Source organism: Leifsonia sp. P73 (genome assembly GCF_051059105.1).
Classification (GTDB): domain Bacteria; phylum Actinomycetota; class Actinomycetes; order Actinomycetales; family Microbacteriaceae; genus Leifsonia.
Window position 1 is genome coordinate 110509 of sequence record NZ_CP194931.1, and the last position, 56065, is coordinate 166573.

The following is a 56065-nucleotide window of genomic DNA, read 5'->3' on the forward strand; positions in this document are numbered from 1 at the left end:
CGACGACCTGCACGCGTGGCCGGAGCTGTACTTCGCGGGCGTCGGCTGGGTGCCGTTCGAGCCGACGGTCGGCCGTGGCACCATCCCGAGCTACACCCGGCCGAACGCCACGCCGGATCAGGTCGCGCCGTCGACGGCACCCAGTTCGTCCGCCGGGCAGAAGCGCCTCGTCCCCACCGACCAGCCGAACGTCGCGGGGGCGGGCGGCACCACTCCGCCGTCGCCGCTGCAGCCGCTGCTCTCCGGGCTCGGTGTCGCGCTGCTGGTGCTCGCGGTCGCGCTGACGCCCGCCGTCATGCGCCGGATGCGCCGGCGCGCCAGGCTGAGACGGCTCTCGGAGTCGTGGGGCGGCGCGTCGATCGTGTGGGACGAGCTGCGCGACACCGCGCGCGACCTGGGCTGGTCGGCGCCGGACACCGAGACGCCGCGCGTGTTCGCCCACCGGATCGCCGCCGCCGTCGAGGGGACGCCGGGGGAGGAGGCCGTGCTGCGCCTGCTGGACGTGCGCGAGCGCGACGCCTTCGGGCCGCCGACGCGCGCCGTCGCGGTCGGTCTCGCGGACGACCTCCGCCGGGTGATCGACGCGCTGGAGGCCCAGGCCGGCCGCGGGCTGCGGCTGAAGGCGGCGCTGATTCCTGTGTCGTTGCTGCCAGCCGGCTGGCGCTCGCCTGCGAGCGTCGGAGGCCCCGCGTAAACTGGTCGACCGTGACCTCCTTCAAGAACACCCCGTACACCGTCAACGTGTACGACCTCATGCGGCGCCCGGGCGAGATGCGGGAGCAGCACCTCAGCATCCCGGTCGGCGAGACCCTGGGCGAGGGGCTGCTGTCGGTGCCGGCCGGTGCGACCATCGATCTCGACCTCCGGTTGGAGTCGATGCACGAGGGGATCCTCGTCACCGCGGAGGCCGAGACCACCGCCACCGGCGTCTGCGGACGCTGCCTGATCGACATCGACCAGCCTGTCGAAGTCGATTTCCAGGAACTTTTCGCGTATCCTTCTACGGAAGCTTTCGATTATGAGGTTCACGACGACCACGTGGATCTTGAACCTCTGATCAGGGATGCGGTAGTGCTGTCACTGCCGTTTCAGCCGGTGTGCCGGCCGGACTGCCCGGGTCTCGATCCAGAGACCGGGGAGAGGCTGGCGGATGTACCGGACCGCAAGCCGAACGAGACCGTCGATCCTCGCTGGTCCGCGCTCGCGGCGTTCCAGGCTTCCGACACCGAGTCCACCAGCAACAACGCCCCGGCCGCCGGGGCTGGAGAAGAGAGATAGTCATGGCCGTTCCGAAGCGGAAGCAGTCTCGCGCCAACACCCACGCCCGTCGTTCGCAGTGGAAGGCCGAGGTCCCCACGCTCGTCAAGTCGATCGAGAACGGCAAGGTCGTCTACAGCCTCCCGCACCGCGCGAAGGTCGTCGAGGACTCCGCGGGCACCGCGCTGTTCATGGAGTACAAGGGCCGCAAGGTCGCCGACGTCTGATTCGCCGGTCAGGCTGAACAGCACGCGAGGCAACGAAGTAGGGGGCAAACGGCACGTGGTCGGGGAGAACACTGACCACGCCGCCCTCATCGAGAAGCTCGGGGTCGACATCGACCCCGAGCTTCTCGTGCTCGCGCTGACCCACCGCTCGTTCGCCTACGAGAACGGCGGCATCCCCAACAACGAGCGCCTGGAGTTCCTCGGCGACTCGATCCTCGGGCAGGCCGTCACCGTCAAGCTGTTCCGGGAGCACCCGGACCTCGACGAGGGCGAGCTGGCGAAGCGCCGGGCCAGCCTGGTCAGCTCGGTGGCCCTCGCGGAGGTCGCGCGCAGCATCGGCCTCGGCCAGTACCTGCGGCTCGGCCGCGGCGAGAACCAGAGCGGCGGCCGAGACAAGGCGTCCATCCTCGCCGACACCGTCGAGGCGCTGATCGGCGCCGCGTACCTCGACGCCGGCGGCGAGGAGGCGACCGCGCTCGTGCTGCGCCTGGTCGACCCGCTGCTGGCGGACCCCGACCGGTTCGGGGCGGCGATGGACCCCAAGACCAGCCTCCAGGAGGCGGCGGCGCACCGCGGCGCCGGCCTCCCGGTCTACACCGTGACCAACACCGGGCCCGACCACTCCAAGACCTTCCACGCCACCGTCTCGGTCGGCGACCTCGTCACCGCGACGGGGGAGGGGACGAGCAAGAAGCAGGCCGAGATGGCCGCCGCGCTCAGCGCCTGGACCGAGCTGACCCGCCGCCGTGCCCGAGCTCCCCGAGGTTGAGGTCGTCCGCGCCGGCCTGGCGCCGGCGGTCACGGGTGCGACCATCCTCGGGGTCGAGGTCTTCGAGCCGCGCTCGCTGAAACGCCACGACCCGGTCGCCGGCGCCTTCGAGACGCTGCTGACCGGCCGCGTGATGGAGGAGCCGGCCCGCCGCGGCAAGTTCCTCTGGATCCCGCTGCAGGGCTCCCCGCGCCGCGCCATCGTCGCGCACCTCGGGATGAGCGGACAGATCCTCGTGCGCGAGCCCGGCTGGGACGAGGCCGGCCTGCTCCGCATCCGCCTGCACATCGAGACCGCCGCGACGCTGCCGGGTGATCATCGCGAGCTGTGGGTGAACTTCGTGGACCAGCGCATCTTCGGCTCGATGGCGGTGGACACGCTGGTCCCGACCGCGGACGGCGCGCCGGCCGGCCGGGGGACGTCCGAGCCGCTCATCCCGACCCAGGTCTCCCACATCGCCCGTGACCCGCTCGACCCGGCCTTCGACGACGCGCTGTTCTTCGCCGCCCTCGCCCGCAAGAACAGCGGGATCAAGCGCGTCCTCCTCGACCAGACGACGATCAGCGGCATCGGTAACATCTACGCCGACGAGGCGCTCTGGGCCGCCCGCATCCACTACGAGCAGCCGGCGTCGTCGCTGAGCCGTGCGAAGGCCCGGACGCTGCTGGCCGAGGTGCGCCACGTGCTGGAGAAGGCGCTGGCAGAGGGCGGGACGAGCTTCGACGCCCAGTACGTGAACGTGAACGGGAACTCGGGGTACTTCGCGCATAGCCTCAACGCGTACGGGCAGGAGGGGAAGCCGTGCCCGCGCTGCGGCACCCCGATCGTGCGCGAGCGGTTCATGAACCGCTCCTCGCACTTCTGCCCGCACTGCCAGCGACTTCGGTGACCCACCCCGGTCCACATTCGTGCCGAATGGCGCGAATAGCGCGGCGAGAGCCGCCATTCGTGCCGAATGTGCGCGCTTAGCCCAGCGTCTTCTGCCAGTGGCCGGTGAGGGCGTGGAGTTGGAACCCGAACGCCCGATTGATCGCCAGCATCGGCGCGTTCTCGTCGGCGTTCCAGGTCAGCAGGCGGTGGATGTGCGGCGCGTGCTGCGCCAGCTCGTGGATGTTCTGGAGCTTCACCAGCGTGCCGAGGCGGTGGCCGCGGTGGGGGATCGCGACGAGCGTGTCGTACTGCTCCGCCTTGTCGCCGTCAGCCGGGACCGCGATCTCGGTGTATGCGGCCAGTTCGCCCGTGTCGATGTGCTCCGCCGCCGTGACCAGCAGCGGCTCGCCGCGGTCGGCCAGCTCGCGCTCCTGGGCGCGCACTCGCGCGCCCGTCCACTCCTCGCGGTCGACCGCGATGCCGCTCTGCGGGATGTCCGTCGACATGCGCGCCTTCAGCGCCGCGAACGGCTCCAGCAGGTGGTCCGGCGCGTGCCCCAGCCAGGAGACCGCGCGGTAGCCGGTGGCGGAGGCCGCCGTGCTGGCCAGGCCGGCCTCCGTGGCCCGCGGCAGCGGCAGCCGGAGTTCGCTGGAGCGCTCCACCTGGCCCAGCCGGTAGCCGTACCGCAGGGCGAAGCGCACGTCGCGCGACTCCGCGGGGAGCCCGGCGGTGCCCGAGCCGGCGCGGATGACCGACACGCTGTCGCCGAGGGTGGCCGCCGGGTGCTCGGTGTACGCGCTGACGATCCGCCGGCCGCCCTCCGCCGCCAGCTCCTCGCCGGCCGCCAGCAGCGCTGAGCCGATGCCGCGGCCGCGTGCCGCCGGCGCCACGTCGACCAGGAGGCTCATCGTCTCGGCCTCCTCGTCGAGCGGGAAGTCGGCCTGGACACGCCCGACGACCACGCCGTCCTCGATCGCGACGAGCAGGATCTTCTCCTGGTACTCCTGCGCGCGGAACGCGGCGAGGGCCTCCTCGGCCGTCTCCACGAAGTCGTCGGCCTTCCAGAGGGCGACGCTGATCCCGTTCAGGACGCCGACGAGCTCCTCGAACAGCAGCGACTCCGGCGTCCCGAGAGCCGGGGAGGAGAGAGCCGCTCGATACGCACCGCTGCCTCCCGCCGTCGTCGATTCGGATGTGCGGCAACCGTCCAGACTAACCCGGGTTCGGATCGCTGTGAAGAGCACCGAACGGTTTGGTTTCGATCGTGTAAATCTGGGCGCGAATGGCGGGTGCAAATGCTTGCATTACAGGTAGTCTCAGCACACATATTCGTGGTGCGACGAGGCGAACACGCCGCGTTCGACACGGATTCACGTCGAGAGGCAGAAGATGCTAGGAAAGAAAGTCACGATCGGTGCGGCTGTTGCAGCGTCAGTCGCACTGTTCCTCGTTGGGTGCGCCAACCAGCCGTCAACCGGTGGCTCCACCAACACCAACTCGAAGGTGAACATCCCGGCGATCACCTCGGTTTCCACCCCGAAGGACGCGGTTCTCCCCGCGGGTGACGGCAAGGCCACCTGCCCGTCAGGGCTCACCATCGCGTACGTCGGAGCCGAGACCGGCCCGAACGCTCAGCTCGGTATCAACATCTTCAACGGCATCCAGCTGGCCATCAACCAGCACAACACGGCCAACAAGGGATGCCAGGTCGGCTTCAAGAAGTTCGACACCGAGGGCGACCCGAACAAGGCGACCGGCCCGGTCACCCAGGCGGTCAACGAGGCCGACATCGTCGGCGTCGTCGGCCTCCCGTTCTCGGGTGAGTCGAAGGCCACCGGCAACATCTTCGAGCAGCAGGGCCTGGTGCACATCACCCCGTCCGCGACCAACCCGGCGCTGACCCAGAACGGCTGGAAGACCTTCTTCCGCGGCCTCGGCAACGACGCCGTCCAGGGCCCGGCGGCGGCGAAGTTCCTGACCGACAAGCTGCAGGCGAAGAAGGTCTACCTGGTCCAGGACGACTCCGACTACGGAATCGGCCTCGGCACCACGACCTCCAAGGCGCTCGGCAGCGCGCTGATCGGCACCGACAAGGTGACGACCGGCCAGAAGGACTTCTCCGCGGTGATCTCCAAGATCCTCAACGCGAAGCCCGACGCCGTGTACTACTCGGGCTACTACGCCGAGGGTGCGCCGTTCGACCAGCAGCTGGTCAACAAGGGCTACACGGGCACGTTCGTCGGCCCGGACGGTGTGAAGGACGACCAGTTCATCAAGCTGGCCGGCGACGCGTCCAGCAACGCGTACTTCACCTGCCCCTGCATCCCCGGTGAGCTGATCCCGTCGTTCGAGTCGGCCTACAAGTCGCTCGCGAACGCCGAGCCCGGCACCTACTCGATCGAGGGCTACGACGCCACCACCGTCCTGCTCTCCGGCATCGACAAGGGCAACACCACCCGCGCGAAGCTCGTCGACTTCGTGAAGAACTACGACGCCGACGGCCTGAGCAAGCACTACAAGTGGGACTCCACCGGTGAGCTCCAGGCGCCGACCGTCTACGGGTACAAGGTCGAGGGCGGCAAGATCGTCCCGATCGGAACCATCGGCGGATAACGCGACACACGAAGGTGCCGCGGGCCACCGTGGCCCGCGGCACCTTTGTTTCGACTTACGCTCGTAAGAACTGAGCCGGACCAACGACGATCCGGCACTGACACCGGGAAGCTCGAATGCTCGAAACCCTCCTCCTCGTCCATCCGGTCCTCGACAACTCGTGGATCAACTTCGATGTCAACGCGCTCGTACAGAACTTCTGGAGCGCCACCTTCGACGGCCTGACCTTCGGAGCCATCTACGGCCTGATCGCCGTCGGGTACACGCTCGTCTACGGCGTGCTGAACCTGATCAACTTCGCCCACTCCGAGGTGTTCATCGTCGGCGCGTACGGCGTCGTGATCACCCTCACCTCGCTCGGCTTCGGCCCGAGCGCGCCCAACCTGAGCCCCGTCGCGATCATCGGCGACCTGCTGCTCGCCCTCCTCGTCGGCATGGCGGCGTCCGCGTTCACCGCCTGGGTGCTCGAACGCGTCGCCTACCGGCCGCTGCGAAAACGGAACGCGCCACGCCTCGTGTTCCTCATCACGGCGATCGGCGCCTCGTTCACGATCCAGTACCTGATCTTCCTGATCCGGGGCGCGAACGCGGAGCCGGCGGTGACGATGTTCATCCCGACGCCGATCTTCGACGTGTTCGGGACGATCGTGAACAGCCAGCAGATCATCATCGTGGTGGCGTCCGTGATCCTGATGATCGCCACCGACTGGTTCATCCGGCGCACCCGCACCGGCCGCGGCATCCGCGCCGTCGCGCAGGACGCGGACACGGCCACGCTGATGGGCGTCAACAAGGAGCGGATCATCCAGATCACGTTCATCACCGGCGGTGTCCTCGCCGGCGCCGCCGCCCTGTTCTACGTGATGCTGGTGCCCTCGGGCGTGATCTACAACGGCGGCTTCGTGCTCGGCGTCAAGGCGTTCGCCGCCGCCGTCCTCGGCGGCATCGGCAACGTGCGCGGCGCGCTCCTCGGCGGCCTCCTTCTCGGCGTGATCGGCAACTACGGCCAGATCCTGCTGGGCGACTCGCAGTGGACCGACGTCGTCGCGTTCGTCGTGCTGGTGCTGGTTCTGCTGGTCAAGCCCACCGGCATCCTGGGCACCTCGCTCGGAAGGAGCCGCGCATGAGCACGACCGAAGGTCCCAAGGTCCTGCCCGACGGACGTTCGGAGCAGGCCGGCGACGCCCTCGAGGCGGCACGCGCCAACAAGAAGAAGGGTCCGCTGCAGCCGCTGCGCGACTACTGGAACGGCCTCCCGCGGGCCGTGCAGTGGGCGTGGCTGCTCATCGTGGTCGCGCTGGCGTACGCGCTGCCGTACCTGAACTTCTTCCCGCTCACCACCGAGCCGGGCAACGACTGGCCGCTCGCGTGCTTCGCGATGGCCACCTACGGCCTGATCGCGGTCGGCCTGAACGTGGTGGTCGGCTACGCCGGCCTCCTCGACCTCGGCTACGTCGCGTTCTTCGCCGTCGGGTCGTACACCGCCGCCATGCTCACCAGCCCGGACTCGCCGTTCATCAAGATCCCGTACCTGTGGACGGTGCCGGTCGCGATGGCCGTCACGATGACCTTCGGCGTCATCCTCGGTGTGCCGACGCTCCGCCTCCGCGGCGACTACCTGGCGATCGTCACCCTCGGCTTCGGTGAGATCGTGCGCATCCTCGCCACGATCATCCCGGCGATGAAGGGCCAGGTCGGCTTCCAGAACGTCGGCCACCCGCCGGGGGAGACCGCCAAGGGCATCCCGATCTTCTCCAACTCCAACGGCGTGCCCTGGTACTGGCTGACGGTGACGATCATCATCGTGATCCTGCTGCTGGTCGGCAACCTGGAGCGCAGCCGCGTGGGCCGCGCGTGGATCGCCATCCGCGAGGACGAGGACGCCGCCGAGATCATGGGCGTCCCCACCTTCAAGTACAAGGTGTGGGCGTTCGCGATCGGCGCCGGCGTCGGCGGTCTCTCCGGAGCGCTGTTCGCCGGGCAGGTGGGCTTTGTGAACAACCAGAAGTTCGACGTCCAGACCTCGATCCTGTTCCTCGCGGCCGTCGTGCTCGGCGGCGCGGGCAACAAGGTCGGCGCGATGATCGGCGGCGCGATCGTGGCGTACATCCCGCTGCGCTTCACCGCGATCGCGGACTACAAGTACCTGATCTTCGGCATCGCGCTCGTGCTGATCATGATCTTCCGCTCGCAGGGCCTGTTCCCGGCGCGGCAGAAGCTCCTGGCGTACGGGCGGCTCGCGTACCGGAGAGTGGCGCAGAGCGCGAAGGGAGGCGCGCGATGAGCGACGAGAACACCACAGCGGTCCCGGAGGAGGAGCCGGCCCTCGGCGCCAACGAGGAGGAGCTGGAGGCGGCGGGCATCGACCTCGACGTCGCGGAGGCCGCGGCCCCCGATCGCGAGATCGCGGTAGAGGTCGGCGAGAACATCGTGGAGGTCCGCAACCTCACGGTGAAGTTCGGCGGCCTCCTGGCCCTCGACGACGTCTCGTTCGACATCCGCCGCGGCGAGATCCTCGGCCTGATCGGGCCGAACGGCGCGGGCAAGACCACCTGCTTCAACGCGATGACCGGCGTCTACAAGCCGACCAGCGGCGACGTGCTGCTGGAGGGCCAGTCGATCAAGGGCCAGAAGCAGCACCAGATCACCCGGCTGGGCCTGGCGCGCACGTTCCAGAACATCCGCCTCTTCGGCGAGATGACGGCGCTGGAGAACGTGGTCGTCGGCCTCGATGCCCGGCACCGCACGTCGGTGCCCGGCGCGCTGCTGCGGCTGCCGCGGCACACGCGGGAGGAGAAGTCCGCGATCGAGCGCGGCATGGCCCTGCTCGAGTTCGTGGGCATCGCCGACCACGCCGCCGACCTCTCCCGGTCGCTGCCCTACGGGTCGCAGCGCCGCCTGGAGATCGCGCGCGCTCTCGCGACGGACCCCAAGGTGCTCTGCCTGGACGAGCCGGCTGCCGGCTTCAACCCGGCGGAGAAGGAGGACCTGATGGACCTCATCCGGACCATCCGGGCCGACGGGTACACCGTCCTCCTCATCGAACACGACATGAAGCTGGTCATGGGCGTGACGGATCGCATCGTGGTGCTGGAGTTCGGCCGCAAGCTCGCCGACGACGTGCCGCGGGAGATCCGGAACGACCCGCGCGTGATCGCCGCCTACCTCGGGGAGCCCGAAGATGACGTTGCTTGAACTGAAGAACATCAGCGTCTCGTACGGGCGCATCGAAGCGATCCACGACATGTCGTTCTCCGTCGACGAGGGCGAGATCGTCAGCCTGATCGGCGCGAACGGCGCGGGCAAGTCGACCACGATGAAGACGATCTCGGGCATCCTGAACCCGTCGGCCGGCTCCATCCTGTTCGACGGCCAGGACATCACCAAGATGAAGGCGCACATCCGCGTGGTCCGCGGCATCTCGCAGGCTCCGGAGGGCCGGGGGATCTTCCCGGGCATGACGGTGATGGAGAACCTCGACATGGGCGCGTTCGGCCGTAAGGACCGGTCCAACATGGGTCCGGACTTCGACCGGGTGTTCTCGCTGTTCCCGCGCCTCGCCGAGCGCAAGACGCAGGCCGGCGGCACGATGTCCGGCGGCGAGCAGCAGATGCTCGCCATCGGGCGCGCGCTGATGTCGAACCCGCGGCTGCTGCTGCTGGACGAGCCCTCGATGGGGCTGGCCCCGCAGTTCATCCGGCAGATCTTCTCGATCATCACGGAGATCAACAAGCAGGGCACCACCGTCCTGCTCGTGGAGCAGAACGCCAATCAGGCGCTGGCCCGCGCGAACCGCGCGTTCGTGCTGGAGACCGGCAGCATCACGCGCTCCGGCACCGGCCGGGAGCTGCTCGCCGATCCCGCCATCAAGGAGGCCTACCTCGGCGTCGGCTGACCCATGCCGCTATCCACCATCGAGGGGCACGTCGTTGTCGCTTTTCAGCCCGGAAAGTGACAACGACGTGCCCCTCGGCTGCAGGGGACGGCGCGCGACCTCGGGTAGATTCACAGCGTGTATTTGAAGAGTCTGACGCTCAAGGGCTTCAAGTCGTTCGCCACGCCGACGACTTTCGCCTTCGAGCCGGGCGTCACCTGCGTCGTCGGGCCGAACGGCTCCGGCAAGTCCAACGTAGTCGACGCCCTCGCCTGGGTGATGGGCGAGCAGGGCGCCAAGACGCTGCGCGGCGGCAAGATGGAGGACGTCATCTTCGCCGGGACCTCCACCCGCGGCCCGCTCGGCCGCGCCGAGGTCCAGCTCACGATCGACAACACCGACGGCGCCCTCCCGATCGAGTACACCGAGGTCACGATCTCGCGCACGCTGTTCCGCAACGGCGGCAGCGAGTACGCCATCAACGGCCAGTCCTGCCGCCTCCTCGACGTGCAGGAGCTGCTCAGCGACTCCGGGCTCGGCCGCGAGATGCACGTCATCGTCGGCCAGGGCCAGCTCGACGCCGTGCTGCGCGCCACCCCGGAGGAGCGCCGCGGGTTCATCGAGGAGGCCGCCGGCATCCTGAAGCACCGCCGCCGCAAGGAGAAGACCCTCCGCAAGCTGGAGGCGATGCAGACCAACCTGACCCGGCTGAGCGACCTCGCCGGCGAGGTGCGCCGTCAGCTCAAGCCGCTCGGCCACCAGGCCGAGATCGCGCGCGAGGCGCAGTCCATCGCGGCGATCGTCCGCGACGCCCGCGCGCGCCTGCTGGCCGACGACGTGGTCGGGCTGCGCCGCTCGCTGGACGACCACACCCGCACGGAGGCCGAGCGCCACAGCGAGCAGATCGTCCTCCAGGAGCAGCTGGAGCAGAAGCAGCTCCGTCGCACCCGCCTGGAGCAGGCGCAGATCGGCGACGCCGTCGACGTCGCGCGCAGCACAGCGTTCGCCCTGGAGCAGACGCAGGACCGCCTGCGCAGTCTCTACTCGCTCGCGACCCAGCGGGTCGCGCTGCTCGGCAGCCAGGCCGAGGCCACCGACGACGGTCCGCGGGTCAGCCCGCAGATGGTGCAGGACGCCGCCGACGAGGTCGAGCGGCTGCGTGCCGCCGTCGTGGAGGCCGAGGCGGCCTGGGAGGCGGCGCAGTCCGCGTCGCGCGCCGCGCGCGGCCGGCTGGACTCGGTGGACGACGAGATCGCGGCGCAGAGTGCGCTCGTCTCCAAGCACGACCTGGAGATCAGCAAGCTGAACGGCCAGGCCGAGGCCGCCGCCCAGCGCCTCGCGGCCGTGCGCGGCGAGGTCCTCCGCCAGCAGAACGCGCTGGACGCCGCCACCGAGCGCCGCGAGAAGGCGCAGGCCGAGTTCGCCTCCCGGGAGGCCGAGGCCGAGACGGCGGACGCCGGTGAGGGCAACCTCGACGAGGCGTACGAGCTCGCCCAGTCGGAGGTGTTCGAGGCGGAGGGGCTCATCGAGAAGCTGCGCGAGGACCTCCACGCGCTCGAACGCGAGCGCGACGCCCTCGCCGCCCGCACCTCCGCGCTCTCGCTGGCGCTCGACCAGAAGGACGGCTCGGCCGCCCTGGTCGCGGCCCGGCTGCCGGGCGTGCCCGGTCTCGTCGCCGAGCACGTCCGGGTCCATCCCGGCTACGAGGCCGCTGTCGCCGCGGCCCTCGGCACGCTGGCCGACGCGGTGCTCGCTGAGACGAGGGATGCCGCCTTCGAGGCGGTCGCGCACGCCGCGGACGACGACCTGGGCCGGGTGGAGGTGGTGGTCGCCGACGCTGCCGCGCCCGAGGTCGACCTGACCGGCGTCGCCGGAGTGGTCCCCGCCCGCTCGGTGGTCGAGGCGCCGGGTGGAGTGCTCGGCCTGCTGGCCTTCACCGCCATCGCCGACGACGTCGCGGCCGCGCGTGCCGCCGCGGACGCGTTCCGTGCCAGGAAGCTCGGCGGGCCCGTCACGCTCATCACGCGCGCCGGCGACGTGCTCACCGATTTCGTGCTGCGCGGTGGCTCCGGTGCCAAGCAGAGCAGGATCGAGCTGTTCGCCGACCGCGACGCCGCGGAGGAGCGGCTGGGCGAGGTGACCTCGCTCATCGACCGTGCCCGCTTCGCTCTCGCCGAGCAACGCGGCGTCCTGCAGGTGGCCAAGGAGCAGTCCCAGAACGCGCTCAGCGCGCTCCGCGAGTTCGACGCGAAGCTGGCCGCGCACACCGAGCAGCTGAACCGGATGCGCGTGCAGCTCGAAGCCTCCCAAGCCGAGTTCGACCGCCTGAGCCGCGCGCTGGAGCAGGCCGCCGAGCGCGTCGCCGAGGCCGAGTCCGCCGCCGAGTCGGCGAAGTCGGAGTTGGAGGCCGCCCGGTCGCGGCCGCGCCCGATCCTCGACGTCTCCGCCCGTGACGCCCTCTCCGTCGAGCTGGACGCCGCCCGCGAGGCCGAGGTGGAGGCGCGCCTCGGCGTCGAGACCGCCAAGGAGCGCGTCCGCGCGGAGCAGGCGCGCGGCGAAGCGCTGGCCAGGCAGCTGGAGGCCGAGCGCGCCGCCGCCGAGGAGGCCGCCCGCCGCGCCGTCATCCGTCGCCGGCAGCTGGAGGCCGCGCAGGGCGTCGTGGACGTCCTGCCCGCAGTCCTCGCCTCCGCCGACCGCTCGGTGTCGCAGGCGCGCCTGGAGCTCGCCGCCGCCGAGGCGCAGCGCGCGAGCCAGAACGAGGAGCTCGCGACCGTCCGCCGCGAGGAGGCGGCCCTGCGCGAGCGGCTGCACGGCATCACCGAGTCGGTGCACGGCCTGGAGCTGCAGATCTACGAGAAGAAGCTGCACCTGTCGAGCCTGCTGGAGCGGGCGGGCAGCGAGCTCGGCCTCGTGGAGGACGTGCTGGTGGCCGAGTACGGGCCGGATGTGCCGGTGCCGCCGGACACCCGCGACGGTGACGAGCCGCGCGACAACGAGGCCGGCGAGGAGCGCCCCGGCACCCCCTACGTCCGCGAGCAGCAGCAGAAGCGCCTCGCCTCCGCCGAGCGCAAGCTCGGCCAGCTCGGCCGGGTGAACCCGCTCGCGCTGGAGGAGTTCGCGGCCCTGGAGCAGCGGCACAAGTTCCTCACCGAGCAGCTCACCGACCTCACCGACACCCGCAAAGACCTCGTGACGATCATCGAGGAGATCGACGAGAAGATGCAGACCATCTTCGAGTCGGCCTTCGCGGACACCGAGGCCGCCTTCGAGCGCGTGTTCCCGATCCTGTTCCCCGGCGGCTCCGGCCACATCGCGCTGACGAACCCGGACGACCTCCTCACCACCGGCATCGAGGTGTCGGTCAAGCCGGCAGGCAAGAAGATCGAACGGCTCTCGCTGCTGTCCGGCGGCGAGCGGTCGCTGGCCGCGGTGGCGCTGCTCATCGCGATCTTCAAGGCCCGCCCCAGCCCGTTCTACATCATGGACGAGGTGGAGGCCGCGCTCGACGACGCCAACCTGGGTCGCCTGTTGACGATCTTCGAGGACCTCCGCGAGAACAGCCAGCTCATCGTGATCACACACCAGAAGCGCACGATGGAGATCGCGGACGCGCTCTACGGCGTCTCGATGCGCCAGGACGGCGTCTCGGCGGTCGTCGGCCAGCGCGTCGCCCAGGAGAAGGCGTCCGCCTAGCCGTCGGCTCCCTCGTACGCGATCGCCGCGAGCTTGCGGTCGAGGCCGTCGAGGGCCTCCGCGGCGCGACGCTCGCAGCGCATGGCGAGCCCGATGTGCCCGGCCTCGCGCAGCTCGTGGGCCAGGAGGAGGTCGTCGCGGTTGTCGCCGAGCGCGTCCTGGACCGCCTTGGCCGCCGAGGACAGCCGCACCGCCGCGCGGCCGAGGTCGTCCGCGACCGCGTCGGCGGCGTACCGCACCTTGCGCGCCGCCTTGCGGGTGGCGTGGCGCTCCTCGAGGCTGTCGCCGCGCAGCCGGTGGACCTTCGCCACGGCCTTCGCCAGGCTGCGCGTGGTGACGCGGCCCGGGTGCTGCCGCCCCTTGCGAGAGAGCGGAGGCTCGGCCGCGAACATCTGCAGGTCGGCGAGCAGGGCGCGCACGGTCCCGCCGTGCAGGTAGCGCAGCAGCGACGCCAGGGCCGCCTCGTGCTCGGCGCGCGTCTCCGTCGCCGCGGCCGTGACCGCGTCGACCACCTCCGGCGGGTCGTCGACCTCCAGAAGGTCTTCGAGCGTCGCCGCCTTCACTTCCAGGTCGCGCACCGTGCCCAGCCGGTCGCCGAGCGTCGTCAGCCGGGTGCGCATGCCGAGGGCGGCATCCTTCTCGAACGCCGACCGGTAGACCCGCAGGATGCTGCGCAGCCGGCGCACCCGGATGCGGGCCTGATGGACCGCGTCCTCCCCGTCGGTCTCGATCGCGACGAGCTGCTCGGCGAGCTCGGCCGACACCGCCACCAGGGAGAACATGCCGTCACCGTACCAACTAGTCTGAGTGCATGGCAGACCGCACCCCCTGGTCCTTGTCTGGCGCCCTCCGAGGCATGTTCGCCAGGAAGACCATCGACGACTCCACCTGGGACGATCTGGAGACGGCGCTCATCACCGCCGACTTCGGTCCGGACGTCACCGAGGCGGTCGTGGACGATCTGCGCGCCAAGGTCGAGCGCTACCACACCACCGACCCGGCCGACCTCCAGCGCATGCTGCGCGAGACGATGGAGGAGCGCCTCTCCCAGCTCGACACCACCCTCAAGCTCAGCGAGCGGCCCGCGATCGTGCTCGTGGTCGGCGTGAACGGCGTCGGCAAGACCACGACGATCGGCAAGTTCGCCAAGTTCCTGCGCACCTATGACCGCTCGGTCGTCGTCGGCGCGGCCGACACCTTCCGCGCCGCCGCGGTCGAGCAGCTCGCCACCTGGGCGGAGCGCGCCGGAGCCGAGATCGTCCGCCCGCAGCAGCAGGGCCAGGACCCGGCGTCCGTGGCGTTCCAGACCGTCGAGAAGGCCAAGCGCGACGGCACCGAGATCGTCATCATCGACACCGCGGGCCGGTTGCAGACCAAGGGCGGCCTGATGGACGAGCTGTCCAAGATCAAGCGCGTGGTCGAGAAGCAGGCGCCCATCGCGGAGGTGCTCCTCGTGCTCGACGCGACCACCGGCCAGAACGGCCTGGCGCAGGCGGAGGCGTTCCTGGAGCACGCCGGCGTGACCGGCCTCGTGCTCACCAAGCTCGACGGCTCGGCGAAGGGCGGCTTCGTCCTTGCGGTGCAGGAGCGCACCGGCCTCCCGATCAAGCTCATCGGCCAGGGCGAGGGCATCAACGACCTGACCGGCTTCACCCCGCACGTCTTCGCGCAGCAGCTCGTCGGATAGGGGGCGGAATGGCCATCGAGCACGACTACTTCGGCGTCATCGACGAGACGGCCTCCGGCGGCCTCGCCTGGAACGACACGGTGGACCTCGCCGACCAGGCGGTGGAGGTCGAGCTGCGCGCCGACGACGAGCAGGCGGTGGGGGAGTTCGCCCTCGACTCCGCGGCGGCGCTCATTCAGGCGCTGGAGGGCTTCGACGCCCGGGCCAGGGACGCGCTCATCGCGGAGCTGAGCTCGCAGCAGTCGGCGACGACGAGCTACATCGACGAGCACGTGGACAAGCTGGGGGAGTCGCTGCTCGACCTCCTGGTCTACAACTCGGGGGACATCGCGATGGACGTGCTGCGCTCGCTCCAGCTCCTGACCGTGACGGTGCAGGCCGACCAGGCCGGCGAGGACGAGGTCTTCGCGACGTTCGACTACTCGATCAGCCCGGACGAGACGGACGCGATCCTCACGGTGTCGTTCGACGTGCGCGGCGACGTCGTCGCGGTCGACACGCAGGGCTGACGCGCAGCGCCGAGGCTCGGCGGGCGGCCAGCCTCGCCCGGTAGACTTTCTGGATCATGGCTACTTTCGGCTCGCTGTCCGACCGTCTTACGGACACCTTCAAGAACCTGCGCACCAAGGGCAAGCTCTCCCCGTCGGACGTCGACGGCACCGTGCGCGAGATCCGCCGCGCGCTGCTCGACGCGGACGTGGCGCTCGACGTCGTCAAGGAGTTCACCGGCAAGGTGCGCGAGCGCGCGCTGTCCGACGAGGTCAACAAGGCGCTGAACCCGGCGCAGCAGGTCGTCCAGATCGTCAACGAGGAGCTCGTGGCCATCCTCGGCGGCCAGCAGCGCCGCCTCCAGTTCGCCAAGAAGCCGCCGACGGTGATCATGCTCGCCGGCCTCCAGGGCGCCGGTAAGACCACGCTCGCGGGCAAGCTCGGCAAGTGGCTGATCAAGGACGGCCACACGCCGCTCCTCGTCGCCGCCGACCTCCAGCGGCCCAACGCCGTCACCCAGCTCCAGATCGTCGGCGAGCAGGCCGGCGTCCCGGTCTACGCGCCGGAGCCCGGCAACGGCGTCGGCAACCCGGTGAAGGTGGCCAAGGACGCCATGAAGTTCGCCGAGACCAAGCAGTACGACACGGTCGTCATCGACACCGCAGGACGCCTCGGCGTCGACGCGGAGCTGATGAAGCAGGCCGCCGACATCCGCAAGGCCACCGACCCGGACGAAGTGCTGTTCGTGATCGACGCCATGATCGGTCAGGACGCGGTGGCCACGGCCAAGGCGTTCCAGGACGGCGTCGACTTCACCGGCGTCGTGCTCTCCAAGCTCGACGGCGACGCGCGCGGCGGCGCGGCCCTCTCGGTCGCCTCGGTCACCGGCCGCCCGATCATCTTCGCCTCCACCGGCGAGGGCCTGGACGACTTCGAGCCGTTCCACCCCGACCGCATGGCGTCGCGCATCCTCGACCTCGGCGACATCCTGACCCTCATCGAGCAGGCCCAGGAGGCCTTCGACGAGGACGAGGCGCGCAAGGTCGCCGAGAAGTTCGCGACCGACAGCTTCACGCTCGACGACTTCCTCAAGCAGATGCAGCAGCTGCGCAACATGGGCTCCATCAAGAAGATGATGGGCATGCTGCCGGGCGCGGGCCAGATGAAGCAGCAGCTCGACAACTTCGACGAGCGCGAGATCGTGCGCACCGAGGCCATCATCCAGTCGATGACGAAGGCCGAGCGCACCACCCCCAAGCTGCTCAATGGCTCCCGCCGCCTTCGCATCGCCAAGGGCTCCGGCACGACGGTCACCGAGGTGAACCAGCTCGTCAACCGCTTCGAGCAGGCCGCAAAGATGATGAAGACCGTCGCGAAGGGCGGCGTCCCGAACGTCCCCGGCATGGGCCCGATCCCGGGCGCGGGCTATGCGGGGCGCGGCAAGCAGCAGCCCAAGAAGAAGGGCTCCCGCTCGGGCAACCCGGCCAAGCGCGCCGCGGAGAACGCCGCGCTGGCGTCCGGCGTCAAGCCGACGACCGGCGCGACCGCGGGCACGGGCTTCGGGCTCGGCTCGGGCAACAAGGCGAAGGCCGGAGGCCCGACCGAGGAGGAGCTGGCCGCCCTGCAGAAGTTCATGGGGCGCTGAGCCCCGCGGCTCGCTAGGAGGTCACGCCGAGCGGCGCGAGCCGGTCCTCGATGACCTTCGCGACGGCGCGCTCGCCGGCCGCGTTCGGGTGGATGCCATCCGCCTGCACCAGCTCCGGGTGCCCGGCCAGCGGGTAGCCGATGTCGAGGAACGTCCCGCCCACGCCGGTCACGGCCTTCCCGACGATCCCGTTGACGGTCGCCACGGTCGGCGGCGGCGTGTCCGCGCCCCAGACCGTCGTGATGCCGATGATGCGCGCCCGCGGGAACGTGTCGCGCAGTTCACCCAGCAGTTCCTCCGCCGACGAGGCCACGAGCGCGGCGTTCTCCGCGCGGTCGTTCCTGGTGGCCGCGATCAGGATGTAGTCGGGGTGCAGGCCGAGGGCGGTGGCGACCTGCTCGCGGTAGGTGTCGCCGTTCCAGCCGGGCTTGACGAACCCGGAGCCCGAGACCGCGAGGTCCGTGAGCGTCCAGCCGTGCTGCGCCGCGACGAGCGCGGGCCAGGCCTGATCCGGTCGCACGCCCTTGCCGAACGCGATGGAGTCCCCGATGGCGACGACCTGCGGCTTCGCGTGCGCCGCCGGTGCTGCGACAGCGGTGCCGCCGGCGATGGGCCGCGCGGTGACGGCGGAGGAGCAGCCGGCGAGGGCGGCCGCGGCGAGGGCGATCGCGGCGACGGCGATCAGGCGGGGACGGGTGGGCACGGAGTGAGGCTAGACCGCCCTGACTGGCAGATCGCTGTGCATCCCGCCCGGGCGTGTCGGAGTGTGCGGGCGCAGCCTAGCCGCGAGCCGGTCCCGGCTCGATCCGCGCCGTCGCGATGGCGTCCGCGACCGTCCTCCCGAGCAGTTGCTGGCCGGCGCTGGTGGGGTGGATGCCGTCCGCCTGCATGAGGGTGGGCCGGCCGAGGAATGTCTGGGCCAGCGCGAGCCAGTGCCCGCCGACGCCGAGGACGGCGCTCTTCAGGGCCTCGTCGATGATGGTGGCCGTCCGGTCCGCGGCGGTCGCTCCCCAGACCGAGCCCATCCCGATGATCGTGGTGTGCGGGAGCGCAGTGGACAGCCGCTCGATGGCCGCCGCCGTGTCGCGGGTGACCGTCGCGGGGGCGGCGGCCGCCGTGGCGGCGTCGTTGCGCGTCGCGGCGACGATGACCACCTGCGGGCGCAGCCGGATCGCCGCGCTCACCTGGTCGTCGAAGTCGTGCGTGTTGACACCCGGCCTGGTGAAGCCGGCGCCCCCTTCGCCGAGGTCGGTCAGATCCCAGCCGAGCCGGGTCGCCGCGATGAGCGGCCAGGCGTCGTCGGCGGGCACGCCCCAGCCGATCGCGATGGAGTCGCCGATCGCCGCGGCCGTGGGCTGCGCCGCCGTCGACGCCGAGGGGGACGGGGACGACGGCGCGGAGGTGCCGAGCGACGTGCACCCGGTCAGCGCGAGGCCCGTGACGACGGCGAGGAGCACCGCGACGGGGCGCACCCGGCCGGCGCGCCGGATCGCCTGCCTCACACGATCCCGTCGAGCCGGGACAGGACGACCGACGCGATCGCCTGCTGGCCTTCGAGCGTGGGATGCTCGCCGTCGTCCTGGACGAGCCCGACCTGGCCGCGGTACGGCTGGCCGAGGTCGATCCATGTGCCGCCCGCCGCTGTCACGGCCTGCTTCAGCGCATCGTTGAGGGGAGCGAGATCGCTGTCGCTGGCCTCCCCGGTGAGCGCGTTGTAGCCGATCAGGCGGGCCTTCGGCAGAGCGTCGCTCAGCCGCTCGACCGCGGCCGTCATCGCCTTGGCCACGGCGGCGTCGTCCTGGCCGAGGTCGTTGTCCGAGGCGCCGATCAGCACCACGTTCGCCTTCGCGGCGATGGCCTGGTCGATCTGGCCGTTGAAGTCGGCGTTGGTGGAGCCGACGGCGACGAAGCCGCCCCCGGCTCGCTGAAGTTCTGCAGGCCCCAGCGCCGGTCGACGGCCACGAGGGCGGGCCAGGCCTCGAACGGCTCCAGTCCCATCCCGGACTCGATCGAGTCCCCGACGATCGCGACCACCGGGTGCTTGCCGGCCGGGATGGTCGCGCCGACGGCGAGCGGCGAGGAGGAGGACGAGCATCCGCTCAGGGCGACCGTGCCGAGCAGCAGCGCGGCGAGCGCCGTGGCGACGGTGGCGAGAGGCCGGTGGCGGAACATGACGTCGAGCCTAAGGGAGGAGTCTATGGATGGACTATGCACGGTTATGAGCCGCCTGTGCCGGGGTGGGCGGCAACCCGCGGGGTCCGGTCCAGCCCGCTGCGGAGCTCGTGCGTGAGCGAGCTGACCACGGCCTGCAGGCTGCCGCCGTTGGCCTCCGCGACGGCGAGCTGACGCTGGTAGCTGGCGCCGGTGGCGAGCACGTCGGAGACCGTCGCGAGCTCGGCGGAGCAGCTCAGCCGCTCCGCCGTGTCGCCGAGGTCGTCCACGAGCCGGAGGAGCTCGTCGCGCACCAGGCGCTCCGTGCCGTCCGGTGCGACGATGATCTCGGCGTCCAGCCCGTAGCGCGCCGCGCGCCACTTGTTCTCGCGCACGAACCACGGCTGCAGCGTGACCGGCTCGACGCCCTCGTCCAGGTCGCCGGACATCCGGTCGGTCAGGCAGTGGATGAGCGCACCGACCGCCCCGACCTCGTCTGCGGTCGAGAGTCCGTCGCACGCGCGCATCTCGACGGTTCCCCAGCGCGGCGACGGCCGGATGTCCCAGCGCACCTCGCTGTGGTCCTCCACGACGCCGGTGGTGACCAGATCCTGCACGTACTCCTCGTAGTTCGCCCAGGTGCCGAACTGCCAGGGCAGCCCGGCGGTCGGCAGCTGCTGGAACATGAGCGCGCGGTTGGACGCGTATCCCGTGCGGGCGCCCGCCCAGAACGGGCTCGACGCGCTGAGCGCCTGGAGGTGCGGGTAGTAGGTGAGCAGGCCGTTGACGATCGGCAGCGCCTTGTCGCGGTCGTCGATGCCGACGTGCACGTGGATGCCCCAGATCATCATCTGCCTGCCCCACCACTGCGTGCGGTCCAGCAGCCGGTCGTAGCGCTCGTTCGGCGTGATCCGCTGGTCGTACCACTGGGCGAAGGGATGCGTGCCCGCGCACATCAGCTCCACGCCGAGCGGGTCGGTGACCTCCCGGGTCAGCGCGATCAGCTCCTGCAGGTCGGTGATGGCGGCCGGGACGCTGTGGTGCACCCGGCTGACCAGCTCGATGGTGTTCATCAGCAGCTCATGGGTGATCTGCGGGTGCTCCTGGCCGTCGGCCGTGCCGAGCTCGCGGAGCACGTCGTCGGCGATCTGCACCAGGTCGCCGGTGGCGCCGTCGACCAGCGCCAGCTCCCACTCGATCCCCACAGTGGAGCGCTCCGACTCTGCGAATTGGATCTGCATCGCTGTGACCCCGTCCGTCCGATTGTTCATTGGGCGCGCTTTTCTGACAGAATATCTAGTTGAGTTCGACGTGCCCGACCCTCTATCCGGCACGGCGGACGAACAATAGACCTCCTGCCGCGTGTGCCCCCACGCCCACGGCAGTCAGTTCGACAACGAATCCACCGGAACCCTGCGGGTTCCGGACGTCAACACAGGAGAATTGTGGCTGTCAAAATCCGTCTGAAGCGCCTGGGCAAGATCCGCGCTCCGTACTACCGCATCGTCGTCGCCGACTCGCGCACCAAGCGCGACGGCCGCGTCATCGAGGAGATCGGTCTGTACCACCCGACCGAGGAGCCCTCGCGCATCGAGGTCGACTCCGAGCGCGCTCAGTACTGGCTCGGCGTCGGCGCTCAGCCGTCCGAGCAGGTCCTCGTGCTGCTCAAGCTCACGGGCGACTGGGGCAAGTTCAAGGGCGACAAGAACGCCGTCTCGACCGTCAAGACGGCCGAGGCCAAGGAGACGTTCGTCGCCGACGAGAAGAAGAAGCCGGTCCTGAAGCCGAAGAAGGACGAGACCGTCAAGAAGGCGGAGGCCGTCGTCGAGGCCGAGGTCGAGGCCGAGGAGGCCGCTGAGGCCGAGGTCGTCGCCGAGGCCGAAGAGATCACGGCCGAGGCCGACGGCGAGAAGGCGTAACACCTTGCTCGCTCCCGCTCTCACGCACTTGGTCAAGGGCATCGTCGACCACCCGGACGACGTGCACGTCGTGGCCAAGGGTTCGCCGCGTGGCGAGGTCCTCGAGGTTCGAGTGAACCCCGAGGACCTCGGGCGGGTCATCGGCCGCTCCGGCCGTACCGCCAAGGCCCTCCGCACGCTCGTGGCCGCGCTGGCCGACGGCCGGCGCGTCCGCGTCGACGTCGTCGACGACTGAGGTGGCGGACCACAAGCTGCCCCGCAAGGAGGTCGCACCGCGACCGGGTCAGACCGAGCTGCGCGTCGGCCGGCTGACCAAGGCGCACGGCCTGAAGGGCGCTCTGAAGCTCGAGCTGTTCACGGACGAGCCGGAGCACCGCTTCGTCCCCGGCGCCGTCTTCACGCTCCAGGTGCCCACGGCCTCCAAGTGGCACGGCAAGACCCTCGAGCTCATCGAGCTGCGCTGGTACAACGGTCACCCGGTCGGCTTCTTCGCCGGCGTGGACGACCGCACCGAGGCCGAGACGCTGGTGAAGGCCATCCTCTGGGTGAGCCAGGACGCCAAGCAGCTCCCTCAGGAGGACGACGCCTGGTACGACCACCAGCTCGTCGGGCTGAGCGCGCGCCGCGACGGCGTCGAGGTCGGCACCATCGCCCGGGTCGACCACCTGCCCGCACAGGACCTGCTGGTCGTCCGCACGGCCCACGGCGAGGTCCTGGTGCCGTTCGTGAAGGCGATCGTGCCCGAGGTGGACATCGCCGCGGGCACCGTGACGCTGACGCCGCCGGCCGGCCTGTTCGAGGAGCTGCCGGACGACGACGAGCCGGAGGCCGCCGCCGCCCCGGAGGACCTGCCCGAGCCGGAGACCCCCGAACCGGAGACCCCCGAGGACTGACCGTGGCCCGCGCCGACCTCCTCCGTCCCTAGCTCGCCGAGACGTGACTCGGTGCGGGAATCCGCCCGGTCGTTTCCGCGACTACTCACCCTTCGGTGGGCCGACGATGGCGAGGCCGCGGGCGCGGAGGAGGCGCGTGTCCGCGTCCAGGGCTGCGAGTAGGCGTTCGTGGGTCCCGAGGATGTGGCGGTGGATGCTGTCGGCCGCGGCGTCGGCGTCGCGCGCCGCCAGCTGGTCCACGATCGTGCGGTGCTCCTCCCATGCGGTCCGCCGCGCGTCGGCGGTGCGCACCTCCAGCCAGCGGGTGCGGGCCAGCCGGGTCATCGCGGAGGACACCGAGTCGGCGAAGAAGTGGTTGCCGCTGAGCGCGGCGAGGCGCACGTGGAAGCTCGCGCCGGCGCCCACCGCGTCCTCGTCGCGCCGGTCGGGGTCGTAGGCGCCGAGGTCGTCGTGCAGCGCGCGCAGGTCGTCGTCCGAGGCCCGGACGGCGCTCAGCCGCACGGCGGCGGTCTCCAGGGCGTCGCGCAGCTCGCTGAGCCGGGCGATCTCGCCGAGGTCGATGGGGAGACCTCCCAGCCGCGGCCATCGCGGCGGACCAGCCCTCCGCCTCCAGCCGCATGAGAGCGGCGCGCAGCGGGGTCCGGGAGGCACCGAGCTCGGCTTCGAGGCCGCGCTCGGTGATGCGGGAGCCGGGGACGCGGTCCAGGTCGAGGATCGCGGAGCGCAGGCGCTCGTACACGTGGGGCTGCTCGGGCATCGGGCTCCTTCTTTGGTATACCAAGCCGGTATACCGCTAGGGTATACCGCATGAGCCGAGAAACACGAGAAGAGACCAAGCAGGCGACGAGAACCCCTCGGCCGTGGCTCATGCTCGCTCTCGGCGTCATCGGCCAGGCCAGCTCGACGGTCTTCGTCTCGACCCCGGCCTTCCTCATCCCGCTGCTGCACACCGAGCGCGGGCTGAGCCTCGCGCAGGCCGGGCTGCTCGCCTCCGCACCCACCCTCGGCCTGGTGCTCGCGCTGATCGCGTGGGGCGCGCTGAGCGACCGGATCGGGGAGCGCTGGGTCATCGCCTCCGGGCTGGCCGTCACCGCGGCCGCCGCGGTCGCCGCCATGTTCGTCTCGTCGTACGTCGCGCTGGGCGTGCTGTTCCTCGTGGGCGGGATGGCGGCCGCCAGCCCCAACGCCGCGAGCGGCCGCGTGGTCATCGGCTGGTTCGCCAAGGAGCGGCGGGGGCTCGCGATGGGCATCCGGCAGATGTGCCAGCCGCTCGGCGTCGCGATCGCCGCGATCAGCGTTCCGCTGCTGGCGGCCTCCGGCGGGATCGCCGCCGCCCTCACCGTGCCGGCTGTGCTGTGCGGCGTCTCAGCGGTGCTGTGCGCGATCGGGATCGTCAACCCGCCCCGGCCGCCGCGTCGCGCTGCGGAGGGGGAGGAGACGCATCCGCAGGCCACCTGGCGCCCGTATCGGGAGACCTCCCTGCTCTGGCGCATCCACGTCGTGTCGATGCTGCTGGTGGTCCCGCAGTTCACCGTGTCCACGTTCGGGCTGGTCTGGCTCGTCACGGAACTGCACTTCACGTCACTCGCCGCGGGCGTCGTCATCGCGGTCAGCCAGTTCGCGGGCGCGCTCGGCCGGATCGGCGTCGGCGTGCTGAGCGACCGGCTCGGCAGCCACCTGGTGCCGCTGCGCTGGGTGTCGGTCGCGGCGATCGCGGTCATGCTGCTGATGGGCGCGGCCTCCGCGCTCGGCTCGGTGGCCGCCGCGGTGATCCTGATCGTCGCGGCCATCGTCACGGTCGCCGACAACGGCCTCGCCTACACGTCGGTGGCCGAGATCGCCGGGCCGTTCTGGTCGGGCCGGGCGCTCGGCGCGCAGAACACCGGGCAGTTCCTGGCGGCGTCGGTCGTCGGTCCCGCCGTGGGCGCGCTGATCGGCTGGGTCGGGTTCCCGCTGGCGTTCGCGGCCGTCGCGATCTGCCCGGCAGTGGCGGCCCCTCTGGTCCCGCGCGACCGGGAGCTGGCGGTCGTCCCCGAATAGACTTCTGGACATGCGCATCGACATCGTCACGATCTTCCCGACCTTCTTCGATGTGCTCGACATCTCCCTGCTCGGCAAGGCGCGGCAGGCGGGCATCATCACGCTCGGCGTCCACGACCTGCGCGACCACACCCACGACCGGCACCGCACCGTCGACGACACGCCGTACGGCGGCGGCGCGGGCATGGTGATGAAGCCGGAGCCGTGGGGAGGCGCTGGACGCCGTCCTGGAGGGCTCCGACGACCCCGTGCTGCTGTTCCCGTCGCCGGCCGGCGAGGTGTTCACCCAGGCGATGGCGCGCGAGCTTGCCACCGAGTCCCACCTCGTGTTCGGCTGCGGCCGCTATGAGGGCATCGACCAGCGAGTGTTCGACGAGTACTCCTCCCGTGCGCGGGTGCGGCTGGTGAGCATCGGCGACTACGTGCTCAACGGCGGCGAGGTCGCCACGATGGCGATGATCGAGGCGATCGGGCGGCTCATCCCCGGCGTCGTCGGCAACCCGGAGAGCCTGGTCCAGGAGTCGCATGAGGACGGCCTCCTGGAGTACCCCTCCTACACGAAGCCCGCCGCGTGGCGCGGCCACGAGGTCCCCCGGTCCTCCTGTCCGGCAACCACGCCGCCATCGAAACCTGGCGCCGCGAGCAGTCCCTCGCCCGCACCGCCCGCGTCCGCCCCGACCTCCTCCCGTAGCGCCGCCCATCCATCGCTTCCGGAGCTATGTACGCGACACGCCGATGCGAGGCGTACACAACTCCGGAACGGATGGTCAGGGGGCGCTGAGGATGAGGGGGCCGTCGGCGGTGATGGCGACGGTGTGCTCGGAGTGGGCGCCGCGCGAGCCGTCGGCGGAGCGGAGCGTCCAGCCGTCCGGGTCGGTGAAGATCTTGTCGGTGGTCTCCAGGAACCAGGGCTCGATCGCGATGACCAGGCCGGGACGCAGCGGGAAGCCGCGTCCGGCGCGGCCGTCGTTCGGGATGTGCGGGTCGCCGTGCATCGTGCGGCCGACGCCGTGGCCGCCGAACTGCGTGTTCACCGAGTAGCCCTCGGCGTGCGCCACGGCCGCGATCGCCGCCGAGATGTCGCCCACCTTGCCCCCGGGCTGTGCGGCTGCGATGCCTGCGGTGAGCGCCCGACGGGTCGTGTCGATGAGCCGGAGGTCCTCGTCGCGCGCCGAGCCGACCACGAGGCTGACCGCCGAGTCGGCCACCCAGCCGTCGACGCTCGCCGCGAAGTCCAGGCTGAGCAGGTCGCCGTCGCGCAGCCGGTAGTCGTGCGGGAGGCCGTGCAGCACCGCGTCGTTGACGGAGGTGCAGATCACCTTGCCGAACGGGCTGGCGCCGAACGACGGGTGGTAGTCGATGTAGCAGGACTCCGCGCCGCGGCTGCGGATCAGGTCGTGCGCGATCCGGTCCAGCTCCAGCAGGTTGACGCCCACTTTCGCCGCCGCGGCGGTCTCGGCGAGGACCTCGGCGACGAACCGGCCGGCCGGCCGCATCTGCTCGATCTCGGCGGGGGTCCTCAGCTCGATCACGGGTGGTCCTCTTTCTGTGTGCGACTGCGTCCAGTCTTCCATGCAGCGCGGTCGGCAGTCCGCCCACGGCGAACCAGCAGCCAGCGCACAGCCGCGCGACGTTACGCTGGTCGCGTGTTCATCCGCAAGGCGTTCTACTGGTGGCTCTTCCCGTCCGCCGTGGTGCTGCCCGTCTGGTTGCTGATCGGCTGGGCCGCGTTCAACCAGGGCAGCGGCTGGACGTTCCTCGGGCTGCTCATCCTGTGCCCGATCCTCTTCGTCGCGCTGCTCGCGATCGGCGGCATCGTGATGGCGCGCAAGAGCGTCAGGGACGCCCGCGCGGTCTCGTGGTACGACACCGGCCTCCTCGCCGGCTGGAGCGCTTCCATCATCGCCTTCGGGTTCTTCCCGCCCGGCGCCACCGGCTGGCTCGCCGTGCTCGGCGTGCTGTTCTTCCTGGCCATGTTCTGGGTCGGGCTGTGGGAGCTGGTGACGGAGGCGCGCGACCGGGTGGCTGTCACCTTCGCCGCCTACCAGCAGGCTGCGCAGCCGCAGCAGGTGCCGCGGCCGTCCAGCCCCGTGGTGGACGACGCGGACGTGATCGTCATCGAAGAGCACCGCGAGGACTGACCTCCGCTCTCCGCCGCGCCGCGCTTTGGCAATAGGGCCCTGCGCGTGGCAGAATGGTTGTTCGTGCCGCCGCCCGGCTCTGCCGCAGGGGAGCCAGCAATTCGAGCGTGCACACCCAATCGAATCCCGGCCGTCCGTCCGTGTGCGCAGAGCATCCGCACGACGGCCCCGAATCCGTCCCCGACCTGCAGGCGGGTACAGAGAGCGAACAGCAATGCACATCCTCGATCAGGTGGACGCCGCGTCCCTCAAGTCGGACATTCCCGCGTTCCGTGCCGGCGACACCGTCAAGGTGCACGTCAACATCATCGAGGGCACCCGCTCTCGTATCCAGGTCTTCCAGGGCGTCGTGATCGGCCGCTCGGGCGAAGGCGTCCGCGAGACCTTCACGGTCCGCAAGGTCAGCTTCCAGGTCGGCGTCGAGCGTACCTTCCCGGTGCACTCGCCGGTCATCGACCACATCGAGGTCGTCACCCGCGGTGACGTCCGTCGCGCCAAGCTGTACTACCTCCGCGAGCTGCGCGGCAAGAAGGCGAAGATCAAGGAGAAGCGCGACAACTGAGCGTTTCGCGCGCGACTCATCCTGAGCTCCCGGTCCTACACTGGACCGGGAGCTCAGGCGGTTAACGAGCCAGGCAGGGTGCATGACGGACGAGACACTGCCCACGCGGCCCGAACGCGTGGCGCGGGGAGAGCGCGGCAGGCGCAGTGGCCTGCTGTTCCTGCGGGACGTGCTGGTCGTGGTGGTGATCGCGCTGCTCGTGGCCTTCCTGGTGAAGACCTTCGTGGTGCGCTCGTTCTACATCCCCTCCGGGTCGATGGAGAACACCCTCCAGGTCAACGACAAGATCCTGGTGAACGAACTGCAGCCGTCGCTGTTCCCGCTGAGCCGCGGGGACGTCGTGGTGTTCCGCGACCCGGGAGGCTGGCTCCCGAAGAGCCCGCCGGTGGTGCGGAACCCGGTGGCCCAGGCGGCGGACACCGCCCTGACCTTCGTCGGGCTGTCCGCCTCCGACAGCGATGATCACCTCGTGAAGCGGCTCATCGGCCTGCCCGGCGACCACGTGGTGTGCTGCGACGCGGCGGGCCGGATCACCGTCGACGGCACCGCGATCCGCGAGCCGTACATCGTGATCCCGCCCGGGCAGAAGAACGCCGCGACGCTCGCCTTCGACGTGACGGTGCCGAAGGGCCGCATCTGGGTCATGGGCGACAACCGCTACGACTCGCAGGACTCCTCGCGCAACCAGGCGCTCCCCGGGCACGGCTTCGTCCCGCTCGACCACGTCGTCGGACGGGCAGCCGTGATCAGCTGGCCGGTCAGCAGATGGACGTGGCTGGACGACTATCCTGGAAGTCTTCAGAGGCGTGGAGGAGAAGAAGGAATGATGACCCCGGTCTCGCCGTCGCTGCGCTTCGAGAAGGCGCTCTACCGCGACGGCGTCACCTCGATCGTGGCCGTCGACGAGGTCGGCCGCGGGGCGCTGGCCGGCCCGGTGGCGGTCGGCATGGTGGTCATCGACACGGCGGTCAAGCGCATCCCGCCGGGGCTGCGCGACTCCAAGCTGCTGCCGGAGCCGGTGCGCGAGGCGCTCGAGCCCGCCTGCCGGCGCTGGTCGCTGTTCCACGCCGTCGGGATGGCCTCCGCCGCGGAGGTCGACTCGCTCGGCATCATGCGCTGCCTGGGACTGGCCGGCGCCCGCGCCCTCGCGATGCTGGAGGACCAGGGCGCGCAGGTGCGGGAGAGCACGCTGATCCTGGACGGCAACTACGACTACCTCAGCCCCGCGGTGATGCGCCCCGTGCGCGTCGTCACGCGGATCAAGGCGGACCGCGACTGCGCATCCGTGGCGGCGGCCTCCGTGATCGCGAAGGTGCACCGCGACCGGCTGATGATCGGCCACGACGTGGATTATCCGGGCTACGGCTGGGTGAGCAACAAGGGCTACTCGACCCCGGAGCACTTCGCCGCCATCGCCGAGCTCGGCCCGAGCGCGCTGCACCGGCTGACCTGGCTGAAGGACCTCGCGACGCTCGACATGCCGAGCTGAGTCGGCACGGCTAGACTTGGCGAACGATGGATGAGGACGAGTTCGACGACTACGACCGCGAGGTCGAGCTGGCTTTGTATCGCGAATACCGGGACGTCGTCTCGCAGTTCAAGTACGTGATCGAGACCGAGCGCCGCTTCTACCTCGCGAACGAGGTGGAGTTCGTGCGCCGCGACACGGAGCACGACTTCTATTTCGAGCTCACGATGAACGACGTCTGGGTGTGGGATGTCTACCGCGCCGACCGGTTCGTGAAGTCCGTTCGCGTGCTGACGTTCAAGGACGTGAACATCGAGGAGCTCTCCAGCAAGGAGTTCGAACTCCCGAAGGAGCTGGCGCTCGACGAGTGAGTTCGTCGGGTTCGTGCTTCTTTTCCTCCACAACGCTCTGAGCTGACGACTTCTCCACAGATTTCGCTCCGCCCGGTTCTGCCCGGTCGCCTCCGACCACGCTGGTCGTGGGAGGAAACATGGCAGAGAAAGACCGTCTGGGTCGTCGCGGCGAGGCCGTGGCGGCGGACTGGCTGGAGACGCTGGGCTACGAGATCGTGGGCCGCAACTGGCGCTGCGCGAGCGGGGAGCTCGATCTGATCGCACGCCGCGGACGCGTGATCGTATTCGTGGAGGTCAAGACCCGCAGCTCAGTCGAGTTCGGGCATCCGTTGGAGGCGATCACGCCGGAGAAGGCGGCACGGCTGCGCCGTCTGGCGGCTCAGTGGTGCCGCGCGCACGGGCCTATCCGCGGCGAACTGCGGATCGACGCGATCTCGGTGCTCGATGCGTGGAGTGCGACGCCGTCGGTGGAGCACCGGGCGGGGGTGGCGTGATGGCGCTCGCACGCACGTTCGCCGTGGCGCTGACCGGGATGCGCGGCGACATCGTGGAGGTGGAGGCCGACATCTCGGCCGGGCTGCCCGCCTTCGTGCTCATCGGGCTGCCGGACGCCGCGCTCGGCGAGTCCCGCAAGCGGGTCTCGGCGGCAGCCGCCAACGCCGGCTGCGCCCTCACGCAGCGCAAGCTGACCGTCAACCTGTCGCCGGCCTCCTTGCGGAAGCAGGGCTCGGGTTTCGACCTCGCGATCGCAGTGGCCGCGCTGGCGGCCTCCGGCGAGGTCCCCGCCGAGTCGGCCGCCGGGGCCGTCCACGTCGGCGAGCTCGGCCTCGACGGACGGCTGCGTCCGGTCCCCGGTGTGCTGCCGGTCGTTCTGGCCGCCAGGGCCGCCGGGTTCGCCCGGGTCCTGGTCCCGACCGCGAACGCCGAGGAGGCCTTCCTGGTCGACGGAATCGACGTTGTGCCGGTCGCTGGGCTGCGCAGCGCCGCCATCGCGCACGGCGCGGAACTGGACCCGGTGGAGGAGGAGCCCGTCGCCCTCGCGGCGGAGCCCGGCCCCGCGGCGCCGGAACCGGACATGGCCGACGTCGCCGGCAACGACGACGCGGTCGACGCCTTCGTCGCCGCCGCTGCCGGAGGTCACAACGTGTCGATGATCGGGCCGCCGGGAGCGGGCAAGACCATGCTGGCGCGACGCCTGCCGTCCCTGCTGCCCGATCTCACCCCGGAGCAGGCCCTGGAGACGACCTCCATCCGCTCCCTGTCGGGCCGCGGCGTGGGCGGCGGCCTGATCCTGCGTCCTCCGTTCGAGGCCCCGCACCACACCGCGTCGTCCGCCGCTCTCGTCGGCGGCGGCAGCGGTCGGCTGGTGCCGGGAGCGATCGCACGGGCGTCGAACGGCGTCCTGTTCCTGGACGAGGCGGCCGAGTTCCAGCCCAACGTCCTCGACGCCCTCCGCCAGCCGCTGGAGTCCGGCTCCATCGCCGTCGACCGTGCGGCCGCGAGCGCCACGTTCCCGGCCCGCTTCCAGCTCGTACTCGCGTCCAACCCGTGCCCGTGCGGCCGCTATGGCTCGGCCGACGACGAGTGCTCGTGCACTCCCGCGGCCCGCCGCCGCTACCTCACGCGGCTCTCGGGGCCCCTCCTCGACCGCGTCGACATCCGCCTCACCGTGCGCCGCCTCGGCCTCGGCGCCCTGCGAACCGCCTCCGACGGCACCGCCCCGTCGCGCGCGAGCCGCGACCTCCGCCAGACAGTCGAGCGCGCCCGCGCCGCCGCCCGCGAGCGCCTGCACGGCACCGGCTGGACGACGAACTCCCAAGCCGCAGGAACCTGGCTGAGAGCCCCCGAACACCAGCTCGCGGCGTCCGCCCGCGCCACCATCGACCGCTCCCTGGAACGCGGGGCCCTCACGATGCGCGGCTACGACCGCACATTGCGCCTTGCCTGGACACTCGCCGACCTCGACGGCGCGGCCAGCCCGACCGCCGAGCACGTGGCACGAGCCCTGTACCTGAGACGAGGTGCGTCCGCATGAGGAGGATCTGGGTCGACCTCATCCGCGAGGAGCGCGAGAACCCGGAGCGCGGGCGTGAGAGGTGGTGCGGCGAGTGTGCCATCTGGAAGGTGGCGTCCGGGGCGATGGAGAGGGAAGGGGGACGGCAGTCGATGGCGGAGCCGGACGCCTCGGAGACGGCGGAGGACGTGTTGAACCCCATCGCTGAGCGGGGCGGCGCCGAGGCCCACCGCCGAACCGCGCTGCCGACCGGAACGGCGACACATCACGACGCGGAGTCGCCGCCCGGCGCTGCGCCAGTGACCGATGCAGCGACACATCCCGGTCCGAACACCCCGCCCGGCGCTGCGCCAATTACCGACGCGGCGACACACCCCGGTCCGAACACCCCGCCCGTCCCTCGGGACGAACACAATCCGGATTCGCCCGTACGCACTCCGATCGTCCCCGGGCGCACCCGATGAGCGTCGAATCCTTCCCCGCCCTGACGTCCCGCGAGGTCGCCTCCATCGTCGGCACGGTCTCCGCCGGCATGGAGTATCCGGACGAGCGGTCGATGCTGGCGGCCGCAGCGCGGGCCGCCCTGTCATCGGCGATCGAGCCCGGCGACACCGACGCAGCGCTGCTGGTGGGCTCGTTCGGCCCGCTGCCGACCCTCCGCGCCGTGATCGGCGAGACGTCGCCGCAGACCGTGCGCGCCGCGCTGCGCGACGCCGGTTCGCCGGCGCTGCTGCCGATCGACCGGCTCCGCGACGCCCTCGACCGGTGGCGCGGACGCCTCCTCGGGCGCCGCTCCACGCTCCGCTGGAACGCGGCGCCCGCCTCGGCGCGCGGCTCGTGACACCGGAGCACCCGGCCTGGCCCACCGCCCTCGACAGTCTGGAGCTCGGTGCGCCTCTCACCCTCTGGGTGCGCGGCGACCCGGCTCGACTGGCCTCCCTCGAGCGCTCCATCGCGCTCGTCGGAGCGCGCGCCGCCAGCGGCTACGGCGAGCACGTCGCACTGGAGAGCGCGGCCGGCCTGAGCGACCGTGGCTTCGCGATCGTCTCGGGAGGCGCCTATGGTGTCGACGCTGCAGCCCACCGCGCGGCGCTGTCGAGCGGCCAGGTCACCGTCGCATTCCTGGCCGGAGGCGTTGACCGCCTCTACCCGGCCGGGAACGACGACCTCCTGCAGCGCGTCGCCCGCACCGGGCTGCTGATGGCCGAGCTCCCACCGGGCTCGACCCCGACGCGCTGGCGCTTCCTGATGCGCAACCGCCTGATCGCCGCCGCGAGCAACGCGACCGTCGTCGTGGAGGCCGGCGCCCGCTCAGGCTCCCTGAACACCGCCGGTCACGCCGCCCAGCTCGGCCGGCCCCTGGGTGCGGTGCCCGGCCCGATCACCTCGCCCGCGTCCGCGGGCTGCCACCGCCTCATCCGCGAGTACGGCGCGATCTGCGTCACCAGTCCCGACGAGATGGCGGAACTGGCCGAGCCGTTGGGCGAGCACCTCGGTGCCGGGGAGTCGCAGGCGAAAACGCGGGGTGACCGATGATCCGCCGCACTGACCACCGGAATCGCGCGCCCCCGGTGCGTCCGAGAGCGGGTGGCGGCGTCGATGGCGGATGCTGGGGGAGTGAACCTCCGTCTCGCCGTCGACGGCTACCTGCGCCACCTGGAGGTGGAGCGCGGGTACTCGGCGCAGACGGTGCGGGCCTACCGTTCCGACCTCGCCCAGTTCGAGCGGTTCGCCGAGTCGCGCGGGGTGACCGGCACCGAGGAGCTCACCCTCGACCTGTTCCGGGACTGGCTCTGGGAGGGTGCGCAGCAGCAGCTCGCCCGGACCACGCTGGCGCGACGATCGGCCGCGGTGCGCGGCTTCAGCGGTTGGAACGCACGGATCGGAGGCGTCCCCGGGGGCTCTGCCGGGCCGGCGTCAGCGAGCGCGGCTGAGACGGCGGCCGGACCTCTGCCGGCGAGCGGGCCTGAGACGGCGGCCGGACCGATGCCGGCGAGCGGGGCTGAGACGTCGACCGGACCGATGCCGGCGAGCGGGGCTGAGACGGCGGCCGGGCCGGATGCTCTTGCCGTGTCGTCCCTCAGCGCGACCGCCCCCGATCCCGCCGCCCGGCTGCGGGCGCCGAAGGCCGACAAGCACCTCCCGCGCGTGATCACCCGGGCCCAGATCGACGGTCTGCTCGATGCGCTCGCCGCACGTGCGGAGGGCGGCGACCCGGGCGCGATCCGGGATGTCGCGGTCATCGAGGTGCTGTACGCGGCCGGGATCAGGGTCAGCGAGCTCACCGGGCTCGATGTCGACGACGTGGACGTCGAGCGGCTGACGCTGCGCGTCGTCGGCAAGGGGAACAAGGAGCGGGTCGTCCCGTTCGGCGTGCCCGCGCTGCGCGCGATCCGGCGATACCTGCAGGCCGCACGGCCGGCGCTCGCCGCCGAGGGGTCAGGACCGGCGCTGCTGCTCGGGGCGCGCGGTGGGCGGCTCGGCACGCGTGCGGTCTACCAGCTCGTGGCATCGCTGCTCGCCGACCTCCCCGGCGGCGGCCCGGCCGGTCCGCACACCCTGCGCCACACCGCCGCGACGCACCTGCTCGACGGGGGAGCGGACCTGAGGGCGGTCCAGGAGATCCTCGGGCACGCCAGCCTCGGGACCACGCAGATCTACACGCACGTCTCCAGCGAACGGCTCAAGGAGACCTACCGCCTCGCCCATCCCCGCGCCTGACCGGACGGTCATGCGTCGCCGCGGTGGAGGCTCCTCCCGGGCGCAGCGGCAGCAGCACCGCGCGCGGCGGCCGGTCGAAGAACAGCAGCGGCGATACATACTCGCCGTCGACGCGGACACCGACGTGCAGACAGGCCCCGGAGCAGTGCGCGCCGTCGCCGACGATGCCGAGCACCATGCCCCGCGTCACCGACTCGCCCACAGCCAGTCCGGCCGCCACGACGGGCTCGTACGACGAGAGCACCCCCGACCCGTGGTCCAGGGTGAGGACCGGCCGGTCCACGACCACCCCGACGAAGTGCACCGTCGCCTCCGAGGGAGCGGTCACGGTCGCGCCGGGCGGCGCGGCCACGTCGATCCCGCGGTGCCCGGCAGCGTACGGCGAGGGCGGGGCCTCGTAGGGGCGGGCCATCCGGAGCGGTGTGAGCGGCCACGACCAGCGCGGCGAGACGCGCGCGATCGTCGAGGAGGCTGCAGCGGTTCGTGGTGAGAATCCGCCGTCCACCATCGAGCCAAGGCTCCCCCACCCGGCGCACCGGCGCCGGCAAGCCCGACCACGACCGCCGTCGGCCCGGCCGCCACCACGGCGAAACCCACCGCTCTGGACAGACTCCACATTCCTCGATCACCTCCGCATCCAGCCTCCGCCATCGCCCGCCTCCCCGCTCGCCCCCCGCCCGATCCGTGCACAACTCCCTCCCGCACCCACCCTGTGGAGGACTCTTATGCACACGAACGAGTCGGCGTACCGTGACCAGCGCACATTTCCGCCGCCCTCCGCTGAGGGCGGCGACCCGACGGAGGAGGGGTCTCATGTCCGATCAGCGCAGCACCGGGTCCGAGCGGGAGGACGAGGACGTTCCCCAGCCGACTGCGGCGATGCGGCGGAAGGTCGTCGGCCTTGCCACCGCCGCGGCGGTCGGCGGGTTCTTGTTCGGCTTCGACTCCTCGGTCATCAACGGGGCCGTCGACTCGATCCAGCACCACTTCGCGCTCAACGCGTTCGTCACCGGGTTCATCGTCGCGATCGCCCTGCTCGGCTGCGCGGTCGGCGCCTACGTCGCCGGGCGGCTCGCCGACCGGTGGGGCCGCATCCGGGTGATGCTCCTCGGCGCGATCCTGTTTCTCGCCAGCTCGATCGGGGCGGGCCTCTCGTTCTCGGTCTGGGACCTCGGCTTCTGGCGCATCATCGGCGGCCTCGGGATCGGCATCGCGTCCGTGGTGGCGCCGGCGTACATCGCGGAGATCGCGCCCAAGCAGCGCCGCGGCGGCCTCGCCTCCCTCCAGCAGCTCGCCATCACCATCGGTATCTTCGTCGCACTGCTGTCCGACGCGCTCCTGGCCGGCGCCGCGGGTGCGGCCGCGAACCAGCTCTGGTTCGGGCTGGAGGCCTGGCGGTGGATGTTCCTCGTCGGCGTGATTCCCTCGGTCATCTACGGCATCCTGGCCCTGCGCCTGCCGGAGTCCCCGCGCTTCCTGCTCTCCACCGGCCGGCATGACGAGGCGCGGGCGATCTTCGCCACCCTCGTCCCGGAGAGCGACGTCGACCGGCAGGTGCGCGACATCGAGAGCGCGATCCAGGAGGACAAGGACTCGGCCAAGGGCACGCTGCGCGGCAACCGGTTCGGCCTGAAACCGATCGTCTGGATCGGCATCATCCTGTCCGTGTTCCAGCAGTTCGTCGGCATCAACGTGATCTTCTACTACTCCACGACGCTCTGGAAGGCGGTGGGCTTCACCGAGAGCAACTCGCTGCTCATCACCGTGATCACCTCGGTCACGAACGTGGTGGTGACGATCGTGGCGATCCTGCTGGTGGACCGGGTCGGCCGGCGGCCGATCCTGCTCACCGGCTCGGTGGGCATGGCGGTCTCGCTGGCGGTGATGGCGCTCGCGTTCAGCTTCGCCGACAAGGCGAACGGCGCCGTCAGCCTGCCGAACCCGTGGGGGCCGATCGCGCTCATCGCGGCGAACATCTTCGTGATCTGCTTCGGCGCGTCGTGGGGCCCGCTGGTCTGGGTGCTGCTGGGCGAGATCTTCCCGCCGCGCATCCGCGGTGCGGCGCTCGGCGTGGCGGCCTCTGCGCAGTGGATCGCGAACTTCCTCGTCACGGTCTCCTTCCCGCCGATGTCGGACTTCTCGCTGCCCCTCACGTACGGGATGTACGCGATCTTCGCCGCGCTGTCCTTCTTCTTCGTGTTCTTCAAGGTGCCGGAGACGAACGGGATGGCGCTGGAGCACGCCGAGACGCTGTTCGCCAACGCGGGCCGCAGCCGCGGGCCGCAGGTGCGGTCCTCCGGGGACACCGTCCCGCGGTCGTGACGCGGCCCGGCCGGGGTCCGGTTCCTGATAGGATGTCCACTGCACTCCGCATGTCGGAGTGACTACGCGTGTCCGGAACATCCTCTCGCGAGGGTGTGCGCTTCTCCACCGGTCTCCCGCTCATCCACCACGGTCCTCCGTGCGGAAGCGCGGGTGCGGGGAGGCGCGGGGCACCAGGAGCGGCGGCCGATCGGCTGCCGCTGGACAACCGAGAGTCGTGTCCCCGCCGTGAGGCCGGGCACGCAAGAACAGGAGAACGGCAAATGGCCGTCGTCACCATGCGCCAGCTGCTCGACAGCGGCGTCCACTTCGGACACCAGACCCGCCGCTGGAACCCGAAGATGAAGCGCTTCATCCTCACCGAGCGCTCGGGCAGCTACATCATCGACCTGCAGCAGTCGCTCGCCTACATCGACAAGACCTACGAGTTCGTGCGCGAGACCGTCGCCCACGGCGGCACCATCCTCTTCGTCGGCACCAAGAAGCAGGCGCAGCAGGCCATCGCCGAGCAGGCCACCCGCGTGGGCCAGCCCTACGTGAACCAGCGCTGGCTGGGCGGTCTGCTGACCAACTTCCAGACCGTGTCCAAGCGCCTCGCCCGCATGAAGGAGCTCGAGGAGCTCGACTTCGAGGGCACCACCAGCGGCTTCACCAAGAAGGAGCTGCTGATCAAGAAGCGCGAGCTGGACAAGCTCCACAAGTCGCTCGGCGGCATCCGCAACCTCTCCAAGACCCCGAGCGCCATCTGGGTCGTGGACACCAAGAAGGAGCACCTCGCGATCGACGAGGCGAAGAAGCTGGGCATCCCGGTCATCGCCATCCTCGACACGAACTGCGACCCGGACGAGGTCCAGTACCCGATCCCGGGCAACGACGACGCCATCCGCTCCGTCACGCTCCTCACCCGCATCGTCGCCGACGCCGCGGCCGAAGGCCTCATCCAGCGTCACCAGAAGCCCGAGGAGGGCGCCGAGCCCGCCGAGCCGCTCGCCGAGTGGGAGCAGGAGCTCCTGGCTCAGCCGAACGACGAGGTCCAGGCCTCCGCCGAGAACGAGAAGGCCGCTGACGCCGACCTCGCCGAGGCCAAGGCGGACTCCGCCGAGGTCGTCGCCGAGGGCGAAGCCGACGCCGAGGCCACGGCGGACTCCGCCGAGGGCGAAGCCGACGCCGAGGCCAAGTAAGCACACTCACCAAACTTCGAGTCAGAAGGTTCCAGTCAGAACATGGCAAACATCAGCATCGCTGACATCAAGGCCCTGCGCGAGCAGCTCGGCACCGGAATGGTCGACACCAAGAAGGCCCTCGAGGAGGCCGGTGGCGACATCGAGAAGGCGACCGAGATCCTCCGTCTCAAGGGCGCCAAGGGCAACGCGAAGCGCGCCGACCGCTCCACCTCCGAGGGCCTCGTGGCCGCGAAGGAGAACGGCAACGGCTCCGCGACGATGATCGAGCTCGCCTGCGAGACCGACTTCGTCGCGAAGGGCGAGAAGTTCATCGCCCTCGCGGACAAGGTGCTCGACGCGGCAGCCGCCGCGGGCGCCACCACCGTCGAGGAGGCGCTGGCCGCCCCCGCCGGGTCGCAGACCGTCGCCGAGCTCATCGGTGACGAGGCCGCGATCCTCGGCGAGAAGGTGGAGCTCCGCCGCATCGCCGTCGTCTCGGGCGAGAACTTCGCGATCTACCTGCACAAGACCTCCAAGGACCTGCCCCCGCAGGTCGGCGTGGTCGTCGGCTACGCCGGCGCCGACGCGGAGACCGCCCGCAGCATCGCGCAGCACATCTCCTTCGCGAACCCGACCTACCTCACCCGTGAGGACGTCCCGGCCGAGGAGGTCGAGAACGAGCGTCGCATCGTCGAGGAGATCTCGCGCAACGAGGGCAAGCCGGAGGCCGCCCTGCCGAAGATCATCGAGGGTCGCCTCGGCGCCTACTTCAAGCAGGTCGCCCTGCTGGAGCAGGAGTACGCCCGCGACAACAAGCAGAACATCGCCCAGGTCCTCAAGGACTCGGGTCTGACCGTCTCGGGCTTCGCCCGCTTCAAGGTCGGCGCCTGACCCAGGCATGAAGGAGTCCGGATCGTGAACACGATCCGGACTCCTTTCTGTGCCCGGCTCTCCCTGTTCAGGCACAGCGGGCACGCACTAGCGTTAACGAAACACACGGAAGGACTCCCACACACATGACGGCAGCCACTCACAGACGCAGGGTCCTTCTGAAACTCTCCGGCGAGGCCTTCGGCGGCGGCCAGCTCGGGGTGAACCCCGACATCGTCGGCAGCATCGCCCGCGAGATCGCCCAGGCGGCGGAGGACGTGGAGATCGCGATCGTCGTGGGCGGAGGCAACTTCTTCCGCGGCGCCGAGCTGTCGCAGCGCGGCATGGACCGCGGACGCGCCGACTACATGGGCATGCTCGGCACCGTGATGAACTCGCTGGCCCTGCAGGACTTCCTGGAGCAGGCCGGCGCGGAGACGCGCGTGCAGTCCGCGATCGCCATGACCCAGGTCGCCGAGCCGTACATCCCGCGCCGCGCCGAGCGCCACCTGGAGAAGGGCCGCGTCGTCATCTTCGGCGCCGGCGCCGGCCTGCCGTACTTCTCGACCGACACCGTGGCCGCTCAGCGCGCCCTGGAGATCAGCGCCGACGTCGTGCTGGTCGCCAAGAACGGCGTGGACGGCATGTACGACTCCGACCCGCGCACCAACCCGGACGCGCGCAAGATCGACCAGATCAGCCACCAGGACGCGCTGACCCAGGGCCTCAAGGCCGTGGACTCCACCGCGCTCAGCCTCTGCATGGACAACGGGATGCCGATGCGCATCTTCGGCATCGAGCCGGCCGGCAACGTCACCGCCGCGCTGCTCGGCGCCGAGATCGGCACCCTGCTCGGCTGACCCGGCCCGGCGGGGCGCCCTGCCGTGCACGGGGCGCTCCGCGGCCTGGCCCTAGACTAGACAACGACTCATCGATCTGAAGGAGAAACCGTGATCGCGGATGTGATTTCCGACGCCCGCCAGCGCATGGCCAAGACCGTGGACGCGGCGAGGGACGACTTCGGCACGGTGAGCGCGGGCCGCGCGAACCCCGCCCTCTTCCAGAAGGTGCTCGTCGACTACTACGGCTCGCCGACGCCGCTGGCCCAGCTCGCCGGCCTCCAGAACCCGGAGGCGCGCGTGCTGCTGGTGACGCCGTACGACAAGTCCGCCCTCAAGGAGATCGAGAAGGCGATCGTCAACATGCCGAACCTGTCGGCGAACGTCGGCAACGACGGCGAGATCGTGCGCGTGTCGCTCCCCGAGCTGACCGAGGACCGCCGCAAGGAGTTCGTCAAGCTCGTCCGCAGCAAGGGCGAGGACGCCAAGGTCGCCATCCGCAACATCCGCCGCAAGGCGAAGGACGACCTGGACGCGCTCAAGGGCGAGGTCGGCGACGACGAAGTGGCTCGCGGCGAGAAGGAGCTCGAGGCGATCACCCGCACGAACGTCGAGGCCGTGGACGACGCCCTCAAGCGCAAGGAAGCCGAGCTCCTCGAGGTCTAGATGAGCGAGGGAGCAGCCCCGGCGAGCCTCGCACGCCGGCGCCGGGCAGACGGGGAAGTCCGCGGCGCGCGCCGAGCTGCGCGCGCAGGTGCAGGCGACCCGGGCCGACTTCGAGCGTCAGGTGCTCGCGCGCAAGGCGCAGCTCGACGCCACGAACGAGCGGATCGCCGCCCGGACCGGGCGCAACCTGATCCTGGCCATCCTGATCGGGCTGGTCGCCGGCGCGTTGCTGGTGGTGAGCCTGATCTTCATCAAGGAGCTGTTCCTGGTCTTCGGGGCCGCGATGATCGGATTCGCCGCCTTCGAGCTCACCCAGGCTTTCCGCGGGGCAGGCAGGCGCGTGCCTCGCACCCCGTCGCTGATCGCGTCGCTCGCCGTCGTCCCGGCCACGTTCTGGTTCCACGCCGGCGGCCAGCTCGTCGCGCTCGCGTCGGGGATCGTCCTGGTCGTCGTCTGGCGGCTGGTCGAGGAGGCCGTGCTGCCGGCCAAGCGCGCCGGGGAGTGGCGCTCTCGCGCGACCTCGCCTGGAGCGTGCTCGTCCAGATGTACGTGACCCTGCTCGGCTCCTTCGCCATCCTGCTGCTGGCCGAGAACGGCGGCGAGTGGTGGGTGCTGGGCTTCCTGATCGTGGTCGTCGCCGTCGACACGGGCGCGTACGCGAGCGGGCTGTCCTTCGGCCGGCACCCGATGGCGCCGACCATCAGCCCCAAGAAGACCTGGGAGGGCTTCGCCGGGGCCGCCGTCGCGGCGATCGTCGCCGGCGTCCTGATCTCGGTGTTCATGATCCATCAGCCCTGGTGGTTCGGGGTGATCTTCGGCGTGGTGGCGCTGCTCACGGCGACCGTGGGCGACCTCGCCGAGTCGCTGATCAAGCGCGATCTGGGCATCAAGGACATGAGCTCCTGGCTGCCGGGGCACGGCGGCTTCCTCGACCGGCTGGACTCCATCCTGCCGTCCGCGGCGGCCACCTACGTGCTGTTCCTCATCTTCTCCTGACAGAATGGGCTGGTGAGCACCTTCCCCCGGAGCCCCAAGTCGAAGCCAGGGTACGACGTCGCGCAGGTCGACGAGTTCCTCGTCAGCGCCCGTCGCGCCTACGACTCCGACCCGTCGATCCCCGGCACGCTGTCGGCCTCCGACATCCGTCACACGGCGTTCTCGATGGCCAAAGGCGGCTACTCGACCTCGCACGTGGATGCGGCCCTCGAACGGCTGGAGGACGCGTTCGCGGCCCGCGAGCGCGAGGTCGCACGGGGAGGCGGCCGCGACTCCGCGTGGTTCGAGGAGGCCCGCACGTCGGCTCAGGCCATCCTCGACCGGCTGGAGCGACCGCTCGGCCACCGCTTCCAGCGGGTGAGCTTCCTGACCCTCGGCTACAACCGCCAGGACGTCGACCGGTTCGCCGGACGGCTGGTGAAGTACTTCCAGGACGGGCGCCCGATGAGTGTGGACGAAGTTCGCACGGTCACTTTCCGTGAGCAGCGAGGGGGTACCGTGAGGCCCAAGTGGACCTCCTCCTGGACAGCGTCACGGACGTGATGCTCGCGGTCCGCTGATCCTGGCCGTTACCTGAGTAGGAGAGCGCCGTGTTGGAAACGTGTGAAATGTCCGTTATGGTTCTGTGATCGTGGGTAGACAAGAAGCAGCAGAGCTCGTTCCGCTGACCCCTGCCAACCCGGTCGGAGTCGCATTCCGCCGTTCGCGACGGCCTCATGTCCGTTCGCGCGCCGTGATCTGGGGGTTCGCCTTCACGGCGGCCGTCGGCTTCGCGCTGGTCAACGTGGTGGACCCGTACTCGGGCTCCGCGGCCACTCCGGCCTACGCGGACACCCTCCAGAACATCCAGCAGTCCTCGCGCTTCGGCGCTGTCCCCGTTCAGAGCCTGACGGCCCCGGACGCCTCGGAGACGGCCGTCACGCGCGACACGCTGGGCGTCAAGCTCAAGCCGACGCCCACGCCGACCCCGACGCCCACGCCGACGAAGTCGTCGTCCTCGTCGGGCGGATCGGGCGCGCCGTCCGCTCCCGTCCCGGACCCGGGCACCGCGAAGGCGATCGCCTACCAGATGGTGCACGACCGCGGCTGGGGCGACGACCAGTACAGCTGCCTGGTCTCGCTGTGGAACCGGGAGTCCGGCTGGCGAGTGAACGCGTCCAACCCGAGCGGCGCCTACGGCATCCCGCAGGCCCTCCCCGGCAGCAAGATGGGCCCGGGGTGGCAGACGGACGCCTCCGTGCAGATCTCGTGGGGCCTCGGCTACATCGCCGGCCGCTACACGAACCCGTGCGGCGCGTGGGCGCACTCGCAGTCGTCCGGCTGGTACTGAGCGGAGCCGGCCCCTCACTCGGTGGGTGAGGCCGGCGCGTAGTCGCGCCAGAAGCGGAAATAGATCCGCGCGCCGAGCCACAGCGACACCACGGCGTAGCCGACGGCGCAGACGATGCCCACGGTCCACGCCACGGCGACGTCGACCCCGCTCGTGGCGAGCAGGACGCCGACGAACAGGCCGACGAGCGCGCCGTTCACGACGAACGTGAACATCATGCTGCTGCCGATCACCTGGCTCCGATCGCGCCGGCCCAGGAAGTAGTAGGTGTGGCTCACGCCCTCCCGGTCGTCGTGCCACGACGTCGAGAGCGCCCGCGCGACCTCCGGGGCCAGCCTGACGTACTCCGCGCGCAACCGGTTCATCGCGAGCACGTACATGAGGTCCTCCATCGACACGTTCGTGACGCGGACCTGGGTGAGGACCCCGACCACCACGACGAGCCCGAGCAGCGCGTCGGCGAACGCCGGGAAGATGCCCGCGAAGGCCGTGGCCTGGCCCACGAGCGCGATGCTGACCAGCGCGGCCGACATGAGCGTCAGGAGGATGCTGATCCGCGTCAGGACCTCGTTCTGGGTGGTGCTGCGCGACGCGAGGAGGCTCCAGTGCTCGGTGGCGAGGAACTGGGCGGTCAGGGCGTCGGTGTTTCGAGCGTCGTCGCTCATGCCGCCGATGGTACTGCGCGTGGGTCGGCGGGCGACAGCCGCGTCCTGCATAGACTGGAGCGGTGCCACGCAGCAATCGTCCCCGCCGCCGTCACGGTGAGCAGCCCGAGGAGGAGCAGGACGGCTTCGACCGCCTGCTCGCGGGCTGGCGGCGCACGGAGGTGCGGCGCGGCGTCGAATGGAACGTGCAGCCCGTGTCGGCCGTGCAGGCGCAGAAGAGCTACGTGTGCCCCGGCTGCGGCCGTGAGATCGGCCCGGGCGTCGCGCACCTGGTCGCCTGGCGTGCGGACGGCGTGATGGGCGACGCGGCCGACCTGGCCGCCCGCCGGCACTGGCACACGACGTGCTGGCGGGTCGCGTGAGTGAGGGAGACAGCGATGGAGACAGTGCGATGACCGACAGTGCGTCGACCGGCAGTGCGGCGACCCAGGGGCCGATCGAGGTCCGCGGCGGCGTCGAGCTGCCCGCCCGGCGCGAGGACATCGAGCTGCGCACGCGCGACGGGCTGACCCTCGTCGGCGAGCTGGCCTCGCCGCTCCACCGCGAGCCGGTCGCGACGCTCGTCACACTGCACCCGCTGCCCACCGGCGGCGGCTTCATGGACTCCCACATCCTCCGCAAGGCCGCGGGGCGCCTGCCCGCGCTGGCCGACATCGCGGTGCTGCGCTTCAACACCCGCGGCACGGCGTCGCCGCGCGGCCGCAGCCAGGGGGAGTTCGGCCACGGTGTGGACGAGCGCTACGACGTCGAGGCGGCGATGGCGTTCGTCGCCGAGCGCGGCCTCCCGCACCCGTGGCTGCTGGGCTGGTCGTTCGGCACGGAGCTCGCGCTGATGTACGGACGGAAGTGCCCGGTGGACGGCATCATCCTGCTGTCGCCGCCGCTGCACAGGGCGAAGCCCGAGCACCTGGCGGCCTGGGCGGGCGACGAGCGGCCGATCGTGGCGCTGATCCCCGAGCACGACGACTACCTCCAGCCCGCGGAGGCGGCGGAGCGGTTCCGCCCGCTGCCGCAGATCGAGCTGGTCGACGTGGCGGGCGGCAAGCACCTCTGGGTGGGGGAGAACCAGACCCGCCGCGTGCTCGACGAGATCGTGGAGCGGCTGAACCCGTCCGCTGCGCCGCTGCCGACCCAGTGGCCGCCGGCCTGACGCGGCCCGGCGGCTAGAGCTCGTTCTGCCGCGGGATGACGACCTGCTTGATGATGAGGAGGATCGCCGCGGCGAACGGGATGGCGACCAGCGCGCCGAGGATGCCGAGCAGGGTGCCTCCCGCCAGGGCGGCGACCACCACGAGCGCGCCGGGCACCGAGACCGCGCGGTTCATGATGCGCGGGCTCAGCACGTATGCCTCCACCTGCATGTACACGATGTAGTAGATCGCGGCGGCGATGGCGGTGGGCGGGCCGGAGAAGAAGCAGACCGCCACGATGATGACCGAGCCGGTGATGGTGCCCACGAGCGGGATCAGCGAGAAGAAGAACGCGATCGACGCGAGCAGGATCGGGAACTTCGCGCCGATGATCGTGAGGAAGATCGCGCTCAGCACGCCGTTGACGAGTGCGAGCGAGACCTGGCCGCCGACGTACTTGCCGACCGAGTCGGTGATCTGGTCGCCCAGGTCGGCGAACCGGGAGCGGCGGGAGGCCGGCACGAGCTGGTAGGCCGCGCGCTTGATGCTCGGCAGCGAGGCGGTGAAGTAGATGGTCAGGATCACGACGATGACCACGCCGAACGCGCCCTGCACGATCCCGATGCCGGTCTGCAGCACCTTGGACGTGATGTCCGGAAGGTTCTTCTGCAGCCACTGGGTGACCGCATCGATGTTCTGCTGGTTGACGATGGTCGGGAACTGGTGCTGGAGGCTGAGGAACCACTTCTCCGCGCCGCCGTTGTTGACCCAGTTGATCGCGTTCTGGACGAGCTGCGTGGCCTGGCCCACCGCGATGGGGACGATCGCCCAGATGAGGCCCACGAACGCGCCGACGATGACCACGAGCGTGACCACCAGCGCCGCCCAGCGCGGGAACTTCCGCCGCTCCAGGAAGGAGATGAGCGGCTCGATGCCGAGCGCCAGGAACAGCGCGGCGCCGATGTAGGTGATGATCGTGGCCAGGCTCACGATCGACGTCAGGATCAGGAAGCCGAGCCCGACGCCGAGCGTGCCGATCAGCCCGAGCCGGAACGCGTTCTGGATCTTCACTCAGTCCCCCTCCGGGCCGTCCACCCGGGAGGCGGACTCAGTCGTCTGCGGAAACCTTGTCCGCCTGCTGGAGCATACCCCGCAGGTTCTCGAAGTAACCGGCGACGGCTTCGCGCTCAATCCTAATCTGGGAGAGTCGCTCCTCCGCGTCGGCGACCAGGCGTTGCGTGCGCTCCTCGGCCTCCTCCACCAGCGCGTCGGCGCGCTCCTGCGCCTGGCGGACGATGTCGGCGGCGACCTTCTCGGCGTCCTTGCGGGCCTTCTTGACCGTCTCCCGGGCCTCGGTGCCGAAGGTCTCGGCCTCCGTGCGCGCCTGGGAGGTGCGCTTGACGGCCTCCGCGAGCTGGACGTTGGCCTCGTCCAGGTACTTCTGCGTCTGGGCGACGGCCTCCTGGTGCCGGCTCAGGTACTCCTTCTCGGCCTCGTCGCGGCGGGCGCGGAGCTCGACGTCGAGGTCGATGCGCGCCTGCTCGATCTCGCGGGTGCGCTTGTCGAGCTCGGCGAGAGTGGAGGTGCGGAGAGCGGTGAGCTCGGCGTCGAGGTCGGCGCGGGCGGTCGCGGCCTCCTGGTCGTAGGCCGCCTGGCGCTCGGCGAGCTCGGCGTCGAGCGCGGTGCTCGCCTCCGCGGCCTCGCGCGCGACCTCGGCGCGGGCCCTCGCCGTCTCGGCGTCGAGCGTGACGCGGGCGCGCTCGGTCTCCTCGGCGAGGGTCACGCGGGTCTGGTCGGCCTCGCGCTCCAGCTCGACGCGCTGCTGCTCGCGGTCGTTCTTCAGCTCCTGGGCCGTGCGGGCGCGCTGGTCGGCGAGGTCGGCTGTCGTGCGCTTCACGTCGGCGGCGAGCGTGCTGCGGGTCTGCTCGGTCTCGTCGGCGAGCCGGGAGCGGGTCTCCTCGACCTCGGCGGCCAGGGCCGACTTCGTCTGCTCGACCTCCGCGGCCAGGGCGGACTTCGTGGTGGTCACCTCGGTCTCCAGGGCGGACTTGGTCTGCTCGACCTCCGCGGCCAGGTTGGAGGTCGTGGTCGTGACCTCGGTCTCCAGGGCCGACTTCGTCTGCTCGACTTCGGCGGCGAGGGCGGACTTGGTCTGCTCGACCTCGGCGGCCAGCGCGGCCTTGGTGGTGACGACCTGGGTCTCCAGCCGGGAGAGGGTCTGCTCCTTCTCCGCGGCGAGCCGGGCGGCGGTCTGGTCGACGTCGGCGGCGAGCTGGGCGCGCGTGGAGGTCACCTCGGCGGTGAGGGCGCTGCGCTCGGTGGCGAGCTCCTCGGCCAGGGCGGTGCGGGCCTCGCCGACCTCGGCGGCCAGCTCGGCGCGCTGGTCGGCGGCCTCCGCCGCGACTTCGCGGCGCTGGCGCTCGGCGTCGGCGGCCAGCTCGGCGCGGGTGGTCTCGACCTCGTCGGCCAGGGCGGCCTTGGTGGTCTCGACCTCCTCCGCGAGGGCGGCCTTGGTGGTCTCGACCTCCTCCGCAAGGGCGGACTTCGTGGTCTCGACCTCGTCGGCCAGGTCGGCGCGCGTGGTCGCCACCTCGGCTGCGAGCGCGGCCTGTGTGGTCTCGACCTCCTTGGCGAGGGAGGCCTTGGTGGCCTCGACCTCCTTCTTGAGCGCGGAGCGCGTGCTCGTGACCTCCTTGGCGAGGGAGGCCTTGGTGGTCTCGACCTCCTTCGCGAGAGCCGAGCGCGCCGCGTCGAGCTCCTTGGCGACGTCGGCCCGCGTGGTCTCGACCTCGGCAGCGAGGTCGGCGCGGGTGTCCGCGACCTCCGTGGCCAGCTCGGCGGCGGTGCGCTCGCGCAGGGCCGTGACGCGGGCGCGGGTGGTCTCCTCCTCGGCCGCGAGCTCGTTCGCGACGCGCTCCCGGTCGGCGGTGAGCTGCGCGGCCGTCGCGGTGCGGTCGGCTTCGAGGCCGCTGCGGGTCTCCGTGGTCTCGCGCTCCAGGGTCGAGCGGGTCTGGGTGACCTCGTCGGCGAGCTCCTTCCGGGTGCGCTCGACCTCCTCTGCGAGTGCGGAGCGCGTGGTGGTCACGTCGGTCTCCAGCGCCGAGCGCGTGGTGGTGACCTCCGTCTCCAGCGCGGCCTTCGTGCTGGTGACCTCGTCGGCGAGGGCGGCCTTCGTGCGCGCCACCTCGTCGGCGAGCTCTGTCTTGGTGCGCGCGACCTCGTCCGCGAGGGCGGAGGTGGTCGTCGTGACCTCGTCGGCCAGGCGCGCCTTGGTCTGCTCGACCTCGGCGGCGAGGGCGGATTTGGTCTGCTCGACCTCCGCGGCCAGGGCGGTCGTGGTCTGCTCGACGTCGGCGGCGAGCGCCTGACGCTTCGTGGTGTCCTCGTGGTCGAGGTCGGCGCGGGTCTGCGCGGCCAGCGCGGCGAGGGTCGCGCGCTGCTGCTCGACCTCGTCCGCGAGCTCGGCGCGGGCCTGGGCGACCTCGGCGGCGACGGCGCCGCGGGCCTCGGCCTGCTCGGCGGCGAGGCGGTCGGCGGTCTCGGCGACGCGCTTGTCGAGCTCGAGGCGGGTCTGCGCCGCCTCCCGCTCGAACGCCGCGCGGTCGGCCGCGAGCGCGTTCTCCAGCTCGCTGCGGCGGGCGGCGATCGTGCGGTCGAGCTCGGCGGCCTCCGTGCGTGCGGCCTCCGCCTCGCGGAGGGCGACGGCCTTCAGTTCAGCGGCCTCGCGGTCGGCCTCCGCGCGGAGGGCTGCCGCCTCGCGCTTGCTCGTCGCGCGCACTTCGGCCGCCTCGGTGGCGACGGCGCCGCGGATGGCGGCGGCCTCTCTGATCGCGTCGTTGAGCAGGGTCTCCTTGTCGGCGCGGGTGCGCGCGAGCAGCTCGGACGACTCGATCTGGGCGTCCTCGATGGCGGTCGTGGCGCGGGCCTGCGCGTCGGCCAGGATGCGCTCGGCCTGCTGGGCGGCCGTCTTCTTGATCTTGTCGATCTCGGCGGTGACGCCGGCGCGCAGCTTCTCGGCGTCGATGTCGGCCTGCGCGATGAGCCGGGTGGACTGCTCCTCGGCGACCCGGAGGGTGTTCTCCAGCTTGGTGCCGAGACCGGAGTAGGTGGGGCTTCCGACCTCCTCGATCTCCGCGTTCAGTTCGTCGATGCGCAGCTGGAGGCGCTTGAGCTCCTTGGACTGGTCGGCCGACTGGGTGTTGGATTTGATCAGCTCGCGGCGGAGGTCCTGGATGGCCTGGTCGACTTCGTCCTTGTCGTATCCGCGAAAGACCTGGGTGAAGTTGGATTCGTCGGTGGCCACCGTGTTACTCCTGTGGGATCGAGAGAGCGAGCCGCGCGCGCCGCATCGATCTTACATTTCGAGGGCCGTACCCGCATGGGGGACTGCGTGACCGTGCAGACAACGGTTAGATGCCTCTCAGGGTGACCCATTATCGTTGTGTGACTGTGCCCGCCCCCGTCCGGCACTGAGGAGTTCTGTTTGCGTTTCGTACTGGCCATCGTCGCGTTCGTGGTCGCTGCCGTCATGATCGTTGCCGGCATCGCCCAGCGCACGATCTTCGCACCACCGTCGCAGGTGACCGCTGCCGCGACCGTCCCCGCCGACACCCGCTACGTCGTGATCGACAGCGCGGTGCTGAACGCCCACCCCGGGCAGCAGACGCTGTCCGTCTCCGGCTCGAAGAACGCCAAGACCCAGATGGTCGCCTACGGCCGCACCGCCGACGTGAAGGCGTGGCTGGCGGACCAGAAGTACGCGACCATCGCCTACCGTGCGGGCGACAGCGCGGTGACGGTGAAGACCGTGACCCCGAAGTCCGGCGCGACGGGCTCCTCCGGCGCGGCCTCCACAGCCACCCCGGCCCCGACAGCCACGCCGACGCCTGCACCCACCGGTGCTGCCACGACGCAGGCCGCCGCCCCTGGCCCGAACCCGGCCGGCTCCGACCTCTGGCTCGACGAGTTCGACGGCCAGGACGCCCAGGTCACCAAGATGAACGTCCCGTCCGGCGTCAGCGTCATCGTCGCCGGCGACGGGACCGCCCCGGCCCCGGACAAGATCGTCCTGACCTGGCCCGTCGACACCAGCACGCCGTGGGCGTTCCCGCTCATCATCGGCGGACTCGTGCTCCTGGTGATCGGCATCGCGCTCTACCTGTGGGGGCTCTACACCCACCGCAGGTCGCGCGGACCACGACGCAAGAGCGGACCCAAGATGCCGAAGCTCCCCAAAGCCCCCAAGTACAAGCCGACCGCGTCCATCGAGGCGACCCCGCGCGGACGCCGGTCGACCCGCCGCACGCGCGTGATGGCCCCTGCCCTCCTCGCGGGCGTCCTCGCCCTGACCGGCACCGGTGCTGGCGCCGCGTTCGCGGAGACGTCGACGCCCACGCCGACTCCCACGGCGACGTCGAGCGCACCGCACGGCAACGGCAACTCCCCGGCCCCCGCCGTGACGGCGCCGCAGCTGGAGCGCATCGTCAAGCGCATCTCGGTCGCGGCGGCCAACGCGGACGCCAAGAACGACCCGAACCTGGCCAAGCTGCGCTTCGCCGGCCCCGCTCTGCAGCTGCGCGACGCCAACTACGCGATCCGTGTCAAGAAGGCCGACCAGCCCGCGTTGCCCGCCATCCCGGCCGGGCCGCTGGAGCTCTCGCTGCCGCAGGCGACCGACAGCTGGCCGCGCACCGTCACCGCCGTCGTGAAGATGCCGAACGACGCCACCGGCAAGGCGCAGGCCCCGCTCGCGCTCGCCCTCGTGCAGCAGACGCCGCGCGACAACTACATGGTGGAGTACGCCATCGCCCTGGAGCCGAACGTGAAGGTGCCGAACCTGGCGCCGGCGAGCATCGGCGCCGCCGTGGTGCCCCCGGACTCCAAGCTGCTCAAGGTCCAGCCCGACCAGGTGGCCGCCGCGTACGGCGACATCCTGCTGAACGGCGAGAAGAGCAAGTGGTACTCCAGCTTCGACCTCACCGACGACAAGCTCGTGGCGCAGGTCGGCGCCTCCTGGAAAGCACAGGAGCAGGCCAGGCTCGCCCAGCAGTTCGGGCAGACGTCCACGCTGACCTTCGCGGGCCGCGTCGGCGCCGGCCCGGTCATCTCGATGGCGACCAACGACTCCGGCGCCATCGTCTGGGTCAACCCGGAGGAAGTGCAGCTCCACCGCGTGACGGAGGCCGGCGCCCAGGTCATCGCGGGCGCGACGACGGCGGCGCTGAGCGGGGTCGCGCAGTCCAACACCGGCATCGAGTCGGTGTACGGCTACCAGCTCGCGTTCTACGTGCCCCCGGCGGGCTCGGACGAGAAGGTGCGGCTGCTCGGCTTCGCCCAAGGGCTGGTCTCCGCGCGCGAGGTGCCGTGACCCGCATCCCGTGCGGGACCGCGCAGTAGGCTTGACTCCATGAGTCAGCTTCCGCCCAATCCGACGAATCTCCGCGGCGCCGTGGACCTGAGCGGCCTGGTGAACCGGCCGCAGCCCGGCCAGGGCGACGCGGGCGGCGCGGCGCAGGGTGAGCCGGTCGAGCTGCCCAGCCTGTTCTTCCAGGGCACCGACGCCAACTTCAACGACTTCATCGACCTGTCGATGCGCATCCCGGTCGTGGTCGCGCTCACGGCCTCCTGGGCCGACCCCGACCGCGCGCTCGCGACGGTCCTCGACCGCGTCACGAACGACCTCGCGGGCCGGATCGTGCTCGTCCAGGTCGACGTGGACGCCAACCCGCAGCTGGTGCAGGCGTTCCAGGCGCAGTCGGCGCCGGCCGTGGCCGGCATCGTCTCGGGCCGGCCCGTGCAGCTCTTCACCGGAGCGCTGCCGGAGGACCAGGTGCGCGACGTCGTCGCCCAGCTGCTGGAGCTGGCCGCGCAGAACGGCGTCACCGGCACGGCGCAGGTCGACGCCGCGACGGGGAGACCCCCGGCGCGGAGTCCGACGAGCCCGCGCCCGAGCCGCCGCTGCCGCCGCTGCACGCCGAGGCGTACGACGCGATCGACCGGGGCGACTATCCCGCGGCCATCGCCGCCTACAAGACCGCCATCGCGCAGGACCCGCGCGACCAGATGGCGATCGCCGGGCTCGCGCAGGTGAGCCTGCTGGCGCGCCTGGCCGGCCGCACGCTGGACGAGATCCGCAACGCCGCGGCCACCGCGCCGGACGACAGCGACGCACAGCTCGCCGTCGCCGACCTCGACCTCTCCGGGGGCCACGTCGACGACGCGTTCGACCGGCTGCTGACCCTGTTCCCGACGCTCGACGCCGAGGGCAAGGAGGCCGTGCGCGCCCGCATCCTCGAGTACTTCGAGATCGTCGGCGTGGAGGACCCCCGCGTCGGCAAGGCCAGGGCTAGGCTGGCGTCACTGCTCTATTGAGGTGCGCCCTCCAGCCCCGGGGGTCCGACGCACGGAGCAGTTGACATCCCCCTCGCCTGGAAGGCTCGCGCATGTCCCGTGTGCTCGTCGTCGGTGGGACCGGTCTCGCCGGTCGTGCCGTCACCGCTGAGGCCGTCGCGCGCGGCCACCAGGTCGTGGTCGCCGCCCGGCGCACGCCCGACGACGACGCGCCCGCGTACGTCGACGGCGCGGCCTATGTGACGGCCGACCTCGTGACGGGCGACGGGCTGGAGGAGGCGGTGAACGGCGTCGACGTGATCATCGACGCGAGCAACGCCGGCGGCCGCCGCGCGTCGCACGTGTTCGCGCACGGCTCCCGCAACCTCCTGCACACCGCCGCCCGCTTCGGCGTCGGCCGGGCGGTGCTGCTGTCCATCGCGGGCATCGACGGCGCGCGCTACCCGTACTACCGGTCGAAGCTGGTGCAGGAGAGCACCTACCTGGAGTCTCCGCTGGAGGTCAGGGTCGTGCGCGCGACGCAGTTCCACGACTTCGTCACGTCGGTCTTCGAACGCGGCCGCCGGTTCGGGACGCTGACGGCGCCCTCCGGCACGCGGTTCCAGCCCATCTCGGTGGCCGACGTCGCGCGTGTCCTGGTGGACGCGGCCGAGGGAGAGGGCGAGCCGGGGTCGACCCGCACGGTGGGCGGCCCGCGGGTCGAGAGCGCCCGCGCGCTCGCCCGGCAGTGGAAGGACGCCACCGGCACGCGCCGGCCGATCCTGTCGGTCCGCCTCGGCGGCCCGCTCGGCTCGGCGTGGCGCGCGGGGCGTCACCTCGCGCCGGAGCACGCGGTCGACGGCGTTCCGTACGCTGCGTGGCTCGGCGAATCCGCCTGACGCCCGATCCGCCTGAAAGTCAGCGGCGCGGCCGCAGGTACAGCGCTCCCAGCGGCGGAAGCGTCAGGACCGCGGAGGCCGGGCGGCCCATCCACGGCTCCTCGTGCGCGGTGACACCGCCGAAGTTGCCGACGCCGGAGCCGCCGAAGTCCTCGGCGTCCGTGTTGAGGAGCTCCTCCCACTCGCCGGCGAACGGCAGCCCGACCCGGTAGTCGGCGTGCGGGTTGCCCGAGAAGTTCAGCAGCACTGCGATCGGCGAGCCGTCGCGGTCCTTGCGCAGGAACGCGAGGACATTGCCGGCGGCGTCGGAGCCGTCCAGCCACTCGAAGCCGCCGGGGTCGTTGTCCAGCGCCCAGAGCTGCGGGTTGTCGCGGTAGACGGCGTTGAGCTGGGCGACGAGGTTCCAGAGCCCGCGGTGACTCGGCTGGTCGAGCATCCACCAGTCGAGGCCGCGCTCCTCGCTCCACTCGGAGTACTGCCCGAACTCCTGCCCCATGAACAGGAGCTGCTTGCCGGGGTGCGCCCACATGAAGGACAGGAAGGCGCGCACGTTCGCGAGCTGCTGCCAGTGGTCGCCCGGCATCTTGCCGATCAGCGAGCCCTTGCCGTGCACGACCTCGTCGTGGCTGATCGGCAGCAGGAAGTTCTCGCTCCAGGCGTAGACGAAGGAGAACGTGATCTCGCTGTGGTGGTAGCTGCGCCACATCGGGTTCTCCTGGATGTACTGGAGCGCGTCGTGCATCCAGCCCATGTTCCACTTGAGCCCGAAGCCGAGGCCGCCCGAGGAGGTCGGCGCGGTCACGCCGGCGTAGCTCGTGGACTCCTCGGCGATCATCACGGTGCCGGGGTTGCGCTTGTAGGAGGTCGCGGTGACCTCCTGCAGGAAGCCGATCGCCTCCAGGTTCTCGCGGCCGCCGTGGATGTTCGGCTCCCACTCGCCCTCGTTGCGCGAGTAGTCGAGGTAGAGCATCGAGGCCACGGCGTCGACCCGGAGGCCGTCGATGTGGAACTCCTCCAGCCAGTACAGCGCGTTCGCGACCAGGAAGTTGCGGACCTGCGAGTTGCCGTAGTCGAAGATGTAGGTGCCCCAGTCCTTGTGCTCGCCGCGGCGGGGGTCGGCGTGCTCGTAGAGCGCCTGGCCGTCGAAGCGGGCGAGCGCCCAGTCGTCCTTGGGGAAGTGGCCGGGCACCCAGTCGAGGATGACGCCGATGCCGGCCTGGTGCAGCCGGTCGATCAGGTACTTGAGGTCGTCCGGCGAGCCGAACCGGCTGGTCGGGGCATAATACCCGGTGACCTGATAGCCCCACGAGCCGCCGAACGGGTGCTCGGCGAGCGGCAGGAACTCGACGTGGGTGTAGCCCAGGCCGCCTACGTAGTCGATGAGCTGGTCGGCGGCCTCCCGGTAGCCGAGGCCCGGCCGCCAGCTCCCGAAGTGCAGCTCGTAGACGCTCATCGGCCCGGCGTGCGGGTCGGTGGCGGCGCGGCGTGTCATCCACTCGCCGTCCGCCCACTCGTGCCGGCTGACCGTGACCACCGACGCGGTGTTCGGGGGATCTCCGCGAACTGCGCCATCGGGTCGATCTTGCGGACCCACTCGCCGTTGCCGCCGAGCAGGTCGAACTTGTAGATGGAGCCCTCGCCCAGCCCGGGCACGAACAGCTCCCACACGCCGGAGGCGCCCATGTTGCGCATCGCGTGCAGGGTGCCGTCCCAGCCGTTGAAGTCGCCGACGACCCGCACCGCTCGGGCGTGCGGCGCCCAGACCGTGAACGAGGTGCCGACGACGCCGCCGAGGTCGCGGACGTGCGCGCCGAGCGCCGTCCAGAGCTGCTCGTGCCTGCCCTCCCGGATCAGGTGGAGGTCGAGCTCGCCGATCGTCGGCAAGAACCGGTAGGGGTCGTCCGTGGTCCAGGTGCTGCCGCCGTCGTAGCGCGCCTCCAGTTCGTACGCGCCGGGGCCGACGATGTCGACGCCCTGCCAGATGCCGTGGCCGAGGTGGGCGAGCTCGATGTGCGCTCCGGTCGGCAGGATGGCGAAGACCGCCTCGGCGAGCGGCCGGAGCGCGCGGATGACCGTGATCGGGTCCTCGACGCCGCGTGCTGCGACCTGGTGCTGACCGAGCACGGAGTGCGGGTCGTGGTAGCTGCCGGTGGCGACGGCCCGCAGCACGTTGTCGTCCAGTGCGGGCAGGTCGACGGCGGCGGCGCCCTCGGGGATCGGGGTCATCGTGCGGCCTCCAACGGCTTGACGGTCAGGATGTGCACCGGCTCGGTGAACGCGTCGAGCCGGACGTAGGCGTCGGCTCCCCAGGTCCAGCGCTGGCCGGTGACCAGGTCGCGCACCTCGAACTGCGCGCCGGGCTCGATGCCGAACGCCGTGACGTCGAGGTGGATCATCGTCTCGCGCACCGAGTGCGGGTCGACGTTGGCGACGACGAGCACCGCGTCGGGCTTGCCGCTGCGGGTGAACTCGCCGGCCAGGTACTTCGAGTAGACGAGGATCGAATCGTCCTCGCTGCGGTGCACCTGCAGGTTGCGGAGCTGGCGCAGCGCCGGGTGCTCGCTGCGCGCGCGGTTGAGCATGGTCAGGTACGGCGCGAGCGAGCGGCCGAGCGCGGCGGCCCTGGCGTAGTCCCGCGGCCGGTACTCGTACTTCTCGTTGTCGATGTACTCTTCGGCTCCCGGCCGGGCGACGTTCTCGTACAGCTCGAAGCCGGAGTAGACGCCCCAGGTGGGCGCCGCGGTCGCCGCGAGGGCCGCCCGGATCTTGAAGGCGGCCGGGCCGCCGAACTGGAGGTACTCGGTGAGGATGTCCGGGGTGTTCACGAACAGGTTCGGCCGCAGGAAGTCGGCCGTCTCCGTCGCGAGCCCGGTCAGGAACTCCTCCAGCTCCTCCTTCGTATTGCGCCAGGTGAAGTAGGTGTACGACTGCTGGAACCCGGCCTTCGCGAGCGTGTGCAGCAGCGCGGGCCGGGTGAACGCCTCGGCCAGGAACACCACGTCGGGGTCGGTCTCGTTGACCGTGTGGATGAGCCACTCCCAGAAGTGCAGCGGCTTGGTGTGCGGGTTGTCGACGCGGAAGATCCGCACGCCGAGCGACATCCAGTACCGCACGATCCGCAGCACCTCGGTGCGCAGGCCGTCGTAGTCGTTGTCGAAGTTGATCGGGTAGATGTCCTGGTACTTCTTCGGCGGGTTCTCCGCGTAGGCGATCGTCCCGTCCGGGAGCGTGGTGAACCACTCCGGGTGCGTCGTGACCCAGGGGTGGTCGGGGGAGGCCTGGAGGGCGAGGTCGAGGGCGATCTCGAGCCCGGCCTGCTTCGCCTTGCCGAGGAAGAAGACGAAGTCCTTCTCGGTGCCGAGGTCCGGGTGGATGGCGTCGTGGCCGCCCTCCGGCCCGCCGATGGCCCAGGGCGAGCCCGGGTCGTTCGGCCCGGCCTCCAGGGTGTTGTTCGGCCCCTTGCGGAAGGTGCGGCCGATCGGGTGGATCGGCGGCAGGTAGACGACGTCGAAGCCCATCGCCGCGACCTCGGGGAGGCGCTTGGCCGCGGTGCGGAACGTGCCGGACTGCCAGCTGCCGTCGGCGGTGCGCTTGGCGCCCTCCGACCGCGGGAAGAACTCGTACCAGCTGCCGACCCCCGCGCGGGTGCGCTCCACCAGGACGGCGCGCGTCGCCGAGAGCGACGGCAGGGCGACAACGGGACGCTCGGTGAGGATGCGGCGGATGCGGTCGTCCACCGCCGCCTGGAAGCGCTCGTCCACGCCGCGCCCGGCGTCGGCGACGACCCGGGCGGCCTCGGACAGGTGGCGGCGCTCCGCGGTGCTGCGGCGCTTGTCGGTCGCCGCCCGCTCCAGCAGTTCGCGTCCCATGGTCAGCATCAGCTCGACGTCGACGCCGGCCGGCACCTTGACCTCCGCGTTGTGCCGCCAGGTCGCGTACTCGTCGGCGTAGGCCTGGATGCGGTACCGCCACAGGCCCTCCTCCTCCAGCTGGACCTCCACGCCCCAGCGGTCTGTGCCGGGGGCGAGCGGCCGCATGTGGTGCTCGGTCTGGTTGCCCGACGGGTCGAGCAGGATCAGGTCGACGCCGATCCGGTCGTGCCCCTCGCGGAAGGCGGTGGCCCGGAACGGGACGACCTCGCCGCTGAACGCGGAGGCCGCCCACTGGCCCTCGTCCACCTGGGGCGAGAGTCCGAGGATGGGGAGCCGGGGGAGGAGGGGGTCGTACTCGGGCGCCGTCTGGACGGGTTCAGGCTCGACGGCTGCCGGCGCCTCCGGTGCTGCGGCGGCTGATGATTTGGTCGCTGCGCTCTTTGCCACATGCCGACCGTACACTCATTCGCTCTTTCGTCATGAGCCCTCATTAACACTCCCGTCATGAGGCCCGTCTATGCTCGTGCGAGTGAAGGCCATCCGTAGATTCACCGTCCGCGCCGTCCTCCCCGAGACCCTCTCCGCCCTGGAGGAGATC

The 56065-nt window shown here is 71.0% G+C and carries 56 protein-coding genes and 5 pseudogenes (2 of these 61 running past the window's edge); 45 read left to right on the plus strand and 16 right to left on the minus strand.

The annotated features are described in order from the left end of the window. The 5 genes in view from ACQ86L_RS00565 to mutM are tightly spaced (at most 59 nt apart) and all read left to right on the plus strand, a layout consistent with a single transcriptional unit that may run on beyond the window. Positions 1-694, plus strand: the 3' end of a protein-coding gene (locus ACQ86L_RS00565) for a transglutaminaseTgpA domain-containing protein (protein WP_434317249.1). Its footprint begins 1571 nt before the window's first position; only the last 694 of its 2265 coding nucleotides appear in the window; its start codon lies beyond the left edge, outside the window; it ends in the stop codon at positions 692-694. 59 nt (positions 695-753) lie between these two features. Then, positions 754-1278, plus strand: a complete 525-nt coding sequence (locus ACQ86L_RS00570) for a YceD family protein (RefSeq protein ID WP_434318953.1) — start codon at positions 754-756, stop codon at positions 1276-1278. Positions 1279-1280: 2 nt separating this feature from the next. Beyond that, positions 1281-1484, plus strand: coding sequence for a 50S ribosomal protein L32 (gene rpmF, locus ACQ86L_RS00575; RefSeq protein ID WP_055919953.1), 204 nt, complete (start codon positions 1281-1283; stop codon positions 1482-1484). 55 nt (positions 1485-1539) lie between these two features. Further along, positions 1540-2253, plus strand: a complete 714-nt coding sequence (gene rnc, locus ACQ86L_RS00580; protein WP_434317250.1) for a ribonuclease III — start codon at positions 1540-1542, stop codon at positions 2251-2253. Further along, complete coding sequence (gene mutM / locus ACQ86L_RS00585) at positions 2231-3142, plus strand: bifunctional DNA-formamidopyrimidine glycosylase/DNA-(apurinic or apyrimidinic site) lyase (protein ID WP_434317251.1); 912 nt, start codon at positions 2231-2233, stop codon at positions 3140-3142. The genes rnc and mutM overlap by 23 nt, the downstream gene beginning before the upstream one ends. A gap of 76 nt (positions 3143-3218) precedes the next feature. Here the strand turns inward: mutM and ACQ86L_RS00590 are convergent, their stop codons facing one another. Beyond that, positions 3219-4367 (minus strand): GNAT family N-acetyltransferase, encoded by a 1149-nt coding sequence (locus ACQ86L_RS00590; RefSeq protein ID WP_434317252.1) that lies wholly within the window; start codon positions 4365-4367, stop codon positions 3219-3221. A 259-nt stretch (positions 4368-4626) separates the two neighbouring features. On the opposite strand from ACQ86L_RS00590, the gene ACQ86L_RS00595 reads away from it, so the two are divergent. The 6 genes from ACQ86L_RS00595 (at position 4627) to smc (ending at position 13303) form a co-directional block, all read left to right on the plus strand. Further along, positions 4627-5736 carry a branched-chain amino acid ABC transporter substrate-binding protein gene (locus ACQ86L_RS00595; protein ID WP_434317253.1) on the plus strand — a complete coding sequence of 370 codons (1110 nt, stop codon included), beginning with the start codon at positions 4627-4629 and terminating at the stop codon, positions 5734-5736. Between the two features lie 116 nt (positions 5737-5852). Further along, the gene (locus ACQ86L_RS00600) at positions 5853-6863 is read left to right on the plus strand and encodes a branched-chain amino acid ABC transporter permease (protein WP_434317254.1); all 1011 of its coding nucleotides are present in this window, start codon (positions 5853-5855) and stop codon (positions 6861-6863) included. Beyond that, entirely contained in the window at positions 6860-8020 is a 1161-nt protein-coding gene (locus ACQ86L_RS00605) for a branched-chain amino acid ABC transporter permease (RefSeq protein WP_434317255.1), read from the plus strand. The genes ACQ86L_RS00600 and ACQ86L_RS00605 overlap by 4 nt, the downstream gene beginning before the upstream one ends. Then, positions 8017-8931 carry an ABC transporter ATP-binding protein gene (locus ACQ86L_RS00610; RefSeq protein WP_434317256.1) on the plus strand — a complete coding sequence of 305 codons (915 nt, stop codon included), beginning with the start codon at positions 8017-8019 and terminating at the stop codon, positions 8929-8931. Before ACQ86L_RS00605 ends, ACQ86L_RS00610 begins: the two co-directional genes overlap by 4 nt. Continuing rightward, positions 8918-9631: an ABC transporter ATP-binding protein gene (locus ACQ86L_RS00615; RefSeq protein WP_434317257.1), complete on the plus strand. Its 714-nt coding sequence runs from the start codon at positions 8918-8920 to the stop codon at positions 9629-9631. The genes ACQ86L_RS00610 and ACQ86L_RS00615 overlap by 14 nt, the downstream gene beginning before the upstream one ends. 117 nt (positions 9632-9748) lie before the next feature. Beyond that, positions 9749-13303: a chromosome segregation protein SMC gene (gene smc / locus ACQ86L_RS00620; RefSeq protein WP_434317258.1), complete on the plus strand. Its 3555-nt coding sequence runs from the start codon at positions 9749-9751 to the stop codon at positions 13301-13303. On the opposite strand, the gene ACQ86L_RS00625 is transcribed toward smc, so the two are convergent. Then, positions 13300-14085, minus strand: a complete 786-nt coding sequence (locus tag ACQ86L_RS00625) for a CHAD domain-containing protein (RefSeq protein ID WP_434317259.1) — start codon at positions 14083-14085, stop codon at positions 13300-13302. The two genes, smc and ACQ86L_RS00625, sit on opposite strands and share 4 nt — an antisense overlap. Positions 14086-14114: 29 nt before the next feature. Here ACQ86L_RS00625 and ftsY point away from each other — a divergent pair, with 29 nt between their 5' ends. The 3 genes from ftsY to ffh are packed head-to-tail and all read left to right on the plus strand — an operon-like array spanning position 14115 to position 17124. Beyond that, entirely contained in the window at positions 14115-14990 is an 876-nt protein-coding gene (gene ftsY, locus ACQ86L_RS00630; RefSeq protein ID WP_434317260.1) for a signal recognition particle-docking protein FtsY, read from the plus strand. Positions 14991-14998: 8 nt separating this feature from the next. After that, positions 14999-15499 carry a DUF2004 domain-containing protein gene (locus ACQ86L_RS00635; protein WP_434317261.1) on the plus strand — a complete coding sequence of 167 codons (501 nt, stop codon included), beginning with the start codon at positions 14999-15001 and terminating at the stop codon, positions 15497-15499. Between the two features lie 56 nt (positions 15500-15555). Further along, positions 15556-17124 (plus strand): signal recognition particle protein, encoded by a 1569-nt coding sequence (ffh, locus tag ACQ86L_RS00640; protein ID WP_434317262.1) that lies wholly within the window; start codon positions 15556-15558, stop codon positions 17122-17124. Between the two features lie 13 nt (positions 17125-17137). Here ffh and ACQ86L_RS00645 read toward each other — a convergent pair whose 3' ends face one another. The 5 genes from ACQ86L_RS00645 to ACQ86L_RS00665 all read right to left on the minus strand — a co-directional run bounded on the left by ACQ86L_RS00645 (position 17138) and on the right by ACQ86L_RS00665 (position 20516). Continuing rightward, positions 17138-17827, minus strand: coding sequence for an SGNH/GDSL hydrolase family protein (locus ACQ86L_RS00645; protein ID WP_434317263.1), 690 nt, complete (start codon positions 17825-17827; stop codon positions 17138-17140). Positions 17828-17903: 76 nt separating this feature from the next. After that, on the minus strand, positions 17904-18626 hold the full coding sequence (locus tag ACQ86L_RS00650; RefSeq protein ID WP_434317264.1) for an SGNH/GDSL hydrolase family protein: 723 nt from the start codon (positions 18624-18626) through the stop codon (positions 17904-17906). Further along, positions 18623-19069, minus strand: coding sequence for an SGNH/GDSL hydrolase family protein (locus ACQ86L_RS00655; protein WP_434318954.1), 447 nt, complete (start codon positions 19067-19069; stop codon positions 18623-18625). The genes ACQ86L_RS00650 and ACQ86L_RS00655 overlap by 4 nt, the downstream gene beginning before the upstream one ends. Then, positions 18952-19296 (minus strand): hypothetical protein, encoded by a 345-nt coding sequence (locus ACQ86L_RS00660; protein WP_434318990.1) that lies wholly within the window; start codon positions 19294-19296, stop codon positions 18952-18954. The genes ACQ86L_RS00655 and ACQ86L_RS00660 overlap by 118 nt, the downstream gene beginning before the upstream one ends. Positions 19297-19340: 44 nt before the next feature. After that, positions 19341-20516 (minus strand): glutamate--cysteine ligase, encoded by a 1176-nt coding sequence (locus tag ACQ86L_RS00665; RefSeq protein WP_434317265.1) that lies wholly within the window; start codon positions 20514-20516, stop codon positions 19341-19343. A gap of 204 nt (positions 20517-20720) precedes the next feature. Between ACQ86L_RS00665 and rpsP the strand changes: the two genes are divergently transcribed. From rpsP to rimM, 3 genes are read left to right on the plus strand one after another with little or no spacing between them, the layout of a single operon-like run. After that, positions 20721-21194, plus strand: coding sequence for a 30S ribosomal protein S16 (gene rpsP, locus ACQ86L_RS00670; protein ID WP_434317266.1), 474 nt, complete (start codon positions 20721-20723; stop codon positions 21192-21194). A gap of 4 nt (positions 21195-21198) precedes the next feature. Next, positions 21199-21429: an RNA-binding protein gene (locus ACQ86L_RS00675; protein WP_055920003.1), complete on the plus strand. Its 231-nt coding sequence runs from the start codon at positions 21199-21201 to the stop codon at positions 21427-21429. 1 nt (position 21430) lies between these two features. Further along, the gene (rimM, locus tag ACQ86L_RS00680) at positions 21431-22087 is read left to right on the plus strand and encodes a ribosome maturation factor RimM (RefSeq protein WP_434317267.1); all 657 of its coding nucleotides are present in this window, start codon (positions 21431-21433) and stop codon (positions 22085-22087) included. A gap of 81 nt (positions 22088-22168) precedes the next feature. Here rimM and ACQ86L_RS00685 read toward each other — a convergent pair whose 3' ends face one another. Together ACQ86L_RS00685 and ACQ86L_RS00690 are read right to left on the minus strand one after the other, a co-directional pair. Then, positions 22169-22738, minus strand: a complete 570-nt coding sequence (locus ACQ86L_RS00685) for a GntR family transcriptional regulator (protein ID WP_434317268.1) — start codon at positions 22736-22738, stop codon at positions 22169-22171. A gap of 4 nt (positions 22739-22742) precedes the next feature. Beyond that, positions 22743-22844, minus strand: a pseudogene (locus ACQ86L_RS00690) (GntR family transcriptional regulator); the annotation flags it as partial. A gap of 50 nt (positions 22845-22894) precedes the next feature. On the opposite strand from ACQ86L_RS00690, the gene ACQ86L_RS00695 reads away from it, so the two are divergent. Beyond that, positions 22895-24127: an MFS transporter gene (locus ACQ86L_RS00695; RefSeq protein ID WP_434317269.1), complete on the plus strand. Its 1233-nt coding sequence runs from the start codon at positions 22895-22897 to the stop codon at positions 24125-24127. Positions 24128-24137: 10 nt separating this feature from the next. Beyond that, positions 24138-24818, plus strand: a pseudogene (gene trmD, locus ACQ86L_RS00700) (tRNA (guanosine(37)-N1)-methyltransferase TrmD). Positions 24819-24894: 76 nt separating this feature from the next. Here the strand turns inward: trmD and map are convergent. Beyond that, positions 24895-25659, minus strand: a complete 765-nt coding sequence (gene map, locus ACQ86L_RS00705) for a type I methionyl aminopeptidase (RefSeq protein ID WP_434317270.1) — start codon at positions 25657-25659, stop codon at positions 24895-24897. Between the two features lie 114 nt (positions 25660-25773). On the opposite strand from map, the gene ACQ86L_RS00710 reads away from it, so the two are divergent. The 10 genes from ACQ86L_RS00710 (at position 25774) to ACQ86L_RS00755 (ending at position 33386) form a co-directional block, all read left to right on the plus strand. Beyond that, positions 25774-26268, plus strand: a complete 495-nt coding sequence (locus ACQ86L_RS00710) for a hypothetical protein (protein ID WP_345839321.1) — start codon at positions 25774-25776, stop codon at positions 26266-26268. 214 nt (positions 26269-26482) lie between these two features. Continuing rightward, a complete protein-coding gene (rplS, locus tag ACQ86L_RS00715) occupies positions 26483-26830 on the plus strand; it encodes a 50S ribosomal protein L19 (RefSeq protein WP_345839320.1) in 348 nt (115 codons plus the stop codon). Between the two features lie 82 nt (positions 26831-26912). Then, positions 26913-28319: a ribonuclease HII gene (locus ACQ86L_RS00720; RefSeq protein WP_434317271.1), complete on the plus strand. Its 1407-nt coding sequence runs from the start codon at positions 26913-26915 to the stop codon at positions 28317-28319. A gap of 26 nt (positions 28320-28345) precedes the next feature. After that, entirely contained in the window at positions 28346-28669 is a 324-nt protein-coding gene (locus ACQ86L_RS00725; protein WP_018190696.1) for a DUF2469 family protein, read from the plus strand. A 119-nt stretch (positions 28670-28788) separates the two neighbouring features. Further along, a complete protein-coding gene (locus ACQ86L_RS00730; RefSeq protein ID WP_434317272.1) occupies positions 28789-29145 on the plus strand; it encodes a YraN family protein in 357 nt (118 codons plus the stop codon). Continuing rightward, entirely contained in the window at positions 29145-30686 is a 1542-nt protein-coding gene (locus ACQ86L_RS00735; RefSeq protein WP_434317273.1) for a YifB family Mg chelatase-like AAA ATPase, read from the plus strand. The genes ACQ86L_RS00730 and ACQ86L_RS00735 overlap by 1 nt, the downstream gene beginning before the upstream one ends. Continuing rightward, positions 30683-31129 carry a hypothetical protein gene (locus tag ACQ86L_RS00740; RefSeq protein ID WP_434317274.1) on the plus strand — a complete coding sequence of 149 codons (447 nt, stop codon included), beginning with the start codon at positions 30683-30685 and terminating at the stop codon, positions 31127-31129. Before ACQ86L_RS00735 ends, ACQ86L_RS00740 begins: the two co-directional genes overlap by 4 nt. Then, on the plus strand, positions 31126-31506 hold the full coding sequence (locus tag ACQ86L_RS00745; RefSeq protein ID WP_434317275.1) for a hypothetical protein: 381 nt from the start codon (positions 31126-31128) through the stop codon (positions 31504-31506). The genes ACQ86L_RS00740 and ACQ86L_RS00745 overlap by 4 nt, the downstream gene beginning before the upstream one ends. After that, positions 31503-32201, plus strand: a complete 699-nt coding sequence (gene dprA / locus ACQ86L_RS00750; RefSeq protein WP_434317276.1) for a DNA-processing protein DprA — start codon at positions 31503-31505, stop codon at positions 32199-32201. The genes ACQ86L_RS00745 and dprA overlap by 4 nt, the downstream gene beginning before the upstream one ends. Before the next feature lie 81 nt (positions 32202-32282). Further along, positions 32283-33386: a tyrosine recombinase XerC gene (locus tag ACQ86L_RS00755; RefSeq protein ID WP_434317277.1), complete on the plus strand. Its 1104-nt coding sequence runs from the start codon at positions 32283-32285 to the stop codon at positions 33384-33386. On the opposite strand, the gene ACQ86L_RS00760 is transcribed toward ACQ86L_RS00755, so the two are convergent. Beyond that, positions 33349-33894: a M23 family metallopeptidase gene (locus tag ACQ86L_RS00760; protein WP_434317278.1), complete on the minus strand. Its 546-nt coding sequence runs from the start codon at positions 33892-33894 to the stop codon at positions 33349-33351. The two genes, ACQ86L_RS00755 and ACQ86L_RS00760, sit on opposite strands and share 38 nt — an antisense overlap. A gap of 305 nt (positions 33895-34199) precedes the next feature. On the opposite strand from ACQ86L_RS00760, the gene ACQ86L_RS00765 reads away from it, so the two are divergent. From ACQ86L_RS00765 to ACQ86L_RS00810, 10 genes and pseudogenes are all read left to right on the plus strand, one after another. Then, a complete protein-coding gene (locus ACQ86L_RS00765) occupies positions 34200-35708 on the plus strand; it encodes a sugar porter family MFS transporter (protein WP_434317279.1) in 1509 nt (502 codons plus the stop codon). A gap of 263 nt (positions 35709-35971) precedes the next feature. Next, positions 35972-36889 (plus strand): 30S ribosomal protein S2, encoded by a 918-nt coding sequence (gene rpsB / locus ACQ86L_RS00770; protein WP_434317280.1) that lies wholly within the window; start codon positions 35972-35974, stop codon positions 36887-36889. Between the two features lie 42 nt (positions 36890-36931). Continuing rightward, a complete protein-coding gene (gene tsf / locus ACQ86L_RS00775) occupies positions 36932-37762 on the plus strand; it encodes a translation elongation factor Ts (protein ID WP_345839311.1) in 831 nt (276 codons plus the stop codon). Between the two features lie 125 nt (positions 37763-37887). Next, positions 37888-38601 carry a UMP kinase gene (gene pyrH / locus ACQ86L_RS00780; protein ID WP_434317281.1) on the plus strand — a complete coding sequence of 238 codons (714 nt, stop codon included), beginning with the start codon at positions 37888-37890 and terminating at the stop codon, positions 38599-38601. 90 nt (positions 38602-38691) lie between these two features. Continuing rightward, entirely contained in the window at positions 38692-39246 is a 555-nt protein-coding gene (frr, locus tag ACQ86L_RS00785) for a ribosome recycling factor (RefSeq protein ID WP_345839309.1), read from the plus strand. Positions 39247-39334: 88 nt separating this feature from the next. Then, positions 39335-39799: a hypothetical protein gene (locus tag ACQ86L_RS00790; RefSeq protein WP_434317282.1), complete on the plus strand. Its 465-nt coding sequence runs from the start codon at positions 39335-39337 to the stop codon at positions 39797-39799. After that, a complete protein-coding gene (locus ACQ86L_RS00795; protein WP_434317283.1) occupies positions 39748-40242 on the plus strand; it encodes a phosphatidate cytidylyltransferase in 495 nt (164 codons plus the stop codon). The genes ACQ86L_RS00790 and ACQ86L_RS00795 overlap by 52 nt, the downstream gene beginning before the upstream one ends. Positions 40243-40254: 12 nt before the next feature. Then, positions 40255-40674: pseudogene (locus ACQ86L_RS00800) on the plus strand (DivIVA domain-containing protein); the annotation flags it as partial. A 77-nt stretch (positions 40675-40751) separates the two neighbouring features. Further along, entirely contained in the window at positions 40752-40802 is a 51-nt protein-coding gene (locus ACQ86L_RS00805; protein ID WP_431346570.1) for a hypothetical protein, read from the plus strand. A 173-nt stretch (positions 40803-40975) separates the two neighbouring features. After that, positions 40976-41572: a lytic transglycosylase domain-containing protein gene (locus tag ACQ86L_RS00810; protein ID WP_434317284.1), complete on the plus strand. Its 597-nt coding sequence runs from the start codon at positions 40976-40978 to the stop codon at positions 41570-41572. Positions 41573-41586: 14 nt separating this feature from the next. Here ACQ86L_RS00810 and ACQ86L_RS00815 read toward each other — a convergent pair whose 3' ends face one another. Next, positions 41587-42237, minus strand: a complete 651-nt coding sequence (locus tag ACQ86L_RS00815; RefSeq protein WP_434317285.1) for a hypothetical protein — start codon at positions 42235-42237, stop codon at positions 41587-41589. 62 nt (positions 42238-42299) lie between these two features. On the opposite strand from ACQ86L_RS00815, the gene ACQ86L_RS00820 reads away from it, so the two are divergent. Continuing rightward, on the plus strand, positions 42300-42599 hold the full coding sequence (locus tag ACQ86L_RS00820) for a hypothetical protein (RefSeq protein ID WP_345839305.1): 300 nt from the start codon (positions 42300-42302) through the stop codon (positions 42597-42599). A 29-nt stretch (positions 42600-42628) separates the two neighbouring features. Further along, a complete protein-coding gene (locus ACQ86L_RS00825) occupies positions 42629-43387 on the plus strand; it encodes an alpha/beta hydrolase (protein ID WP_434317286.1) in 759 nt (252 codons plus the stop codon). Between the two features lie 13 nt (positions 43388-43400). Here ACQ86L_RS00825 and ACQ86L_RS00830 read toward each other — a convergent pair whose 3' ends face one another. Both ACQ86L_RS00830 and ACQ86L_RS00835 read right to left on the minus strand, forming a co-directional pair. Next, complete coding sequence (locus ACQ86L_RS00830; RefSeq protein ID WP_434317287.1) at positions 43401-44438, minus strand: AI-2E family transporter; 1038 nt, start codon at positions 44436-44438, stop codon at positions 43401-43403. Between the two features lie 37 nt (positions 44439-44475). Continuing rightward, positions 44476-47670, minus strand: a complete 3195-nt coding sequence (locus ACQ86L_RS00835; protein ID WP_434317288.1) for a DivIVA domain-containing protein — start codon at positions 47668-47670, stop codon at positions 44476-44478. 180 nt (positions 47671-47850) lie between these two features. Between ACQ86L_RS00835 and ACQ86L_RS00840 the strand changes: the two genes are divergently transcribed. The 3 genes and pseudogenes from ACQ86L_RS00840 (at position 47851) to ACQ86L_RS00850 (ending at position 51595) form a co-directional block, all read left to right on the plus strand. Then, the gene (locus ACQ86L_RS00840; RefSeq protein ID WP_434317289.1) at positions 47851-49734 is read left to right on the plus strand and encodes a hypothetical protein; all 1884 of its coding nucleotides are present in this window, start codon (positions 47851-47853) and stop codon (positions 49732-49734) included. 39 nt (positions 49735-49773) lie between these two features. Next, positions 49774-50738: pseudogene (locus tag ACQ86L_RS00845) on the plus strand (tetratricopeptide repeat protein). 71 nt (positions 50739-50809) lie between these two features. Continuing rightward, positions 50810-51595 (plus strand): SDR family oxidoreductase, encoded by a 786-nt coding sequence (locus tag ACQ86L_RS00850; protein ID WP_434317290.1) that lies wholly within the window; start codon positions 50810-50812, stop codon positions 51593-51595. Between the two features lie 19 nt (positions 51596-51614). Here ACQ86L_RS00850 and glgB read toward each other — a convergent pair. Both glgB and ACQ86L_RS00860 read right to left on the minus strand, forming a co-directional pair. Beyond that, positions 51615-53821: pseudogene (gene glgB, locus ACQ86L_RS00855) on the minus strand (1,4-alpha-glucan branching protein GlgB). Beyond that, positions 53818-55914, minus strand: coding sequence for an alpha-1,4-glucan--maltose-1-phosphate maltosyltransferase (locus ACQ86L_RS00860; protein WP_434317291.1), 2097 nt, complete (start codon positions 55912-55914; stop codon positions 53818-53820). The pseudogene glgB and the gene ACQ86L_RS00860 overlap by 4 nt, the downstream one beginning before the upstream one ends. A gap of 82 nt (positions 55915-55996) precedes the next feature. Between ACQ86L_RS00860 and glgP the strand changes: the two genes are divergently transcribed. Then, on the plus strand, positions 55997-56065 hold the 5' portion of the coding sequence (gene glgP / locus ACQ86L_RS00865; protein WP_434318955.1) for an alpha-glucan family phosphorylase. It continues 2499 nt past the right edge of the window; only the first 69 of its 2568 coding nucleotides appear in the window; it begins with the start codon at positions 55997-55999; its stop codon lies off the right edge, out of view.

Bases quoted from the DNA above. Each gene is read 5' to 3' on its own strand.
- ACQ86L_RS00815 (WP_434317285.1), bottom strand. From the start codon at position 42,237: ATGAGCGACGACGCTCGAAACACCGACGCCCTGACCGCCCAGTTCCTC.
- ffh (WP_434317262.1), top strand. From the start codon at position 15,556: ATGGCTACTTTCGGCTCGCTGTCCGACCGTCTTACGGACACCTTCAAG.
- rplS (WP_345839320.1), top strand. From the start codon at position 26,483: ATGCACATCCTCGATCAGGTGGACGCCGCGTCCCTCAAGTCGGACATT.
- rpmF (WP_055919953.1), top strand. From the start codon at position 1,281: ATGGCCGTTCCGAAGCGGAAGCAGTCTCGCGCCAACACCCACGCCCGT.
- ACQ86L_RS00600 (WP_434317254.1), top strand. From the start codon at position 5,853: ATGCTCGAAACCCTCCTCCTCGTCCATCCGGTCCTCGACAACTCGTGG.
- ACQ86L_RS00760 (WP_434317278.1), bottom strand. From the start codon at position 33,894: ATGGTGGACGGCGGATTCTCACCACGAACCGCTGCAGCCTCCTCGACG.
- ACQ86L_RS00610 (WP_434317256.1), top strand. From the start codon at position 8,017: ATGAGCGACGAGAACACCACAGCGGTCCCGGAGGAGGAGCCGGCCCTC.
- rpsB (WP_434317280.1), top strand. From the start codon at position 35,972: ATGGCCGTCGTCACCATGCGCCAGCTGCTCGACAGCGGCGTCCACTTC.
- ACQ86L_RS00665 (WP_434317265.1), bottom strand. From the start codon at position 20,516: ATGCAGATCCAATTCGCAGAGTCGGAGCGCTCCACTGTGGGGATCGAG.
- ACQ86L_RS00825 (WP_434317286.1), top strand. From the start codon at position 42,629: ATGACCGACAGTGCGTCGACCGGCAGTGCGGCGACCCAGGGGCCGATC.
- ACQ86L_RS00850 (WP_434317290.1), top strand. From the start codon at position 50,810: ATGTCCCGTGTGCTCGTCGTCGGTGGGACCGGTCTCGCCGGTCGTGCC.
- ACQ86L_RS00765 (WP_434317279.1), top strand. From the start codon at position 34,200: ATGTCCGATCAGCGCAGCACCGGGTCCGAGCGGGAGGACGAGGACGTT.
- ACQ86L_RS00745 (WP_434317275.1), top strand. From the start codon at position 31,126: ATGAGCGTCGAATCCTTCCCCGCCCTGACGTCCCGCGAGGTCGCCTCC.
- ACQ86L_RS00725 (WP_018190696.1), top strand. From the start codon at position 28,346: ATGGATGAGGACGAGTTCGACGACTACGACCGCGAGGTCGAGCTGGCT.
- ftsY (WP_434317260.1), top strand. From the start codon at position 14,115: ATGGCAGACCGCACCCCCTGGTCCTTGTCTGGCGCCCTCCGAGGCATG.
- ACQ86L_RS00735 (WP_434317273.1), top strand. From the start codon at position 29,145: ATGGCGCTCGCACGCACGTTCGCCGTGGCGCTGACCGGGATGCGCGGC.
- ACQ86L_RS00730 (WP_434317272.1), top strand. From the start codon at position 28,789: ATGGCAGAGAAAGACCGTCTGGGTCGTCGCGGCGAGGCCGTGGCGGCG.
- ACQ86L_RS00740 (WP_434317274.1), top strand. From the start codon at position 30,683: ATGAGGAGGATCTGGGTCGACCTCATCCGCGAGGAGCGCGAGAACCCG.
- pyrH (WP_434317281.1), top strand. From the start codon at position 37,888: ATGACGGCAGCCACTCACAGACGCAGGGTCCTTCTGAAACTCTCCGGC.
- tsf (WP_345839311.1), top strand. From the start codon at position 36,932: ATGGCAAACATCAGCATCGCTGACATCAAGGCCCTGCGCGAGCAGCTC.
- ACQ86L_RS00720 (WP_434317271.1), top strand. From the start codon at position 26,913: ATGACGGACGAGACACTGCCCACGCGGCCCGAACGCGTGGCGCGGGGA.
- ACQ86L_RS00625 (WP_434317259.1), bottom strand. From the start codon at position 14,085: ATGTTCTCCCTGGTGGCGGTGTCGGCCGAGCTCGCCGAGCAGCTCGTC.
- ACQ86L_RS00615 (WP_434317257.1), top strand. From the start codon at position 8,918: ATGACGTTGCTTGAACTGAAGAACATCAGCGTCTCGTACGGGCGCATC.
- ACQ86L_RS00635 (WP_434317261.1), top strand. From the start codon at position 14,999: ATGGCCATCGAGCACGACTACTTCGGCGTCATCGACGAGACGGCCTCC.
- ACQ86L_RS00605 (WP_434317255.1), top strand. From the start codon at position 6,860: ATGAGCACGACCGAAGGTCCCAAGGTCCTGCCCGACGGACGTTCGGAG.
- ACQ86L_RS00570 (WP_434318953.1), top strand. From the start codon at position 754: ATGCGGCGCCCGGGCGAGATGCGGGAGCAGCACCTCAGCATCCCGGTC.
- ACQ86L_RS00695 (WP_434317269.1), top strand. From the start codon at position 22,895: ATGAGCCGAGAAACACGAGAAGAGACCAAGCAGGCGACGAGAACCCCT.
- ACQ86L_RS00660 (WP_434318990.1), bottom strand. From the start codon at position 19,296: ATGTTCCGCCACCGGCCTCTCGCCACCGTCGCCACGGCGCTCGCCGCG.